The sequence below is a fragment of the Brevirhabdus sp. genome, assembly GCF_052826345.1.
Genome location: NZ_JBRBUA010000012.1, coordinates 1 through 55,411, shown reverse-complemented (window position 1 = coordinate 55,411; position 55,411 = coordinate 1). Strand labels below are relative to the sequence as shown.

Below are 55,411 nucleotides of genomic sequence, written 5' to 3'. Positions count from 1 at the left end.
GCAACCGCCGGGGCGGAAGCGTCCGGCGCCGCCCCTGGCGCGGATCGCGCGCCGCTTCCGCCGCGCCCCCAGACCCTTGCCGAGGCCCGCGCCGCCGAGGCGCAGCTGAGCGAACAGGACCGCAAGGACCTGCAAGTGGCACTGCAATGGGAAGGCTTCTACAATTCCGCGATCGATGGCGATTTCGGCGTCGGAACGCGCGGCGCGATGAGCGCCTATCAAAGCGCGCGCGGCTATGAGCCCACCGGCGTGTTGACCACCGCGCAGCGGCTGGAACTTCTGGACGGCTACACCAGCGTCTTTGCCGCGCTCGGGCTGAAACTGGTCGCCGACGAGAAAGCCGGAATCCAGCTCGAGCTGCCGACATCGCTGGTCGACTTCGCCCGCTACGAGCCGCCTTTCGCGCATTACGAGCCCACGACCGAGCGCGCGGTGCGGGTGCTGCTGATATCCCAGACCGGCGACCGCGACACGCTGGCGGGTCTTTACAACATCATGCAGACGCTGAAGATCGTGCCGGTGGACGGCGACCGTACGCTCGACAACGACAGCTTCGTGCTGACGGGACAGAACGAGACGCTGCATTCCTACACATGGGCGCGGCTGCGCGACGGGCGGATCAAGGGCTTTACCCTGATCTACCCGCCCGCCGAGGCCAAGCTGATGACGGCCGTTGCCGAAGGGATGCGCGCGAGCTTCAGCGAATCGAGCGCGGCGACACTGGACCCGGCGTCCGGGGCGGGCGCGGGCTCCGAGCAGAAGATCGACCTGATCGCGGGCCTCAAGATCCGCCGCCCGCAGATCTCCGCCTCGGGGTTCTACGTCGATGCCAAGGGCACCATCGTGACCTCGCTGAGCACGGTGAAACAATGCTCGCGCATTACCATCGACGACAGCGTCGATGCCGACATCAGCCAGTCCGACCCCGATCTGGGGCTTGCCGTGCTGCGCCCACGCCAAAGCCTGGTGCCCGCCTCCTTCGCCACGTTCAGCAGCGTCAGCCCGGCGCTCGGCGCCGAGGTGGCGGTGTCGGGCTTTTCCTATAACGGCGTGCTGGGCGCACCCACGCTGACCTTCGGGTCGCTGGCCGAGCTTCAGGGGCTGGACGGGCAATCGGATCGCCAGCGGCTGAGCGTTCCCGCGAAATCAGGCGACGCGGGCGGGCCGGTCTTCGACCAGGGGGGCGCGGTCATCGGGATGTTGCTGCCGGGCCAAGACGACGCCCGGCAACTGCCCCAGGACGTGTTTTTCGCCGCCAAGGCCGACGCGATCGAGCGCGTGATCGCAGGCGGCGGCCAGACCGTGCGCAAGGATGCGCAGATCGGCATCATGGCACCGGAGGATCTGACCCTGCTGGCGGCCGACATGACGGTGCTGGTCAGCTGCTGGAACTGATCTGAGGCGGGACGCGCGCGCTGAGCGGTGCGCGCGTCGAGCACGGACCCCTGCCGCGCATCCCGCCCCGCGGCCCGCTGTGGCGGGGCCCGCTGGGACGGCGGGGGGCGGGGCGCATCAGTCTCAGGTACGCCAGAATTTCACCGTCAGAATGGCATAGACGGCCATCAGCTCCAGCCGCCCGATCAGCATTCCGATCGCCAGCAGCCATTTTGCCGTGTCGTCCAGCCCGCCGAAATTGCCCGCCGGGCCGATCTTGTCGCCCAGCCCCGGCCCCACGTTGGCCAGCGCGGTGGCGGCGCCGGACACGGCGGTGATGAAATCGAGCCCGGTCATGCCGAGCAAAACCGCCAGCACCCCCAGCGACACGATGAACAGCACGAAGAACGCCATCACCGAGGACAGCACATCGTCGTGAATGGGCTGGCCATCGTACCGGGGGATGAAGATGCCGTGCGGCGAATGGATGCGCCGCATCTGCGCGCGGATCGACTTGAACAGCAGCTGATAGCGGAACACCTTGACCGAACAGGCGGTCGAGCCCGCGCAGCCGCCGATCAGCCCGACGAAGAAGATCACCACGACCACCACATTGCCCCAACCCATGTAGTCGTCCAGCGCATAGCCGGTGCCGGTGATGATCGTCACGATGGTGAACAGCGTCGCGCGCAGCGCATAGGGGCCGCGGAAATCCTGCACGATCACCAGATAGAGCGCGATCGCCGCCACCACCGACGCGATGACCATGAGGAACGCCCGGACCTGGCTGTCGTGCAGCAGCGGCCGCGAACTGCCGTTGAGCAGCTGCACGTAGCGCACGAAAGGCAGCGCCGCCAGGATCATGAAGACCGTCGCGGCATAGGAAAGCGACGGCCCGAACGCCCCGAAGGAGCTGTCGTAGTTCCCGAAGCCGCCGGTCGACAGCGTCGTCAGCGCGTGCACGACCGCGTCGAACGGGTCCATCCCGAGCATCAGATAGGTCATGGCGCACAGGAAGGTCAGCCCGACGTAGATGATGGTGATCTTCGACGCGATTTCCGCCGCCCGCGGCAGCACCTTGCCCGAGGTGTCGAACGCCTCGCTGCGGAAAATCTGCATGCCGCCGATCTTGAGCTCGGGCAGGAAGACCATCGCCACCACGATGATGCCGATACCGCCGAACCACTGCGTCAGCCCACGCCACAACAGCAGGCCGCGCGGCAGCTTTTCCAGCCCGCTGAACACGGTGGAGCCGGTGGTCGTCAGGCCCGACATGGCCTCGAAGAAGCTGTCGGTGAAGCTCGCCTGCGTCGCGCCCAGCATGAAGGGCAAGGCGCCGAAGACGGGCAACATCAGCCAGACGCCCGTGGTGATCAGAAAGGTCTGTTGCAGGTTCAGCCGTCCGCTCAGCCCGTTGGAACAGGCCAGCGCCATCAACCCGCCGCACAGCAACGTGAAAAGCGCCGATTTGAGAAAGGCGTCCCAGTGCCCGTTGCCCGTGAACAGGTCAAGCGCGAGCGGAATGAGCATCGACGCGCCCAGCGCGGCAATGAGAAGACCGATCACATAACCGACGGGGCGCAGGTCGAACATGGCCGACAGGGATGGCCGCGCCGCCGTCGAGTGTCAAGCGGCCTTGGCCGCCCCGGTGTCATCTCTCCTGGCTGGCGCAGCGCCGTCAGCCCCGCCGGTCAGCGAACACGGTCAACGAACGCGGTCAGCCGATGTGGAAGAGCGTGTTGAAGAGCTTGGGGTCCAGACTGTCGGATTCGAACGTCGGCCCATGCGTCAGCACGCTGACCGCATCGTGGCTGTGCAGGCTTTCCTGATGGCTGGCCACGACGCGGAAATCGCGGATGCGCGCATCGGCCAGCAATTGTTCGCAGAACAGCCGCGCCGCATCCTCGACGAAGATCGGGTTGGCGGCGTTCAGCTCGGCAAAGGCCTGTTCGTCCTCGCGCTTGACCATCACCTGCGTCTCGGTCGGCACCGCGGCGCGGCAGATGTCGATCAGATCCTCGAACCACAGGCAATCGGCCTCGGGGTCCACATCAACGGACACCCGTGCCACCGAGCGCTGCGAATGCGGCGTGGCCAGCTGGCCGCGGAACTGGCGCGCGTGTTCGCTGAGTTCCAGCGAACAGGGGCAGGTCGAGGAATAGACATAGTCGAGATGCACGAACTTGCGCCGCTCGCCCGCGATATCCACCACCTCCAGCGCCAGGTCGTAATACTGGAACCCCTCGAGCCCGGACCGCAGGCTGCGCACCTTGGTGGGAAAGGAAAACCGCATCTGGATGCGCGCGTCGAAACTGTCGAGATCGGTCTTGTAGTCGTCCAGCGCCGATTCCATCACCTCGAAGGAGAAGGTTTCCTCCGACCGGCGATAGAAACTGCGCATGATGCGCGACATGTTGATGCCCTTCTTCTCGGCCTCCAGGCTGACGGTGCCGGTGACCGAGGTTTCAAGCGTCAGGTCGTCGCCGTCGCGGGTGTGAAACCGGATCGGCAGGCGAAAGTTCGAGATCCCCACATGCTGGATCATCTGCCGCGCGCCGCGGATCAGCGAGGCGGGCCCGTTTTGCAGATCGGGCAGCGAGCGGCGGTAATCGGCGTCGGCCTCGAATTCCTCGGGGTAGGCGCGGGCCAGGGCGGGATAGTTCGACACCTCCTGCCCCGGGATCAGGCGCGACACCAGCGGGTCGAGCTCGGCCACTTCCTCGGGCGCGACACGGTCCGCCCACTCGCGCAGGACCGCGAGCGCGCGCGCCGCGTCGTCGCGGCTGGGCTGCTGCTTGATGGAACGGCTGTGTAAAGTCATGGCGACCTCCGTGGTTCCCACTCCTTATGTGGGCAAGCCCCCCCACCTGTCCAACCTTGATTCGGACATTTTATGCGCCGGATCCGCCCTGGGACGCGTCTGCCGCCGCCACGGCGCCCTGGATATCGGCCAGCAGATCGTCGGCGTCTTCCAGGCCGATGCTGATGCGCACCAGCCCGTCGGTGATCCCCAGTTCCGCGCGCAGCTCGGGCGCAAGGCGTTGGTGGGTCGTGGTCGCGGGGTGTGTCACCAGCGACTTGCTATCGCCCAGGTTGTTGGAAATGCCGATGATTTCCAAGGCGTTGAGAAAGCGGAACGCGGCCTGCTTGCCGCCTGCCAGATCCAGCGCGATCACGGTGCCGCCCGCGCTCATCTGCGCGCGGGACAGCGCGTATTCGGGGTGCGACGGCAGATGCGGATAAATCACCCGGGCCAGCCCGGCCTGCCCTTCCAGCCTCTCGGCGATCTTCAGCGCACTGGCCGATTGCGCCGTAACACGCAATTCCAGCGTTTCCAGCCCCTTCAGCATCACCCAGGCGTTGAACGGGCTGAGCGCGCCGCCGGTGTGCTTGAGGTAGGGCTCCACCGTGCCGCGGATGAAATCGCGTGTGCCCAGGATCACGCCGCCCAGACAGCGCCCCTGCCCGTCGATGTGCTTGGTCGCGGAATAGACCACGACATCGGCCCCCAGATCCAGCGACCGCTGCAACACCGGCGTGGCAAAGACATTGTCGACGACCACCGTCGCGCCGACCGCATGGGCCATGTCGCAGACGGCCTTGAGGTCGATGACCTCCAGCGTGGGGTTCGACACGCCCTCCAGGAAGACGGCTTTGGTGTCGGGGCGCAGCGCGGCCTTCCAGGCGTCCAGATCGCGCCCGTCGACAAAGGTCACCTCCACGCCGAAGCGGGTCAGAACCTCGTCGAGGATATAAAGGCACGACCCGAAGAGCGCGCGCGAGGACACCACATGATCGCCCGCGCGCAGCATCGACACCAGCGCGCCGTTGACCGCCGCCATGCCCGAGGCGGTGGCGAATGCGTCCTCTGCCCCTTCGATCGCGGCGATGCGTTCTTCGAACATGCGCACGGTCGGGTTGCCGTAGCGGGCATAGATGAATTCATCCTCGCCCGATTTGACGAAGCGCGCCTCGGCCTGTTCGGCGCTGTCGTAGATGAAGCCCTGCGTCAGAAAGATGGCCTCCGACGTCTCGCCGTACTGGCTGCGCCGCACGCCCGCATGGACTGCCTTGGTCCGCTGTTTCCAATCCGCGTTCATAATGCCCCTTTCGCGCCCTGTGGCGCCCAAAGAAAAACCCCCACGCCGGGAAAGCGTCGGGGGCTTGCAGTCCTCGACCTTTTTAGCGGAATGTTTAACGTGGCCCGCAATCCGGCACAAATCACCACACTGCACGGCGTAGACCCAAGCCGCCGCAAGGTCAAGCGCGGCGAGAAACGCCTTGCCCCCGGCGTATCATGGGCCATTCTGGCGCGAGGCGACAAAAGGAACCGCAATGTCCGATCCCATCGATTTCTATTATTGGCCCACGCCCAACGGCTGGAAAATCTCCATCGCGCTGGAGGAGATGGGCCTGCCCTACAAGCTGCATCTGGTCGACATCAGCAAGGGCGATCAGCACAAGCCCGAATTCCTGAAACTCTCGCCCAACAACCGGATGCCCGCCATCACCGACCCCGACGGCCCCGACGGCGCGCCGATCTCGATCTTTGAGTCGGGCGCGATCCTGCAATATCTGGCGCGCAAGACCGGCTCCTTCTGCGGCGAGACCGAGCGCGAGCGCATCGAGGTCGACCAATGGCTGATGTGGCAGATGGGCGGCGTCGGCCCGATGGCCGGACAGGCGCATCATTTCCTGAAATACGCCCCCCGGATGGACCCGCCGCAGGACCTGCCCTACGCCAAGGACCGTTACCGCAACGAGGTCGCGCGGCTTTACGGGGTGCTGGACCGCAGGCTGGCCGACCGCGATTTCGTCGCGGGGCACTTCTATTCCATCGCGGATATGGCGATCTGGCCCTGGGCCTCGCTTTGGGAGGGTCAGCAGCAGAGGATCGGGGATCTGCCCAACATGGCCAAATGGCTGGACCGCGTCGGCAACCGCCCGGCCGTGCAGAAGGGGCAGCAGCTGGAACTGGCGCGCCGCGAAGCGTTGAACCGCGATACCGAGGCGCAGAAGGGCATGTTCAAGAAGGGCTGAGCCCGCCGCGCCCCCCCCGCTGTGGCGGGCGGGCAGGAGCTCGGCGCAGGCGCTTTCGCGGCAGGCTCAACGCTTGTCGCGCTCAATTCCGTATTTCTGAAACAGCTTGCCCTGCGACATGAAAAAGGCGAACAGCGCCGCCGTCAGGCCGAAGGTCTTGAAATTCACCCAGGCGTCGGTGCTCATCGTGCGCCAGACGATTTCGTTCGTCACCGCAAGCGCGACAAAGAAAAGCGTCAGCCGGCGGGTCAGCTTCATCCAGCCTTCCCGTTCCAGCGGCATGACCTCCTCCATCACGTGACGCAGGTAGGATTCGCCGCGCAGCAGGCCAAAGCCCAGCACGCCCGCGAACAGCGCGTAGATCATCGTGGGCTTCATCTTGAAGAAGCGGTCATCGTTCAGCCAGACGGACAGGCCTCCGAACACCACCACCAGCACGGCGGTGACGATCTGCATCTTCGACAGCTTGCCCGTCAGCCACCACAGCAGGCCGGTGGACAGCAGGATCAGCGGCACGAACAGCGCGGTGACGATTATGAACCCGTCGTACTCGGTGCCGCCGATGGTGAAGCTGCGGTCGCGCACCTGTAGATAGCCGATGAAAAACAGGATGACCGGGCCGATTTCCAGCGCCAGCTTCACCGCCGGGTTCAGTTTCTTTTCAGCCATGTCAGCCTCCTGTTTCTACGATTACCGCGCCCGCCGCGATCAATGCCATCAGCCCGAGCCTGCGCGGACCGACCGTTTCCTTCAAAAACACCCATCCGATGAGGGCCGCGAACACCGGCGAGGTCTCGCGCAGTACCGCCGCCTGCCCCACCTTGTCCAGCCGCGTGGCCAGCATCACCGATCCGAAGCTGCCGAACGCCACGATCGCCCCGATGAACCCGCGCAGCAGCAGACCGCGCGCCTCCGGCCGCTGCGGCATCGCCCGCCACCGCAGATAGGCCGGGATGGGAAATGACAGCCCGTCTATCACGAAAAACCATGCGAGAAAGGTAAATGGGTCCGGGGTCGAGCGGATGCCATAGGCATCGTAGATGGTATAGATCGCCACCAGCATCCCGGTGATCACCGCCAGCGCCAGTGCCGCGTTCAGCGTGTCGCGGTTCACACGCACATGCACCAGATTATAGGCCGCAAGCCCCAGGATACCCGTCATCAGCGTGGCCACGCCCAGCCATTGCAGCGGGGCGAAGACCTCTCCGAAGATCAGATAGGCGCCGATCACGGCAAACAGCGGCCCCGTGCCCCGCACCACCGGATAGACGACCGTATAGGCGCCGCGCGTGTAGGCCATCGCCTGCAACACCTTGTAGGCGGTGTGGATCAGCCAGACGCCCGCGAAGATCAGCCAAAGCTGCGGCTCGGGCCGGGGCACGACGAACAGCGCGACCGGCAGCGCCATCAGCAGATACCAGAAATCCACCGCGCCGCGTGTCAGCCAGGGATCGAACCGCCCCTTCTGAAGCGCGCCGAAGACCGCGTGCAGCAGCGCCGCCGACAGCGCCAGCAGCAGGGCGGTGCGGTGGCCTGCCTCCGTGCCTTCCAGGGTGATGATCCAGTCGCTCATGCCGCGCGGGCCGCCCTGGCTGGCGCCTGCACGCGGGGGCTGGAACCCGGCGCGGCTCCGTGGCATTTCTGGATCATGCTAGATGTCCTGCGCAGCGAACTTGCCAACAGCTTTTCGACCGTCCCCGCGGAAATCGCGGCGCTGCGCCTGCTGGTCGCGCTGATCCTCGGCGGCATCATCGGCTGGGAACGCGAGGCCCGCACCAAACCCGCGGGGCTGCGCACGCACATGCTGATCGCCACGGCGGCCTGCCTGTTCATCCTCGTCGCGCAGGAGCTGGTCAACCTGCCCTTCGCGGGCAGCGGAGAGATGCGTGTCGACCCCCTGCGCCTGATCGAGGCGGTGACGGCGGGCGTCGCCTTTCTGGCGGCCGGGGCTATCTTCACCTCCAAGGGCGAGGTGAAGAACATCACCACCGGCGCGGGCATGTGGCTGGCGGGCGCGGTCGGCGTGGCGGCGGGCAGCGGGCAGCTGCCGCTGGCGGTACTGGCCACCGTCGTGGTGGTCACCGTCATGAGCGTCGTGGGCTGGCTTGAACGGCGCTACACCGACAAGGGATAGCCACAGATCAGCCCCCCGCCCCGCCAGGACCCGCATCGTCGGCACCCGCGTCGGAGCCGGTAAGCGCGCGGGCGAAATCCGCCGGGTCAAAGGCATCCAGATCGTCGATCTGCTCGCCCACGCCGATCGCGTGGATCGGCAGGCCGAAGCGGTCGGCCAGCGCCACCAGGACACCGCCGCGGGCGGTGCCGTCCAGCTTGGTCATCACCAGCCCCGTCACATCGGCCAGCTTGCGGAAGGTTTCCACCTGGCTCAGCGCGTTCTGCCCGGTCGTCGCATCCAGCACCAGCAAGGTGTTATGCGGCGCGGTCGGATCCTTCTTGCGGATCACGCGGACGATCTTGGCCAGCTCCTCCATCAGGTCGGCGCGGTTCTGCAACCGCCCGGCGGTGTCGATCAACAGCAGATCGGCGCCCTCGGCCTCCGCCTTGCTCATCGCGTCGAAGGCCAGGCTGGCGGGGTCCGACCCTTCGGGCGCGGTCAGCACCGGCACGCCTGCGCGATCGCCCCAGACCTGCAACTGTTCGACCGCGGCGGCGCGGAAGGTATCGCCGGCAGCGATCACCACCTGCTTGCCCGCCGCGCGGAACTGGCTGGCCAGCTTGCCGATGGTCGTGGTCTTGCCCGAGCCGTTGACACCGACCACCAGCACCACCTGCGGCGTCTTGACGTAAAGCGGCAGCGGGCGCGCGACGGGCTCCATGATGCGGGTGATTTCCTGCGCCAGCAGCGCCTTGATCTCTGCCGAGGAAAGTTTCCGCCCGTAGCGGCCCTCGGCCATGCTCGCCGTCACACGCAGCGCCGTGTCGACGCCCATGTCGGTGGAAATCAGCAGCTCTTCGAGCTGTTCCAGCATGTCATCGTCCAGCGCGCGGCGCAGGACCGATGCGGCGGGCGTCGCGGGCGCACCCGGCGCGGGTCTGGCCCCGCCGCCCAGAATGCGGCCCAGCAAACCCGGCTTGCCGGAGGCGGGCGCGGTTGGCGCCGGCTGCTGGTCCGCTGCGGCGGGCGTGGGCGCCCGGGGCGGGGCCCCGGCTGGGGCCGGAGCTGGGGCAGAAGTCTCGCGCGGCTCTGGCCCGGTCGCTGGCTCTGGCCCGGTCGCTGGCTCTGCCTTGGTCTCTGGCGCGGGGGGCGATGCCGGGGCGTCCTGATGCGTCGGACGGGCGTCGGCGCGAGGATCGCCCGGCCCCTGCGCATTCGCCTCGACGCCGGTATCTGCGGCGTCGGACGGCGCGAGGCCCTCCTCCGCGGTGCCGGGTTCCGCGACGCCGCCTTCCTCCACGATGGCATCGAGCCCCGCGTCGATCCTGGAGGACGACTTGAACAGCCTGTCCTTGAGCTTGTTGAAAAACGCCATCCCGATCCCGTCGCTGCCCTCGGTCACCTCTTCCGTTCACCTAAGCCGAAATCGGCCGGGATGGAAGGGTCGGCGGCCGCAGCACCCGCCCCGCGGCCGCGTGGCGGCGGCTTGACCGCCCGGCGTTCCTCGATTTTGCCGTGACGGCACCCCGCTGTCGCCCCTATCGTGCGTCAAGCTGTCGGCAACGATGCAATCCGGGCGGAGAGGGTAAGGATGGGCGGCACGATCGCAGGGTTTGCGCTGGCCAGCGGGCTGCCTCTGGGGCTGTTGCTGGCTGCGGGTCACTGGGGCGGCGCGCCGGGAGGCGGTGCGCTGGTCTGGCTGGCGCTGGCCTCGGTGACGGTCGTGGTCGCGGGGATCGACGGGCTGCTGCCCGGCGTGCGGGCACGCCGCCCCTCCGACCGGGGCGCCCAGGCCCTTTCGGTCGCCCTGGCTCTGGCGCATTTCGTCCTGCTCTGGCAGACGATCGCGGCGCTCGTGCACGGCTCCGCGCTCGGGGGCGGCGAAAAGCTGGGCCTCTTCGTCGCGGCGGGTCTCTTTTTCGGCCAGGTTTCCAACTCGAACGCGCATGAGCTGATCCATCGCCCTTCGCGCCTGCTGCGCAGGCTGGGCGCGGCGGTCTATACCTCACTGCTGTTCGGGCATCATGCCTCGGCGCATCCGGCGGTGCATCACCGCCATGTCGCCACCCCCGATGACCCGAACACGTCGCGCCGGGGCGAGAGCTTCTACCGCTTCGCGCCGCGGGCCTGGCGCGGGTCGTTCCGGGCGGGCCTGCGGGTCGAAAACGCGCGACTGGCGCGCAAGGGGCGAGGCGCGCTCAGCCCCGCCAACCCCTATTGGGGCTACACGCTGGGCGGGATGGGGCTGCTGGCGGTGACAGGGACGTTCTGGGGGGTGTGGGGGGTGCTGCTGCATGTCGCGCTTGCCGCCCATGCCACGATGCAGCTGCTGCTGAGCGATTATGTCCAGCACTACGGGCTGATGCGACAGCCCCGCGGCACCGGCGGCTATGAACCCGTCGGCCCGCAGCATTCGTGGAACGCCCCGCATTGGTATTCCGCGCTCATGATGCTGAACGCGCCGCGCCATTCCGATCATCACGCGCACCCGTCAAAGGCCTTTCCCGCGCTGACCCTGCCCGATGGGCAAACCGCGCCGCAGCTGCCCCATTCGCTGCCGGTGATCGCGACGATGGCGCTGTTTCCGCGCCTGTTCCGCCGGGTCATGCACCCGCGCCTGCGCGCCTGGACGGCGCGCGCGCCGCAGGACGCGGCGTAGATCCAGCGGCCCATGAAACCTTGAACGCGCGTTGCGCCGGCGTCGTCAAAACGCGCGTCGCGCTGGCCGAACGGGCCGCGCTGTGGCAGGCTTGGCGTCCAGGAGGTCCGCACATGCGCCTGTTGCCTGCACTCACCCTCGCCCTCTGGTCCCTGCCCGCCGTTCCGGTGGCGGCGCAGCAGCAACAGCTGACGGCCGGAGAATTCGAAAAGATCGTCACCGGACGAACCTTGTTCTTCAACCGTCTGGGCGAAGCCTTCGGCGCCGAGCAATATCTGAGCGGGCGCCGCGTCATCTGGGCCTTCGTCGACGGCAGCTGCCAACAGGGCGAGTGGTACGAAAGCGGCGGCGAAATATGTTTCGACTACGAAGACATGCCCGAGGACATCTGCTGGAATTTCTTCGTCGACGGCATCGGGGTGCGCGCGCGGCTCCCCGGTGACGATCCGATGTTCGACCTGCGCGCGGTCGCGGACAGCGACGAGCCGCTGAAATGCGTCCCGCCCGGTCTGGGCGTGTGACGAGGGCGCGCTCGCCCGGCACGCGCAGGCCCCTGCCGGGGCCGGGCTAGAACAGGCTGCCCTGCTCGGGCGGTTCGCCGGATTTCCCCGCCGCCTTGCCGGTCGTCGTCGCGGGCTTGCCCGCCCGCGCCTTCTTGCCTGCGGTCTTCTTGCTGCCGGACCCCGCCCGCGCCACGGTGTCGGAGGCGTCGGAAAAGGCGTCGCCGCCTCCAGTGGCACCGCCACCGGGCACCGGGGCAACCGGCAAACGCCCGTCGTGGAACTGAATGTCGAGCCGCGGCGCAAGCGCGGCCGTCTTGCTGTCGGTCACGACCGCATCGCCCGCCCGGACCACGGCAAAGCCGCGCGCCAGCGTCTGGGTGTAGCCCAGCGTCTGGCGCAGCCGGTCCAGCCCGTCCAGCCGGTCGCGCAGCTGCCCCGTCCGACCCTGTGCCGCGGTGCGAAACCTGCCCTCCAGCGCCTCGAGAGCGCGGCGGCGCTGTTGCACCTCGCGCGCCAGTGTCGCGGGGCGGAGCCCGCGCGCCGCCTGCTCCAGCCGCGCGCGCCGCTCGCGCAGCAGGCGGTCATGGCAGGGGCCGAGCTGCGCCGTCAGCCGCGCCAGCCTTTCGGCATCGCCGCGCAGCCCGCGTTTGAGCAGACCGGGACGCAGCGGCCCCGCGACGGTCCCCAGGTGCACGCGCTTGATCTGGACCGCGGCCCGCAACGCGGCCGGCAGGCGATCGCCGACGGTATCCAGTCGCTGCCGCGCCGAATACGTCAGCGTTTCGAGCCGCGGAAGCGCGCGCGACAGATCGCGCAGCCGTTGCTGGCGCTGGGTGATCGCCGCCCCGCCGCAGCGCGACAGCCGCGCGCCGGTCTGCGACAGTGCGGCCAGCAGCTCCAGCCGCACGGGCACGGCCAGTTCCGCCGCGGCCGAAGGCGTCGGCGCGCGCCGGTCGGACACGAAATCGATCAGCGTGATGTCGGTTTCATGCCCCACGGCCGAGATCAGCGGAATCTGCGACGCCGCCGCGGCGCGGGCGACCGTTTCCTCGTTGAAGCCCCAGAGATCCTCGATCGAGCCGCCGCCGCGCGCCACGATCAGCAGATCGGGCCGGGGCAGCGCGCCGCCCGGCGTCAGCGCGTTGAACCCCTCGATCGCGCGGACCACTTCGGGCGCGCATTTCGCGCCCTGCACCGCCACCGGCCAGATCAGCACGCGGCGCGGAAAACGGTCGCGCAGGCGGTGCAGGATATCGCGGATCACCGCGCCCGACGGGCTGGTGATCACGCCGATCACCTCCGGCAGATAGGGCAGCGGGCGCTTGCGTTCGGCCGCGAAAAGACCCTCGGCCTGCAACGCCTTCTTGCGCTTTTCCAGCATCGCCATCAGCGCGCCCACACCGGCGGGGGCGATATCCTCGATCACGATCTGATATTTCGACTGCCCGCCGAAGGTGGTCAGCCGCCCGGTCGCGACGACCTCCAGCCCCTCTTCGGGCATCGTGGCCAGCCGCGCGGCCTGACCTTTCCAGATCACCCCCGACAGGACCGAGCGGTCGTCCTTGAGATCCAGATAGACATGCCCCGAGCGCGGCCGCGACACGCGCCCGATCTCGCCGCGCACGCGCACATGCGAGAATTCCCCCTCGATGGTGCGTTTCACCGCGCCGGAAATTTCCGTGACGGTGAATTCGGGGGCGTTCGCGCCCGCATCCGGGCCGGGGGCGAAATCATCTATCAGGTCGGACATGCGCGCCTCGCTTGTGATCTTCGGGGCGTCATCCTAGAACGCGCCCAGCAGAAGGCCAATACGGGAGCGTGCCGCGCATGAACATCCTCATCCTCGGCGGCGGCGGGCGCGAACATGCGCTGGCCTGGGCGGTCAAGCAGAACCCGAAATGCGACCGGCTGATCGTGGCGCCCGGCAACGCGGGCATCGCCGGGATCGCCGAGATCGCGGATCTCGATATCGTCGACGGCGGTGCCGTGTGCAGCTTTGCCGAGGAAAACGCCGTCGATTTCGTCATCATCGGCCCGGAGGCGCCGCTGGATGCGGGCGTCGCCGACGCGCTGGAGGCCGCGGGCGTGCTGTGCCTGGGCCCCTCGGCGGCGGCGGCGCGTCTGGAATCGTCGAAAAGCTTCACCAAGGAGGTCTGCGACGCCTGCGACGCCCCGACCGCGGGCTGGGCGCGGTTCACCGACGCCGAGGCCGCGCGCGCCCATGTGGAGCAGCAGGGCGCGCCCATCGTGATAAAGGCCGACGGTCTGGCGGCCGGCAAGGGCGTGGTGGTGGCGATGGACCTGGCGCAGGCGCGCGCCGCGCTCGACGAGATGTTCTCGGGCGCCTTCGGCGCGGCCGGCGCCGAGGTGGTGATCGAGGAATGCATGGAAGGCGAAGAGGCGTCCTTTTTCGTGCTGTGCGATGGCGACAACGTGCTGCCCATCGGCACCGCGCAGGATCACAAGCGCGTGGGCCAGGGCGACACCGGTCCCAACACCGGCGGCATGGGCGCCTATTCCCCCGCCCCCGTGCTGACCGACGCCATCGCGGATCTGGCGATGGCGCAGATCATCCGTCCCACGGTGGCGGAGATGGCCCGGCGCGGCACGCCGTTTCGCGGGGTGCTTTATGCCGGTCTGATGATCAAGGACGGCCAGCCGCGGCTGGTGGAATACAACGTCCGCTTCGGCGATCCCGAATGCCAGGTGCTGATGATGCGGCTGGGCGCGCAGGCGCTGGACTTGATGCTGGCCTGCGCCGAGCGGCGCCTAGAGCGTGCCCGGGTCAACTGGGCCGACGACCACGCGCTGACGGTCGTGCTGGCGGCACGGGGCTATCCAGGCGCCTATGAGAAGGGCAGCCGCATCGGCGGGCTGTCGGAACTGCCCGAAACCAGCGCCCAGATGTGCTTTCACGCGGGCACCCGGCGCGGCGCGGACGGCAGCACGCAGGCGGCGGGCGGCCGCGTCCTGAACGCCACCGCGCGCGGCGCCACCCTGCGCGAGGCCCGCGATCTGGCCTATGCGCTGGTCGACCGGGTCGACTGGCCCGACGGGTTCTGCCGCGACGACATCGGGTGGCGGGCGCTCTGACACCCGCGCCCCGCCGCGCTCAGTCGCAGCTCATCGCGGCCGCCAGCGTTTGCGGCCCCTCGTAGGGCGCCAGGTCGCGGGCGTGAAATGCGCGGCCGTCGAACCGGACCGCGACGACCTTGCGCCAATCGGAGGTCGCCAGCACCATCTCGGGCCGGATATTCGGATTTTTTGCGGTGCCGCAGCTGCGGATACCGCCGCCGATCTGCGATTCGCCGATGCGGTGATTGCTGTAGCCCGGGCTTTCGGCCACGAAGTTCAGCGCCCCGTCTTCCAGCCGGAAGATCCGCAGCAGCTTGGCCAGATGCGGCCGGTCGACAAAGGCGATCTCCAGCCGGCCGTCGCCGTCCAGATCGGCGACGCCGACCGGGGCCAGCCAACGGTTGCTGCGCCCGATGTTGGGCGTTGCCGCGATCTTGCCGGCGGGGCCGTAGATTGCCAGCTGCGCGCCGCGCTTCACGTCCGTCTCGATCACCATCACCTCGGGGATGCCGTCGCCATCGGCGTCGACGACGCGCGGGGCCACATCCTCGAACACCCGGTTTTCGGGCAGCACCACCTCGCGCCGGGTGCCGTCGGACAGGGTCATGACCAGCGATCCGAATTCGATATCGTCGCCCAGCACGCCATGTGCATAGCGCGTGGTGGGCTGGCCGTATTCCGCGGCAGTTACCGCAAGCGTCCCCGCCACGGCGCCCCCGTCCGCGGCGGCAAGCGCGCCCCCGCCCACCGCCTGCACCAGCATCGCCAGAACGACGAGGCGGCGCATCAGATCTGCTTTTCGGGCATCTTGACGATCAAGCCGTCCAATGCGTCCGAGACCTTGATCTGGCATGTCAGGCGCGACCGTTCAGTGTCGGGCTCGAAGGCGAAGTCGAGCATGTCCTCTTCCATGTCCTCCTTGGCGGGCAGGCGGTCCACCCAGGCCGGATCGACATAGACATGGCAGGTCGAGCAGGCGCAGGCGCCGCCGCAATCGGCCTCGATGCCCGGAATGTTGTTGTCGCGCGCGCCTTCCATAACGGTCATGCCGTTCGCGACGTCGACCACATGTTCGGTGCCATTGTGTTCGATATAGGTAATCTTCGCCATGTCAGTTCCTCATGCGTCGTTTCCCCTGATGTAGCCAAGGCACCGCGCCCGCACCAGCAGGTTTTGGGACAATCCCGGTCACGATTGGCAGCGCGCGCCGCCGCGGCGGTTGCCGGTCGCGGGTCTGGGCCCGGAACTGGGCCCGGATCTGGACGCGCGTCCGGCAAGTCGGCACCGGCGGGACGAAGCGGCAACACCGCGGCGCGATCTTGCCCGTGCGCGGGCCCCGGTGCTGGCCATGACGCAACGCAGGCAATAGCGTCGCGGCAACCGGCCCGGGGCCGACACCAGTAATAGAACACAGATGACGCAAACCACCCAGATGACGCCCCCCCGGCGCCTGAGCGCCAGCCTGATGCCGGTGCTGGCGGCCGTGACGCTTGCCGCCTGCGCCCCGGCGCAGTCGCCCGCGCAAGACCCCGCGGTCAGCCGGTCGGGCCCGGAAAACCCGCTGGCGGGCAGCACCCTGTCGCGCATGGTGGCGCCGCCGCCCGGCGCGCCCTCCGGCACCTGCTGGCAGCGCGACGTGACCCCCGCCGTGATCGAAACCGTGACCGAGCGCGTGGCGATGCCCTCGTCTGGCGCGGCGGCCGCCGCCGGGGATGCCGATCGCGCCGCCGGCCCCATGGTGATCCGCAGCCAGACCCATCAGCGCATCGTGCGCGACCGCAAGGCACTGGTTTTCGAGACCCCCTGCCCGCCGGTGTTCACGCCTGAGTTCATCAAGTCCATCCAGCGCGCGCTGATGGCACGCGGCGCCTATGCGGGGGCCATCACCGGGCATTACGACCGGCCCACGCGCGCCGCGCTGCGCCGCTATCAGGCGCGGGGCGGACTGGACAGCGATATCCTGTCGATGGCGAACGCGCGGGCGCTGGGGCTCGTCGCCTATGACTTCGGGCAGACCCCCTGAGGCGCTGGGCCGAGACATGAAAAAGGGCACCGCGGCCGGTGCCCTTTTCCGCATTCGTCGATGATCGCCCCCGCGGGGCGTCAGCTTACTTGTCGAGGTTCAGCGCCACGAAGCGCGGATCGCCGTCGCGACGCACCAGCAGCAGCAACGATTTGCGCCCCGCGTCGCGCGCGTCCTGGATGCGGGCTTCCAGATCGGCGACGGTGCTGACCTTTTTCTGACCGGCCTCGGAAATCAGATCGCCCGCGCGGATGCCCTTCTCATAGGCCTCGCTGTCCTCGGCGATATCCTTGACCACCAGTCCCGTCGCGCCGTCGGGGAGGTTCAGCTGGCTGCGCAGATCGGCATTCAGTTCGGTCACATCCAGGCCAAGCACGGTCGATTCGGCAGGCATGGCCGGTTCGGCGGCGGCGGGGGTGGCGGTATCCTCGGCGGATTCGCGGCGGCCGAGCACCACCTTCAGCGTCTGTTCCGACCCCTCGCGCAGCACGCCGATGTCGACCGTCTTGCCGACCTCGGCATTGCCCACGCGGCGCACCAGATCGCGCGTGTCCTCGACCTGCGCGCCCTCGAAGGTCTGGATCACGTCGCCGGCCTTCATGCCCGCGGCCTTGGCCGGACCCTCCGGCACATCGGTGACCAGCGCCCCGGCGGAGGATTTGAGACCCAGCGCCTCGGCCACGTCGTCGGTGACATCCTGAATGCGCACGCCCAGCCAGCCGCGGCGGGTTTCGCCGAATTTCTCAAGCTGGTCGATGACCTTGCTGACCACATCCGAGGACATGGCGAAGCCGATCCCGATCGAGCCGCCGGTGGGCGACAGGATCGCGGTGTTCACGCCGATGACCTCGCCGTTCATGTTGAACAGCGGCCCGCCGGAGTTGCCCCGGTTGATCGCCGCGTCGGTCTGGATGAAATCGTCATAGCTGCCGGAAAGCGACCGGCCGCGGGCCGACACGATCCCGGCGGAGACGGAAAAGCCCTGCCCCAGCGGGTTGCCCATCGCCATCACCCATTCGCCCACGCGCATCTTGGCGCTTTCGCCGAATTGGACAAAGGGAAGCTCCTTGTCGCTTTTCACCTTGAGCAGCGCGATGTCGGTCTTGGTGTCGACGCCGACGACCTTGGCTTCGAGTTCCTTGCCGTCGAAGAACTCGATCATGATCTCGTCGGCCTTGTCGATCACGTGGTTGTTGGTCACGATAAAGCCGTCGCCGGACACGACGAAGCCCGAGCCGAGCGCCTGGCTGCGGCGCGGACGGCCGCCGTTGCCCTGCTGCCGGTCCATGAAATCGCGGAAGAAATCTTCCAGCGGCGATCCCTCGGGCACCATCGGCGCGGGACCGGGGCTTGCGGCCACGGTGGTCGAGGTGGTGATGTTCACCACGGCGTCGCTGACGCTTTCGACCAGCGCGGTGAAGCTGAGCGGCGTCGCCTCCACCGGCGCCGTCTGCTCCTGCGCGACGGCGATGCCGGTCTGCGCCATCGCCAGCGCGGCGCCCAGCACCAGCGCGTTGAGGGTGCGGATCGGCCGCGCCGCGGGTTTCATTGAGGTGACTGCTGTTCTGCTCACGCCATAGTCCTCCTTGCTATGAGGGCGGAAACGCCCATGAGGCGCCCAATCGAAGGGTATTTCCCTTCGGCGCCGCGAAAACAACTCATTGCGGCGCGCGGAGTATAAACAGATCGTGAGCGCAGCAAGAGCCTTGCGCCTGTATCTAGGGCGCCAGACCCATCGCGACAATGACCAGGCCCAACGCCATCGCCCCCAGTCCCAGCGCCCTGCGCGTGCCCAGCGGCAGACGCGCCAGCGCGGCGATCAGCTCCTCCAGACGCGAAGGGGCCAGTGCGAACACCAGCCCCTCCAGGAACAGGGCAATTCCGATGCCCGTCAGAAATGCCGCCATCACGGGTTGGCGGTGCCCGTCGCAGGCTGCCCCGACGGGGCCGGCGCGGCGGCCGTGCCATCCGTGGTCGGCTGGCCCGTACTCTGGCCCGTGCTCTGGCCCATGCTCTGACCTGTGCTCTGGCCCGCACCTTGGTCCCCACCTTGGCCCGCAGCGGGCGCCGGGGTCGCAGAGGCGCCGCCCGCGTCAGGTGCTGCGGTGGCTGCGCTGCCGCCGCTGGCCGCAGCTGCGTCCGGCTGCCCGGACGCCCCCGGCGCGGCGCCCGAAGCCGACCCTGCGGGCGGTGTCGTGGTGGCACCGCCCGTCGGGGCCGACGACTGGCGCCGCGGCCCTGCGGGTGCGCCCGCGCCCGGCCCGCGATCGGACTTCAGATAGTTGAAGAACTCGCTGTCGGGCGAGATGATCATGGTCGAGTTCGATCCCTGCAACGCCTTGGTGTAGGCGTTGAGCGAGCGGTAGAAGCGGAAGAACTCCTGATCCGCGCCGAAGGCCTGACCGTAGATGTTGTTGCGGCGGGCGTCGGCCTCGCCTCGCACGATTTCCGCCTGGCGCTTGGCGTCCGACACAAGCTCGACCACCGTGCGGTCGGCCTGGGCGCGGATGCGCTGCGCGGCCTCTTCGCCGCGGGCGATCTCATCTGCGGCTTCGCGTTCGCGCTCCGCCCGCATCCTGGCGAATGTCGCCTCCAGGTTCTGCTCGGGCAGATCGGTGCGCTTGAGCCGCACGTCGATGATTTCCAGCCCCAGATTGCTGGCCTCGTCGATCGCCGCGTTGCGGATGCGCAGCATCAGCGCGGCCCGGTCCGTCGACAGGATGTCGTTGGAGGTGACGGAACCCAGCACCGCCCGCGTCTCGGACCGCAGGATGCGATCGAGCCGATCCTCGGCGGCGCGGATGCCACCCACGCCGACGGCGCGGCGGAACTGCACCACATCGGCGATGCGGTATCGTGCGAAGGCGTCGACCACCAGGCGGCGGTCATCCAGCGGCGTGACCTCCAGCGGGTCGATGTCGCGGCTCAGGATCCTGTCGTCGTAGCGCACGACCTCCTGGATGAAGGGCACCTTGAAGGCGAGGCCGGGATCGACCTTCACGTCCTTGACCTGGCCGAACTGGAGCACGAGGACCTTCTGCCGCTCGTCCACGATGAAGACCGACGACAGCAGCCCGACAAGCACGACGACGACGATCGCAATGATGTAAGTGGACCGGTTCATTGCGTCTTCTCCTGATTGCGCCGCAGCTCGTTCAGCGACAGGTAGGGCACGACGCCCTGCTGGCCGCCGCCGCTGCCGCCTGCCACGTTCTCGTCAAGGATGACCTTGTCGACATCGCTGAACACCTGCTCCATCGTCTCGAGGTAGAGACGCTGGCGCGTCACCTCGGGGGCTTTCTTGTATTCGGACAGCACCGCGGTGAAGCGGCTGGCCTCACCTTCGGCCTCGTTTACGACACGCGCGCGGTAGCCTTCCGACTCCTCGACCGTCTGTGCCGCCTCGCCGCGCGCGCCGGCAAGCACGCGGTTGGCATAGGCGTCCGCCAGTTTCTTGAGCCGGTCGCGCTGCTGTTCGGCGGCCTGGACCTCGCGGAAGCTGTCGATGACTTCCTTCGGGGGGTCGGCCTTGTCGAAGTTGACGCGCACCACGTTCATCCCCGAATCGTAGCTGTCCAGCGCCTTCTGGATCGCATCCTGCAGGGTCGAGGCAATGAGCCCCCGGTCGCGGTTCAGAATGGGCGACAGCTCGGATTGGGCGATGATTTCGCGCATCGCGGATTCGGCCACCGCGCGGATGGTGGATTCGGGGTCGCGCAGGTTGAACAGGAACATCGCCGGGTTGTTGATGTTCCAGACCACCTGGAAGTCGATATCGACGATGTTCTCGTCGCCGGTCAGCATCAGCCCCTCGTCCTGGCGCGATCCGCGTCCGGTGCCCAGATCCTCGGTGCGCTCGCGCGTGGTGGGGATGACTTCCGCCGTGACGAAAGGCCAGGGCGCGAAATTCAGACCCGGACCGCCGGTGCTGGAGTATTTGCCGAGGAAGAGTTCCACGGACTGCTCTTCGGGCCGGACCGTGTAAAAGGAGGCGAAGAGCCACAGGATCACCACGCCCACAAGCGCCAGGCCGATGGTGCCGCGCGTCAGCGCGGGGCCGCTCGGGCCGCCACCGCCGCCGCCGCCGTTATTGCGACCGCCTCCCTTGCCGCCCATCAGGACGCGCAGTTGTTCCTGCCCCTTCTTGACGATCTGATCGATTTCCGGGATCTGGGAGCCGGAGTTTCCGGGCCTCCGGCCGCCGCCGCGCGGATCGTTGCCGCGGTTGTCACCGCCGCCCCCCGATCCGCCGCCGCCGCCCCAGGGTCCACCGTTGTTGCTAGACATACGGGAGGGTCCTCTCTGGTGTTAGAGCTGTGTCAGTCAATTGGTACGCTTTCAGCCTTTGGATTCAATCCGAGCGGGTGGGTGACTTCATCGTCACCAACTCCTCGGCCATGGTGGGATGGACGGCGCAGGTCTGATCGAACTGTTCCTTGGTGGCACCCATCTTGACCGCGATGCCGACCAGCTGGATCATTTCCGCCGCGTGATCCGCGATGATGTGGCAGCCGAGCACCTGGCGCGACGCCTTGTCGACGACCAGCTTCATCAAGACCTTTTCGTCGTCGCCGGCAAAGGCATGTTCCATCGCGCGGAAGGTGGTGGAATAGATCTCGACCGGGCCGCGCTCGCGGGCCTCGGCCTCGGTCAGCCCGACGGTGCCCATTTCGGGCTGGGTGAAGATCGCGCTCGGCACCCGGTCGTGATCGGGTTTGGTGGGCTTGCCGCCGAAGACCGTATCGACGAAGGCCGCGCCCTCGCGGATCGCCACCGGGGTCAGCTGGATGCGGTCGGTCACGTCGCCCACCGCATAGACCGAGGGAACAGTGGTCTGGGAATAGTCGTCCACCTCGATCACGCCGCCCTTGCCCAGGCGCACGCCGGCGTCCTCAAGGCCCAGGCCTTTGGTGTTGGGCACGCGGCCGGTGGCGAAGACAACCTGGCCGAACACTGTCTCGTCACCCTTGGTCGAGGTCACCTTGATACCGCCGTCGACCTTTTCCAGTTTTTCGGCGTTGACGTGGCAACGCAGGTCGACGCCGCGCAGGCGGATCATGTCGGCCACATGATCGCGGCATTCATCGTCGAAGCCGCGCAGGATCTGCTCGCCCCGGTAATATTGCGTGGTCTTCACCCCGAGGCCGTTCATGATACAGGCGAATTCGCAGGCGATATAACCGCCGCCGACGATCAGCATGCTGTCGGGCAGATCATCGAGCAGGAACATGTCGGCCGAGATCAGGCCCAGCTCCGCGCCCTCGATGTCGGGGCGCACCGGATGGCCGCCCACGGCCACGAGAATGTGCTTGGCGGTGACCGTCCTGTCATCGCCCAGCGCGACGGTATGCGCATCGCGCAGCGTGGCGCGGCAGTCGAAAACCTCGACCCCCGCCTTGTCGAGCGTGTTGCGGTACAGCCCCTCCAGGCGCGTCAGCTCGGCCGCCATGTGGCGCTGGAATGTGGACCAGCGGAACTCGCCCTGCTGCAATTCCCAGCCAAAGGCGCCCGCGTCATGCACGATCGTCGAATAGCCCGAGGCATAGACCATCAGCTTTTTCGGCACGCAGCCGCGGATCACGCAGGTGCCGCCCATGCGATATTCCTCGGCCAGGCCGACACGCGCGCCATGCTCGCCCGCCGCCAGCCGCGCCGCGCGTACCCCGCCGGACCCGCCGCCGATGACGAATAGATCGTAGTCGAATTCCATTATCGTCCCACTCAGTCCGAGATGTCCTGAAACAGATTCTCGTCCTCGACGATATCGATCTGTTCGTTCTTCACGGTGCCGTTGTTTATGTCGCGCACCTCTACCCGTCCATCCTGATGCCCGATCACCACCACGTCACAGATGTCTATGAACAGGCCGTTTTCAACCACCCCCGGGATCTGATTGAGCACAAGCGCCAATTGACCGGGCTTTCCGATGCGCCGCAGATGCAGATCCAGGATGTAATTCCCCTCATCGGTGACGTAGGGTTTGTCCATGTCCAGACGCAGGGTGCAGGTCCGGCCCATCACGTCCATGTTGATCAGCGTTTCCTCCAGCAGCATCTTGGTGGTCTGCCAGCCGAAGGGGATCACCTCCACCGGCAGGGGAAAGGCGCCCAGCTTGTCCACCTGTTTGGAGATATCGGCGATCACCACCATCTGGTCGGAGGCCGTCGCGACGATCTTTTCGTGCAGCAGCGCGCCGCCCCCGCCCTTGATGAGGTGCAGGTTCGGGTCGTATTCGTCGGCGCCGTCGATCGTCAGGTCGAGCCACTTGGCCTCTTCCAGGGTGACGACCTTGATGCCGACCTGCCGTGCCAGATCGGCGGTGCGCCGCGAGGTGGGCACGCCGGTGACGCGCAGCCCCTCCTCACGGACCAGATCGCCCAGGCAACGCACCATCCAGGCGGCGGTGGAACCCGTTCCGAGGCCGACGCGCATGCCGTCCTCGACGTAATCGACGGCGCGGCGGGCGGCCAGGAACTTGGCGCGGTCGGAGGGGGACATATCTGCGGGCATGGGTGTGAACTCCGTGTCTTTGGCACCGCACTATAGGCACAAGCGGCGTCGGGTGCGAGGGCGGTTTGCGCGGATGGACGCGGCGAAAGGACCGCATTGTGCGCAACGTGCCGCAGTTTTCGCGGCAGCTGCCGCTTTTTGACATGTCCGCGCCCAGCCTGTAGCCCAAGACTTCGCTTTTCCACGCAGGGGTATGGAATGTTTCTGAGCGTATTCGACATGTTCAAGATCGGCATCGGCCCGTCTTCGAGCCACACGATGGGCCCAATGGTCGCCGCCGCGCGGTTTCTGGACAAGGTCCGCGAAAGCCCGTTCCGGCCCGCCGGGCTGCGCGCGTCGCTGCACGGATCGCTGGCGTTCACCGGCGTGGGCCACGCCACCGACCGCGCGGTCATTCTGGGGCTGGCCGGGCTCGCGCCCGAGACCTATGACGCCGCGGACGCCGCGCGCGTGCTGGAGGCTGTCACCGCCTCGGGCCGTGTCGCGCCGCCCGGGCTGCCCGAAATGAGCTTTGCGCCCGCCGCCGATCTGCTGTTCGATTACGACCGCACCCTGCCCGGCCATGCCAACGGCATGATCCTGATGGCCACCGACGCGCAGGGCGATGTGGTGCTGAGCGAGACCTATTATTCCATCGGCGGCGGCTTCGTTCTGACCGAGGCCGAGCATGAAGCCGGTGCCGCCGCCGTGGCGCAGCCCAAGGTGCCCTACCCGTTCAAATCCGCCGCGCAGATGATCGAGATGGCCGGGGCCAGGGGCAAGACGATCGCCCAGATGAAGCGCGCCAACGAATTGGTGCTGCGCGATGCCGCCACGCTGGACGACGGGCTGGCGCGCATCTGGACGGTGATGAACGACTGCATCGACCGGGGGCTGGAGGGGCGCGGCATCCTGCCCGGCGGGCTGAAGGTGCGCCGCCGCGCCGCCGCGATCCACGAATCGCTTCAGGCCGAATACGGGATGAACATGACCGCGCCGCATACGATCAACGACTGGATGAGCGTCTATGCGATGGCGGTGAACGAGGAAAACGCCGCCGGCGGGCAGGTCGTCACCGCCCCCACCAATGGCGCGGCCGGCGTGGTGCCCGCGGTCATCCGCTACTGGCTGGATTTCGTGCCCGGCGCCAGCGAGCGCGGCGTCGGGGATTTCCTGCTGACCGCCGCCGCGGTGGGCGGCATCATCAAGACCAACGCCTCGATCTCGGGCGCGGAATGCGGCTGCCAGGCGGAGGTCGGCTCCGCCGCGGCGATGGCGGCCGCGGGGCTTTGCGCGGTGATGGGCGGCAGCGTCACCCAGGTGGAAAACGCCGCCGAGATCGCGCTGGAACATCACCTCGGCATGACCTGCGACCCGGTGAAGGGGCTGGTGCAGGTGCCCTGCATCGAGCGCAACGGCCTGGGCGCGATCAAGGCGGTTTCCGCCGCCTCGCTCAGCCTGCGCGGCGACGGCGATCACCTGGTGCCGCTCGACGCGTGCATCGAGACGATGCGCCAGACCGGCCAGGACATGAGCGAGAAATACAAGGAAACCTCGCTGGGCGGGCTGGCGGTGAACATTCCGAATTGTTGAGGATCGGCCGAACCGGCCGCAGGGCGGACACGGCGCCTTGCGTTCGGCCCGGCCCGGCGCCACGCTGCCGCCCATGACCAAGGACCGCCCGCCGCTGGGCATCGCCCTCATGATCGGATTTTGCGTGCTGGCGCCACTGGGCGACAGCATCGCCAAACTGTTGGGCGACAGCATTCCGGTGATGGAACTGGTCGTGCTGCGCTTCGTGGTGCAATCCGTCATCCTGATCCCCCTCGCGCTGCTGGGCGGGCACGGCCTGCGGCTGGGCGCGCGGGTCTTTCGGCTGACGCTGCTGCGCACCGCCCTCCATGTGGCGGGCATCGCCGCGATGTTCCTGTCACTGCGCTATCTGCCCCTGGCCGAGGCCGTGGCCATCGCCTTTGTCATGCCCTTCATCCTGCTGCTGCTGGGCCGGTTCGTGCTGAACGAGGAGGTCGGCGCCCGGCGCATCGCCGCCTGCGCGGTGGGTTTCGCGGGCACGCTGCTGGTGATCAAGCCCAGCTTTGCCGACGTGGGGGCGCCCGCGCTGCTGCCGCTGGTGGTGGCTGTCGTCTTCGCCCTGTTCATGCTGGTCACGCGCCGTCTGGCGCGCGATGTGGAGCCGGTGACGCTTCAGGCGACGAGCGGCGGGCTGGCGGTTCTGGCGCTCGGCCCCGTGCTGCTGCTGGCCGAAGGGTCGGGGCTGGCGGGGCTGGACCCTGTCATCCCGGATACACGGGCCCTGCTGCTTGTCCTGGCGCTCGGGGTCCTGGGCACGATGGCGCATCTGCTGATGACCTGGTCGCTGCGCTTTGCGCCCTCGGCCACGCTGGCGCCGGTGCAATATCTGGAAATCCCCTTCGCCACGCTCATCGGCTGGCTGGTGTTTCGCGATTTTCCCGACGGTCTGGCGCTGCTGGGCATCGCCGTGGTCATGGCCTCGGGGCTTTACGTGGTGTTTCGGGAACGCGCGCTGGCCCGGCAGGTCCGCCATGCGCCGCCCCAGCCGTAGCCCCGTTTCTAGGCCGCGAACACCGACCAGACCGCATCCAGCGCCTCAAGCGGCAGGATCACGATCATGCCCGCTCCCTCCATGGCAAGTTCGACCCGCCCCTCGGTGACCTGGTTGGACGTGCCGATCATGCCCGCGGGCGCGAAGGCGATCCCGTCGATCGGCCAGCGCAACCCGCGCGAGCGGCCGCGCACCGGCGCCATCGGAAACAGCGAGAACCGGCTGCCCGCAGGCAGATCGAGCGTCAGCCGGGCCGGGCAGTGGAACGCGAGATCGGTCTCGCCCAGCACGACCACCCGCCGCGCGGGATGGCGCGCCAGCACGCTGAACGCGGCCAGCGTGTGGTCCAGCCGCAGCCCGGTCAGCCCCACCGCCAGCGTCGGCACATCGGGCAGGCTGCGCAATGCCTTGTCGAAGTCGATCGTATCCTGCTCGGCAATCAGATGCAGCCGCTCGGGACCGAGGGTCGCGCGCGCGCCTTCGCTCAGGCTGTCGAGATCGCCGATCACCGCATCGGGGGTGTATCCCAGCCGCAGGGCCGCGTCGCCGCCACTGTCCACACCCACGAGAATCGAGGTCAAATCCACCGCCCGGCGCAGGGCGGTCTGGTTAACCTTGCCCCCGGCCAAGAGTGTCATCATTGTGGCCCTGAGGACAATCTGTGGTACCATGAAATTATTACTCGCCCGCATAGAAACAAATGGCAATGAATCTGCCCCTCGACACATGCGTTGTTTACGATTTTTTTGGGTTGAAGCCCGCAAATTGATTAAACTGAGCGTGTTGAGTAACGAGGAAGCGAGCATAAAATGGTTGATACCAGCAAGATCCTGACTGTCTCCTACGGGACATTCTCCTGCACGCTGGAGGGATTCGACGAACCCTTCTCCACGATGAAGGCGATCGCCGAATATTTCCGCGATCTGGCCGCCGAGGATCGGTATTTCGGCGCGGAACCGCCGACCCCCGATGCGGAGACGCTGCACCGTATCGCCGAAAAGGCGATCAGCAACCGGGTGGACGCCAGGGTCGGCGACAATTCCGTGACCCTGCGCGCCTATAACAACGCCGAGGGGACCGCGGATATCGGTGCTGACGCCGACGACGCGGGCATCGACGTGGACGCCCTGCTGGGATCCGGCGCCGGAGAGCCCGAGATCACCGCGGCACAGGCGCTGGCGCAGGAGCGTCCCGCCGAAAGCCTACTCGCCTACGAAGAGGAAGAAACCGGACCTCAATCCTCGGTGATCCCGATTTCCTCGGGGCTGGAAAGCGTGGCGGCCAAACTGGCGCGCATTCGCGCCGCCGTCGCTCAGGACACCGCCGGGGACGACGCCGCGACCGGGTCCGCAGGCGGCGATCCGACCGACGCGGCCGCCCATAACGGGGCCGACAACGCGGTATCCTTCTTCGCCAAGTCCGGCACCGCAGGCACCGACACTATCCCCGCGGCCGAGGCCGAAGATGCCGACGCCGAAGCCGCGCGTGCCCAGGCCGACGCCGAAGCCGCCCGCGCCGCGATGGCCGCCGAGGCCGAGGCCCAGGCCGAGGAAGAAGCCCGCCGCGCGCAGGAAGAGAAGGCCGCGCAGGAAGAGGCCGAGCAAAAGGCCGAAGCAGAACGCGCAGCCGCCGAAGCGGCGGAGCGTCAGGCCGCCCAGCAAGCCGAGACCGCCCGGCTGGCGGCCGAAGCCGAAGCCGAGCGTCAGGCCGCGGTCGAGGCGCAGCAGGAAGCCGACCGTCTGGCCGCGGAGGCCGCCGAAGCCGCGCGCCGCGCCGCGGAAGACGCCGCTGCCGAACAGGCCGCAGGCCAGGCGGCAAGCGCAGCCGACACCGACGCGGCGACAGAAGCCGAAGCCGAAGCCGAAGCCGAAGCCGAAGCCGAAGCCGAAGCCGCGCCCTTCCTTCTGCAAGGCGCCAGCACGCCGGAGGCCGCGCCGCAAGATGACGCCGCCTTCGAGGCCGAACTGGCCGCGGCGCTTGCCGAAGCGCCCGAGGATCTGCGCCCGGCCGATCAGACCCCCTCGTCGGAGATGGCCCAGGCCGGGGCGCGTCGCCAGGTTCGCGTGCTGAAGGTCAAGCGGGCACAGTCGAACGAAGCGAAAGAAGACGACAAGCTGGTCGCCGACGTCAAGCGCGGCCAGCCGATCGAGCCCGAAGCCCCCGCCGCCGAAGCGGCCGACCAGGAGCAGCCGGAAGGCCGCGCCGAAAACCACCCCGGCCGCGAAGCGCTGGAAAGCGTGCACAGCGACGACGACGCTGCCGTCGCGCGCATCATGGCGGCCACCGACGACCGGCTGCAGGGCGAAGACACCCGCCGCCGCATCGACTCGATCTCGCACCTCAAGGCGGCGGTCGCGGCCACGCGCGCCGAACGCTCCGAAGCCAGGCCCGACGCGGACAAGGACGCGGCCCAGCCCTATCGCGAGGATCTGGCCGATGTCGTCGGCACCACCCCCGTGCCCGACATGCGCAGCAAGCGCCCCGCGCCGCTGGTGCTGGTGTCCGAGCAGCGCATCGACCAGCCGTCGGACCACGCGCGCGAACTGCTGCAACGCCGTCGCATCACCACCGCCGGGCGCGACACCGCGTCCGACCGGCAGCACAGCGACGCCCTGAACAACGCGAAAAGCTTTGAGGAATACGCCGATGAGGTCGGCGCCTCGGACCTGCCCGACCTGCTCGAAGCAGCTGCGGCCTATGTCTCCTTCGTCGAGGGCAGCCCGCATTTCTCCCGCCCGCAGATCATGGGGCATGTGCAGCAGGCACGCGGCGAGAGCGAATATTCCCGCGAGGACGGGCTGCGCACCTTCGGCACGCTGCTGCGCAACGGCACCATCCGCAAGCTCAAGCGCGGCCGCTTCGCGATTTCCGAAGACAGCCGCTTCATCCCCGACGATGAGCGCGCGGCCGGGTAAGCCGGACCTCTCAGGACCCAGCAAGGGCGGGCGCCGAAAGGCCCCGCCCTTTTGCATTTGCCCCCCTCTTCTTGGCACCCCGGCCCTTTCGACCCGGCGTTAACGGCGGACCGCACCCGCCCGGCACGGTTCACCAGGTCCCCGCGGCGATTCTGCGCCCGCTCGGGAACACAGCCGCAAAAGCGGACCCCGCCGAATTGACAGCCCGGCCCGCGTTCAGCACAGGTGGCTGAACCGCAATCCATGCGCCAGCCGCAAGCGGCGGCAGCCGCACCTGCCGCCCGCCTGTTCTTGACCGGAAAAGGACCGCCTGATGGATAAATTCGACCTGATCCACATCGGGCACGGAAAATGCCTGTCCACGATGCTGCAACGCCGCTGGGCGATGTCCGATCGCTATAATTATTTTCACGGCCTCGCCGCCGGGAACACCCTGTCGCAGGCTTTCCTGTCGGGCGCGCGCGATCCGGCGAACCACCGGATCGACATCAACCTGAACGCGGACAAGCCCAATATCCTGTCCTACGAATGCTTCACCTTCTTTGGCTGCGCCGAAGACATCCCCGAGACGGCGCGCCACCTCACGCTCGAGCGGCAGGCCTTCATCGCCGCGACGCTGGCACCGCTGTCGGACCGGGTGCTGCTGGTGCTTCGCGATCCGAAGGACTGGATCCGATCGTGCCATGCGCAATACGTGAAATACGGCGGCTCGCTGCCCCTTCAGGCCTATTTCGAGACGTTCCGAAAGCCGTTGCTCGACAACCTGCGCCTCGACCGCATCCTGGAAATCTGGCGCGCCAACGGGTTTGAGCCGATCGTCCTGCCGATGGAGGACTACAAGGCCGATCCATGCGGCTTCTGGGCCCTCTATGAGCGACTGACCGGCCTTCCCGCGCCCGAAGACCGCCCCTCCAGCGCGCTCGCCGATAACCGCACCGAACACGACAGGCTCGAAACCCGCGCGGCGACCAATGCGCTGATCGAGAAACTGATCGCCCTGATGGAACGGAACCCGCTCTATCAAAGCAGCCCGGAGCATCGCAAGGAACGCGACTCCTTTGCCGTGGTGAACAGCAATTTCAAGATGTGGACCGTCCGGCGCGCGTTCGAGGCGATGTCGCCCGCAGAGTTCGAGGAGTTTCGCTCCGGCCTCAATCTCGCGCCGGAAACCGGCTTTTCGCGCCTCGCGCTTGACGCCGAGGCGCAAGCCGCCCTCGCCGAAACCTATCTCGCGCCGCTGGAGGAATTTTCCGCGTGCCGACCGCATCTGGCGGGCTATCACGCCGGGCTGTCCGCGTGATCGGACGAGGTGCGGGGCGGGGGCCCGTGTCGCGTCCGCCGCCGGGAATGACGCCTTTGGCCTTGCCGCCGCGCCTTCGCTCCCGCAAGCTGCTCCCATGTCAGAGACACCAGCACCCGGCCCCGACGGCCTGACGGCGTTCCGCAAATCCGAGCGCGCGCGCCTGATCGCGGCCCGCCTGGCCCTGCCCGCCGAGAAGCGCGCCGCCCTTGCCCAGCAGATCGCCGACCATCTGGACCGGCTGGTGCCGATTGCCCCGGATACGGTCGTCAGCCTTTACTGGCCGTTTCGGGGCGAACCCGACCTCAGAGCGTGGATGACCGGACTGGCCGAACGCGGAATCGGCGTCGCGCTGCCCGTGGTCGAGGAAAAGGCGCGGCCGCTGATCTTTCGCCGCTGGCATCCCGGCTGCGCGATGACGCGCGGCGTGTGGAACATTCCGATCCCCGAGAAGGACGATCGCGTCGTGCCGACGGTCGTGCTGTCCCCGCTGGTGGGCGTGGATCGCGGCTGTTTCCGGCTGGGCTACGGCGGCGGCTTCTTCGACCGCACGCTGGCGGCGATGACGGAAAAACCTCTTGTGATCGGGGTCGGATACGAGCTGGCGCGGATCGAGACCATTCATCCGCAACCCTATGACATACCGATGGATATCGTCATCACGGCGCCCGACGCCCCGGTTCAGCGCGGCGGCTGATCCCGGCGATCGGCGCTGCGCGCGGTATCCGCGGCGTCTGCGCCATCGGCCTCGGGGCGGTCGGGGTCATGCTGGCCGATGCCGCGAAAGATCGCGCGGAACGGCAGCGCCCAGACCACGCCAAGCCCGACATAGACCGCCAGTTCGACCAGGAACGAGGGCCGGTTCAGCCAGCCCACGATGGTGATCGCCGTGACGATATAGGCGGGCAGGCCGATCAGCAGGATCACCAGCGCCCAGCGGCGCCGCGCGCGATAGCTCAGCCCAAGGCTGTCAGCGTCGGTCTTGCCCTTGCCCGCCATCAGTCGGCGAAGGGATCGGTGACCAGGATCGTGTCCTCCCGCTCGGGCGAGGTCGAAAGCAGTGCGACGGGGCATTGGATCAGCTCTTCGATGCGGCGCACGTATTTGATCGCGGCCCCGGGCAGATCGGCCCAGCTGCGCGCGCCTGCGGTGCTCTCGTTCCAACCGGGCATGGTCTCGTAGATCGGTGTGACACGGTCCTGCTGCTCGGCGGCGGTGGGCAGGTAATCCAGCCGGGTGCCATCCAGGTCGTAGCCAACGCAGATCTTCAGCTCCTCCAGCCCGTCGAGGACGTCCAGTTTGGTAAGCGCAATGCCGTTCACGCCCGAGGTGGTGCAGGTCTGGCGCACCAGCGTGGCGTCGAACCAGCCGCAACGCCGGTCGCGCCCGGTCACGGTGCCCTTTTCGCGCCCGACCTCGGCCAGGTGGCGGCCCACGGCGTCGTCCAGCTCCGTCGGGAACGGCCCCTGCCCCACGCGTGTGGTATAGGCCTTGACGATCCCCAGCACGAAATCCACCGACCCCGGCCCGAGCCCGGTGCCCGTGGCGGCCATGCCCGCCAGCGTGTTCGATGAGGTGACGAAGGGATAGGTGCCGAAATCGATGTCCAGCAGCGCGCCCTGCGCCCCCTCGAACAGGATGCGCTGGCCCGCCTTCTTGCGCTCGGCCAGCAGCTTCCAGACCGGCGCGGCGAAGGGCAGCACCTTGGGCGCGATCTCCAGCAGCCGCGCCTTCAGATCGGCGCGGTCCACCGGCGCGGCGCCCAGCCCGCGGCGCAGCGCGTCGTGATGCGCCAGCAGCCGGTCCAGCCGCGTGTCCAGCGTCGCCTCATCGGCCAGATCGGCCAGACGCACGGTGCGCCGCCCGACCTTGTCCTCATAGGCCGGACCGATGCCGCGCCCGGTGGTCCCGATGCGCGCGGCGCCCGCGGCCTCCTCGCGCATCCGGTCCAGATCCTGGTGGACCGGCAGGATCAGCGGCGTGTTCTCGGCGATGACCAGATTCTCGGTGGACACCGAAACCCCCTGCCCCTCGATCTTCTCGATCTCGGCGATCAGCGCCCAGGGGTCCAGCACCACGCCGTTGCCGATCACGCCCAGCTTGCCGGGGCGCAGGATCCCCGAGGGCAGCAGGCTCAGCTTGTAGACCTTGCCGTCGATGACCAGCGTGTGGCCGGCGTTGTGCCCGCCCTGAAAGCGCGCGATGACATCGGCACGCTCGCTCAGCCAGTCGACGATCTTGCCCTTGCCCTCGTCGCCCCATTGCGCGCCGACAACCACCACATTGGCCATAAGTCTCACCCCGTTCATTCGCTCCCGGCCCCGTATAGCGGTGCGCCCTTCGGGAAGAAACCGAAAACAGCCGCTTCCAGATGGCGCAAATATCCTCGCCGAAGGCATCGTTTCGCCGCTTGCACCCGCGGGTCCGCAAAAGGGTTGCGGCGCGTGGGTCATCCGCCTAGATAGGCCCATCGAAAAGGAAAGTGCTGCCGTCTATGGAAAACGTCGTTCTGGTCATCCACCTGCTTCTCGCGCTGTCGCTGATCGGCGTCGTGCTGCTGCAACGCTCCGAAGGCGGCGGGCTCGGCATGGGCGGTGGCGGCGGCGGTGGCGGCGTCATGTCCAGCCGGGCCGCGGCCACGGCGCTGGGCAAGATCACCTGGGGGCTGGCTATCGGCTTCATCGCCACGTCGATCACCCTGACGATCTTCGCCGCGCAGAATTCCGCCGGGCAGTCGCTGGTCGACCGGCTGGGCGTGCCGACCACCGAAAGCCCGGTGCAGATCCCCGATCCCACTCCGGCGCCGAATCCGCTGGGCGACAATCTGTTGCCGCCCTCTGCCAGCGACGCGCCCTCGACGCCACCGCGCGCGGAATAGGGCGCCCGCCCCGGCAAGGGGGCCGGGCGTCACGCCCGAAGCGGGCCCCGGCCGGGGGCCTGAAGCCACAACGATTTGCGAAATCACGTCTGGCGACAACATCATGTTGCGGTCCGCTTGCGGGTGCGGGCCGAATCCGTTATAGCTCAAATCCCGTGATACTGTGCGATCCGGCCTTGCCGGTTGTGCCTCAATCCAGAATTCACGGGGGATACCGAGCATATGGCACGGTTCGTTTTCATCACTGGCGGCGTCGTTTCATCCTTGGGCAAAGGGCTGGCCTCTGCCGCGCTGGGTGCGCTGTTGCAGGCGCGCGGCTTTTCGGTCCGCCTGCGCAAGCTCGACCCCTATCTCAACGTCGATCCCGGCACGATGAGCCCGTTCGAGCATGGCGAGGTCTTCGTCACCGACGACGGCGCGGAAACCGATCTGGACCTAGGCCACTACGAGCGCTTTACCGGAGTCGCGGCACGGCAGACCGATTCCGTCTCGTCGGGGCGGATCTATTCCAATGTGCTGGAGAAGGAGCGCCGCGGCGACTATCTGGGAAAGACCATTCAGGTGATCCCGCATGTCACCAACGAGATCAAGGACTTCATCTCCATCGGCGAGGATGAGGTCGACTTCATGCTCTGCGAGATCGGCGGCACCGTGGGCGACATCGAGGGGCTGCCCTTCTTCGAGGCGATCCGGCAGTTTTCGCAGGACAAGCCGCGCGGGCAGTGCATCTTCATGCATCTGACGCTGCTGCCTTGGATCGGCACCAGCGGAGAGCTGAAGACCAAGCCCACGCAGCACTCGGTGAAGGAATTGCGCTCCATCGGGATCGCGCCCGATATCCTGGTGTGCCGGTCCGACAAGGAGATCCCGGAAAAGGAGCGCGAAAAGATCGCGCTGTTCTGCAACGTGCGCAAAAGCGACGTCATCGCCGCGCCCGATCTGAAATCCATCTACGAGGCGCCGCTGGCCTATCACCGCGAAGGGCTCGATCAGGCGGTGCTGGATGCCTTCCAGATCACCCCCGCGCCCCGGCCCAACCTCAGCCGCTGGGAAGACGTGGCGGACCGCGTCTTCAACCCCGAAGGCGAGGTGCGCGTGGCCATCGTGGGCAAATACACCCAGCTGGAGGACGCCTATAAATCCATCGCCGAGGCGCTGACCCACGGTGGCATGGCCAACCGCGTCAAGGTGCGCGCCGAATGGATCGACGCCGAGATCTTCGAGCGCGAGGACCCCGCCCCGCATCTCGAACGCTTTCACGCCATTCTGGTGCCCGGCGGCTTCGGCGAGCGCGGCACCGAAGGCAAGATCAAGGCCGCCGAATTCGCCCGGACCCGCAAGATCCCCTATCTGGGCATCTGCCTGGGAATGCAGATGGCGGTGATCGAGGCCGCGCGCAACCTGGCCGGGATGAAGACCGCCGGATCCGAGGAATTCGACCACGAAGCCGGGGAACGCCGATTCGAGCCGGTGATCTTTCACCTGTCGGAATGGATCAAGGACAACCAGAAGATCGCCCGCACCGTCCTGGACGACAAGGGCGGCACCATGCGCCTGGGGGCCTATGCCGCCTGCCTGAAAGAGGGATCGAAGGTGCGCGATGTCTATGGCCGCGCCGAGATCGAGGAACGCCACCGCCACCGCTATGAGGTGGACATCAAATACCGCGAAAAGCTGGAAAAGCACGGGCTGGTCTTTTCGGGCATGTCCCCCGACGGGCGCCTGCCCGAGATCGTCGAGGCCACCGATCACCCCTGGTATATCGGCGTCCAGTTCCACCCTGAGCTGAAATCCAAACCCTTTGCGCCGCACCCGCTGTTCCGCGATTTCGTGCGCGCGGCGACGGAGTTTTCCCGGCTGGTATGATCGCGGGTGCCCTTGGCTGCGGCGCGTGCCTCCGGCGGGGATATTTGTGACCAGAAGAAAGCGGGCGGAATCAATAAAGCGTGTCACCGGCGGGCCTTGCACCGGCGCGCGCATCGCCTATACCAGAGGGCATGTTTTCCGATTTCCTCAAGCGCCTGACGGCGCCCGACCCCGCGCCGCTTGGCGAAGACGATGCGCGTCTGGCGCTGGCCGCGCTGCTGGTGCGCATCGCGCGATCCGATCGCGATTATGCGCCCGCCGAGATCCGCAGGATCGACCGTGTGTTGAAGACGCGCTACGGGCTGACGGATCAGAAGGCGGAGGAGCTTCGCTCTGCCGCGGAAACGCTGGAGGCGCAGGCCCCCGACACGGTGCGGTTCACCCGGGCGATCAAGGATACGGTCGCCTACGAACAGCGCGAATCGGTGATGGAAGCCCTGTGGAGCGTGGTGCTTGCCGACGGCAGCCGCGAAGATGAGGAGGATGCGCTGATGCGGCTTGTCGCCTCCCTGCTTGGCGTCAACGACCGGGACAGCAATCTTGCCCGGCGGCGCGTCGAGCAGCGCGAAGGGGGCTGATCGCCCCCCGCGCAGCTGCATTCGCGTCGATAACGCGGCGTCGCCCGTTCCGGTCGCGCCACATCGACGTTGCAATCCGCGCGTTTCTCGCCCTTACTGCCGTCCACGCTTCAGTACACGGACCCCATTTGACCCAAGCACCAGTCATCGAGATTCGCGATCTGCACAAAACCTATGGCGATCTCGAAGTTTTGAAGGGCGTCGATATCGCGGCACGGCGCGGCGATGTGGTTTCGCTGATCGGTTCGTCCGGATCAGGCAAATCCACCCTGCTGCGCTGCGCTAACCTGCTGGAGGACAGCCAGCAGGGCGAGATCCTGTTCGAGGGCGAGGCCGTGCGCTGGCGCGGGCGCGGGTCGGCACGTCAGCCGGCGGATCGCGCCCAGATCCTGCGCATCCGAACCAATCTGGCGATGGTGTTCCAGCAGTTCAACCTGTGGGCGCATATGACGATCCTCCAGAACGTGATGGAGGCGCCGCTGACCGTGCTGGGCGAGCAACGCGCGACGGTGGAGCCCCGCGCACGGCAGTTGCTGGACAAGGTCGGCATCGGCGACAAGGCCGATGCCTGGCCCGCGCAGCTGTCGGGCGGCCAGCAGCAGCGGGCCGCCATCGCGCGCGCCCTGGCGATGGAACCCAAGGCGCTGCTGTTCGATGAGCCGACCTCCGCGCTCGACCCCGAGCTGGAGCAGGAGGTCGTGCGGGTGATCCAGGCGCTTGCCGCCGAAGGGCGCACGATGATTCTCGTGACGCATGACATGCGCCTGGCGCGCGATCTCTCCGATCACGTCGTCTTTCTGCACAAGGGCCGCATCGAAGAGCAGGGCCCCCCGGATTCGGTCTTCGGCAATCCGCAGACCGACCGGCTGCGACAGTTTCTGAGCGCGACTGTGTCAGCCTGATAAAACAGCGCCATCAACCTGGGAGCAACACCATGAACAAACTGATCCTTTCCGCGGTCGTCCTGGCGCTTGGCGCGGGCGGCGTGGCGGCCAAGACCATCCGCATGGGTACGGAGGGCGCCTATCCTCCGTATAACTTCATCAACGACAGCGGCGAGGTCGACGGCTTCGAGCGCGATCTGGGCGACGAGCTTTGCGCCCGCGCCAAGCTGGAGTGCGAATGGGTGACCAACGACTGGGATTCGATCATCCCTAACCTGGTGTCGTCGAACTACGACACGATCATCGCGGGCATGTCGATCACCGACGAGCGCGATGAAGTCATCGATTTCACCCAGGCCTATTACCCCCCCGACCCGTCCGCCTACGCCGCGCTGTCGGCGGATGTGAGCCTCGACGGCGCCGTGATCGCGGCGCAGACCGGCACCATCCAGGCGAGCCATGTCGCCTCTTCCGGTGCGACGCTGGTGGAATTCGCCACGCCCGACGAATCGCTCGCCGCTGTGCGCAATGGCGAGGCGGACGCCATCCTGGCCGACAAGGGGTACCTGGAGCCGATCGTGGCGGAATCGAATGGCGAGCTGAGCTTTGTCGGCGACGAGGTGCTGCTGGGCCGCGGCATCGGTGTCGGTGTGCGCGAATCGGACACGGAACTGAAGGGCAAGCTGGACGACGCGATCAGCTCGATGAAGGAGGACGGATCGCTGAACGAGCTGATCAAGAAATGGTTCGGCGAGGACGCCCGCACGTTCTGATAGGGCTTTTCCGGCCATTGGACATACCTCCGGCCCCGGCGCACGCGCCGGGGCCGAACCGTCACCCGACGCAGCCGACACCGAACACAAGGGCTGAGCGATGTTTTCCTACTGCACCGACCCGTCTGCGCTTCAAGGTTTCGAATGGCTGTCGTGTTATCTGACGACCGGAAAGCATCTGGGCTTCTACGCGTCGTTCGGCACGGTGCTCTTGCTGCTGGCCATCACCGCGCCGGTGGCGCTGGCGATGGGGTTCGGGGGGGCGGTGGCCGCGCGCTCATCGATCCTGCCGCTGCGCTGGCTGGGCCGGGCCTATATCGCGGTGGTGCGCGGCGTGCCCGACATCATCTTTTTCCTGTTCTTCGTCATCGCCCTGGATCAGGGGTTCGAATGGCTGCGCCATCAGGTCAAATGCCCCGACTGGGACCAGCCGATCCGGCAGGGCAATGATTTCGTCGTCTGCGCCGCCGCCAAGCTGCCGCTGTCTTCCAGCCCGCAATGGGTGCATGAGGTCTATGGCTTTTCGCTGGCCGTGCTGACCTTTGCCATCGTCTTCGGCGCCTTTGCCGCCAATGTGCTTTACGGGGCGATGCGCGCCGTGCCCCGCGCCCAGATCGAAACCGCCGAGGCCTATGGCATGACGCCGCGCCAGGCCTTCCGCCGCGTGCTGGTGCCGCAGATGTGGGTCTATGCGCTGCCCGGCCTGTCCAACCTGTGGATGGTGCTGGTCAAGGCCACGCCGCTGCTGTTCCTGCTGGGGGTCGAGGATATCGTCTATTGGGCGCGCGAACTGGGCGGCATGAAGACCGGCGCCTTTTCCTATCCGCACCCGGACTGGCGGCTTTATTACTTCCTGGGGCTTTTGGTGTTCTACCTGCTGCTGACACGCGTGTCGGAGGTGGCCCTGGATCGTCTGATGATCCGCCTATCGCACGGTCAGGCCACCCTGTCGGGCGAGCAACAGCGCAAGGCCAGCGCGCTGGACGGTGCGGCATGAGCTGCTGGGACACGGTTCAAGCCTATGCGCTGCGCTCGGTCGGCATCGGCGAACGGCTGCTGCCGCGCAGCGATTTCACCCTTTGCGAACAGTTCACCCTGATCGGATCGGGGATGATCTGGAACATCTACTTCGGCGTGCTCGCGCTGACGGCCGGGTTCTTTCTGGCGACCGCGTTGGCGGTGGGCAAGGCCTCGCCCCGCGCGCTGCTGCGCAAACCCAGCGAATGGTTCATCTTTCTGTTCCGCGGCTCGCCGCTCTTCATCCAGTTCTTTCTGGCCTATGAAACCTTCGTGCTGCTGCCCAAGGTCGGCATCGACATCAACCTCGGCTTTGTCGAGCTGACGGCGGAAACCCGGTGGCTGACCCGCGCCTGGATGGGCGCGCTGATCGTGCTGTTCCTCAACACCGCCGCCTATTCGGCCGAGATCTTCTACGGCGCGCTGCGTGCCGTCCCGAAAGGAGAGCTGGAAGCCGCCGACGCCTATGGCATGACCGGCTGGTCGCGCTTTCGCCGCATCACCTGGCCCACCATGCTGCGGCTGGCCTGGCCCGCCTATACGAATGAGGCGATCTTTCTGTTCCACGCCACCACGCTGGTGTTCTTTTCGGGATTCCCCGCCTGGCGGCAAAAGGGCGACGCGCTTTATTACGCGAATTACTTTGCCGACAAGACGTTCAATCCCTTCGTGCCCTACCCGATCGTGGCGTTTTATTTCGTGCTGCTGACGCTGACGGTCATCACGCTGTTCGGTGTGGTCAACGCGCGGCTGAACCGGCACCTGCCACGCGAACAGCGCCGCCGCATCCGCCTGCGGGTGCCGCTGCTGCGCTAGCGCCGCACAGGCGCGCGCCCGCGCAGTGGCGCTATCCCTTTCCCTTCGGCGGTCGAATCGCTAAGGAACGGCAACCCTGAATGCTGACGGATGCCGCTATGCCAATGGAAAAGACCTTCAACGCGACCGAAGCCGAAGACCGCCTCTACAAAGCCTGGGAAGACGCGGGCGCGTTCCGGGCCGGGGCCAACGCGAAACCGGGCGCGGCGCCTTTTTCCATCATGATCCCGCCGCCCAACGTCACCGGCAGCCTGCACATGGGCCATGCCTTCAACAACACGTTGCAGGACATCCTCGTGCGCTGGCACCGGATGCGCGGGTTCGACACGCTGTGGCAGCCGGGGACCGACCACGCGGGCATCGCCACCCAGATGGTGACCGAGCGCGAGATGGCCGCCAACGGCGAAGGCACCCGGCGCGAGATGGGCCGCGAGAAATTCGTGGAGCGCGTCTGGCAGCAGAAGGTCAAGTCGCGCGGCACGATCATCGGCCAGCTGAAGCGGCTGGGTGCGTCCTGCGACTGGTCACGCGAAGCGTTTACCATGGGCGGCGCCCCGGGCGACCCGGACCGCGGCAGCGGCGCGCCGAATTTCCATGACGCGGTGATGAAGGTCTTCGTGCGTATGTACGAAGACGGGCTGATCTATCGCGGCAAGCGGCTGGTCAACTGGGATCCGCATTTCGAGACGGCGATTTCCGACCTAGAGGTCGAGAACATCGAGACGCCGGGCCACATGTGGCACTTCAAGTACCCGCTGGCTGGCGGCGAGACCTATGAATACGTCGAGCGGGACGAGGACGGCACCGTCACCCTGCGCGAAACCCGCGACTATATCTCAATCGCCACCACGCGGCCAGAAACGATGCTGGGCGATGGCGCGGTCGCGGTGCACCCCTCGGATGAGCGTTACGCGCCGATCATCGGCAAGCTGTGCGAAATTCCGGTCGGCCCCAAAGAGCACCGCCGCCTGATCCCGATCATCACCGATGAATATCCCGACAAGGATTTCGGCTCGGGCGCGGTCAAGATCACCGGCGCGCATGATTTCAACGATTATCAGGTGGCCAAGCGCGGCAACATCCCGATGTACGCGCTGATGGACACCAAAGGCGCGATGCGCGCCGACGGCCGCCCCTATGCCGCAGAAGCCGAGATCGCCGGCCGCATCGCCCGCGGCGAAGAAGAGTTCGACGAGGCGAAGATCGCCGCGATGAACCTGGTGCCCGAGGCCTATCGCGGGCTGGACCGCTTCGAAGCGCGCGCGCGTGTGGTGGCCGACATCACCGCCGAGGGGCTGGCGGTGATGGTGCCGGAGAGCGATCCGCGTCTTGGCCGCGCCTCCGCCGCGTCGAAACCGCCCAAGGGCGGCGCGCAGGACGGGGCGCCAACCGACAGCTTTGAGCAAGGCGCCACGCCGCCGGAGCTCGCCCTCGTGCCGCTGGTCGAGAGCAAGCCGATCATGCAACCCTTCGGCGACCGCTCCAAGGTGGTGATCGAGCCGATGCTGACCGACCAATGGTTCGTCGATACCGACAAGATCGTGGGCCCGGCGCTGGAGGCCGTGCGCAAGGGTCAGGACCGGCCCGAGGGCTCCACCGAAGGCACAAAGATCCTGCCGGAACGCGACGCGAAGGTCTATTTCCACTGGCTGGAGAATATCGAGCCCTGGTGCATCAGCCGCCAGCTGTGGTGGGGGCACCGGATTCCGGTGTGGTATGGGCCAACACTCAAAATACCCGACGGCTCGCTTGAGCGTTTCGACCCAATCACCAAGGCTGACAAATCATTTATGCTGAATCTCCTCGTGGTAGGTGATGAGCAAAAGAGGTTTTGCGGGTCTTCGTTCGAAAGCCTTAGGAACGAGATTCGTTCATATGTTGAGGGGCGGTTGAACCAGGATGTGTTGGTTTGCGAAGTAGAGCCTCAAGATGCAGGGCCGTTTTTTAACGATAACGATCAGCTTTGCTACGGAGTCTACCGCGACCCCGACGTCCTCGACACCTGGTTCTCCTCCGGCCTCTGGCCCATCGGCACGCTCGGCTGGCCCGAGGATACCGAGGCCTACGCGAAGTATTTCCCGACCTCCGTTCTTGTGACCGGCTTTGACATCATCTTCTTCTGGGTCGCCCGCATGATGATGATGCAATATGCAGTCGTAGGAGAGAAACCTTTCCATACGGTTTACGTCCATGCGCTCGTCCGCGACGAGAAGGGCAAGAAGATGTCCAAGTCGCTGGGCAACGTGCTGGACCCGCTGGAGCTGATCGACGAATACGGCGCCGATGCCGTGCGTTTCACCCTGGCCGTCATGGCCGCGATGGGCCGCGACCTGAAGCTGTCGACCGCGCGCATCGCGGGCTATCGCAACTTCGGCACCAAGCTGTGGAACGCCGCGCGCTTCGCCGAGATGAACGGCGTGTTCGAACTGCCCCCGTCACGGCTGCCCCCCGCCCCGCGCTGACCGTCAACGCCTGGATCGTCGGAGAGACCGCTCGCGCGCGCGAGGATGTCGATGCGGCGCTGGCGGCCTACCGCTTCAACGATGCGGCCAGCGTGCTTTACAGCTTTGTCTGGGGACGGGTCTGCGACTGGTACGTGGAATTCGCGAAACCGCTGCTGTTTTCCGAAGATCCCGAGGTGCTGTCGGAAACGCGCACCACCATGCGCTGGGTGCTCGACCAATGCATGATCCTGCTGCACCCGATGATGCCCTTCATCACCGAGGAACTCTGGGCCACCACCGGCCCCCGCGACGGCATGCTGGCGCTCGCCGACTGGCCCGCCGACCGCGCCGCCGATCTGGCCAGCCCCGAGGCCGACCGCGAAATGGGCTGGGTCATCTCGTTGATCGACGCGGTGCGTTCGCTGCGCGGCGAAATGCATGTGCCTGCCGGTGCCAAGATCTCGATGCTGCAACTCGACCTCGATGCCGCGGGCCAGTCCGCCTGGACCCGCAACGAGGCGCTGATCATGCGCCTGGCGCGGATCGACAGCCTCACCCGGGCCGAACATGCGCCCAAGGGGTCGGCCACCATCGCGGTGGAGGGCGGTACCTTCTGCCTGCCACTGGCGGAAATCATCGACGTGGCCGCGGAAAAGGAGCGGCTGGAAAAAACGCTGGGCAAGCTGGAAAAGGAAATGGGCGGCATGCGCGCGCGGGTCAACAACCCCAAATTTGTCGCCAGCGCCCCCGAAGAGGTCGTGCAGGATACCCGCGATCAGCTGGCCCTGAAGGAAGAAGAGGCCGAAAAGATGCGCGCCGCCCATGCGCGCCTGGCCGAACTGGACTGACCCTTTCCAGATGGCGAAAATATCCCCGCCGGAGGCATGGATATTTAAACCATTTGGAAAGATCGGGCTGCGACGATGATCTCGCGGTACAGGCGGGGACGCCGATGACCGCCCATTTGGAAGGCCCCCCGGTCCAGGCTGGATCGGGGGCGCTGCCCACCGACTGACGCCTTGCCCCCGACGCGCGTTTGCGGTTGTGTTGGCCCATGACCGGACCCAGATTTACCGACCTCACCCGCAGCCTGCCCGACAGCGTCCCGTTCGTCGGACCCGAAACGCAGGAGCGCGCGCGCGGCGCGCCTTTCGTGGCGCGTCTTGGCGCGAATGAAAGCGTGTTCGGCCCATCACCTCGGGCGATCCGCGCGATGGAACGTGCGGCCGCGGAATGCTGGATGTACGGCGATCCCGAGAACCACGATCTGAGACAGGCGCTGGCCGCGCATCACGCGATCGCGCCCGAAAACCTCGTGATCAGAGAGGGCATCGACGGGTTGCTGGGCTATCTGGTGCGCCTGACCGTGGCGCCTGGCGATCCGGTGGTGACATCCGACGGCGGCTATCCGACGTTCAACTACCATGTGATGGGCTACGGCGGGCAGCTGCACAAGGTGCCGTTCCGCGGCGATCACGAGGACGTGGACGCGCTGCTCGCCAAGGGCGCCGAGGTCGGTGCGAAGCTGATCTATCTCGCCAATCCCGACAATCCGATGGGCAGCTGGCACGACGGCGCCACCCTGGCCGGAAAGCTGCGGTGCATCCCCGACGGCAGCCTGCTGATCCTCGATGAGGCCTATATCGAGTTGGCCCCCGAAGGCACGGCGCCGCCTCTGGATGTCGGTGCGCCCAACGTGATCAGGATGCGCACGTTTTCCAAGGCCTACGGCATGGCGGGCGCGCGGGTGGGCTATGCCATCGGCGCCCCGGAAACGCTGGCCGGGTTCAACAAGATCCGCAATCATTTCGCCATGGCGCGGATCGGGCAGGCGGGCGCGCTGGCCGCGCTGCACGATCAGGCCTATCTGCGCGAGGTGCAGGCGCAGGTCGCGGCCGCGCGCGACAGGATCGGCGCCATCGCCCGCGACAACGGGCTGACCCCCCTGCCCTCGGCCACGAATTTCGTGACGATCGACTGCGGACGGGATGGCGCCTTTGCGCGCGCGGTCGTGGCGGCGCTGATCGAAAGGGGGATCTTCGTGCGGATGCCCTTCGTCGCCCCCCAGGACCGCGCCATCCGCGTCAGCTGCGGCAAGCCCGCCGATCTGGATGCCTTTGCCGCCGCCCTGCCCGAGGCGCTGCGAACAGCCCGCGATCAAACGCCCCCGACAGGCTGAGCCCGCGCCGAGCGGCTCAGGCGGTGGCGACGACCGCGCTGGCCGCATCCAGTGCCCCGGCACCGTGGTCCACAGCAAGCGCCTTGAGCCCCGCGTCGATCGTTCCCAGAACCCCCATGATCATATGCGCGTTGACGTGGCCCATGTGCCCGATGCGGAAAAACCCGTGCCAGGCCGGATCGCCCGGCGCGGCCATGCCAAGGCCGATCCCCAGCGTCACGCCCGTCCGATCGCTGAGCCAGTCGCGAAGCGCAGTCCCGTTCGGCGCGCCGAGCCGCAGCGCGGTCACCGCATGGCTGCGGCAGGCGGGTTCCGCTATGTTCAGTTCCATCGCCCCGTTTTGGCCCGCGCCCTGGCCCGCAGTCTGGCCCCAGACCTCCGCGGCTGCCCAGATCGCGCGGGCAAGCGTGGCGTGGCGCGCCCAGACCTTTTCCACGCCCTCCTCCGCAATCATATCGAGCGCTTCTCTCAGGCCGTAGATATGATGCGTGGGGGCGGTGCCGCCGAAATATTCATAGAACACCTCGGGGCGGGCACGCAGCTGCCAATCCCAGTATTTCGAGGCGACCCGGATATCGTGGCCCCGACGCGCGGCCTTGTCGTTGAAGAACACGAAGCCCATGCCGGGCGGGGTCATCAGCCCCTTTTGCGACCCCGTCACCATGACGTCGACGCCCCAGGCGTCCATCTCGAAGGTTTCGCATCCGAAGGAGGCGATGCAATCGACCATCAGAAGCGCATCGTGCCCGGCCGCATCCAGCGCCGCCCGGATCGCGGGGATGTCGTTGCGCACGCTGCTTGCGGTGTCGACCTGCACGCAAAGCACGGCCGCGATGCCGCGCGCGCCCTCTTCGCGCAGGGCCTCTTCGAGCTGCTGCGGATCGACGGGCGCGCGTTTGCCGAAATCCAGGGTCTGCACATCGGCGCCCAGGATGCGGGCGACTTCGCCCCAGCCCTCGGCAAAGCGGCCCGTGGACAGGACCAGCACCCGGTCGCCTTCGGTTACGGTGTTGGCGAGGGCGGCTTCCCAGGCGCCGTGCCCGTTGGCTATATACATCGCCACATCGTGACGGGTGCGCGCCAGCGCCTTCAGATCGGGCGTCAGGCCCGCGACCATGTCCACCAATTCGCCTGCGTAGATGTTGGGCGAGGCGCGGTGCATGGCGCGCAATACCCGGTCGGGTATCACCGAGGGCCCGGGGATCGCCAGGTATTCTCTTCCTTGAGCCAAAGTCATGCCGTCCCCTCCCGCTGCCAAGCATTAGGTCCGGGGCGGGGCAAGGTCAATTGCGGCCGCCCCGTCCTTCGGCCCCTTCCTTCCGCCCCGCCCTTCCGCCACGGCGCCGCCGTCGGCGGGCTTGTCAGCGGCCGGGTTTCCACCTACACCCGGTCGGGCCTTGTCCGGCGGTCGCAGGGCCTGCTGTCGATGGTGATGGCGACCCGGTTTCCCGCTCCGCCGCTCCCTTTGGAATTGAGTGATCTTTCGCGTGCCCTCCCTGAAATCCATCGAAAGACGGCTGAGGACGCCGAAGGCCGGAGAGGACATTTCCTCGCCCGCGGTGCGGCGGTCGCTCAAGTGGCACTATCATTTGTTCGATCATGCGTTCCTGCGCAGCTGGTGGAGCAATTTCGACCGTGTGGCCGAAGGGGTCTACCGATCCAACCAGCCGGGCCACGCGCGGCTGGCCAAGCTGCGCGACAAGGGCATCCGTGCCGTGCTGAACCTGCGCGGCGAAACCGAGTACAGCCCCTACCTGTTCGAGCGCGAAAGCTGCGAGGCCCTGGGACTGACCCTGATCGACCTGCCCATCCGCGCGCGTGAGGCCCCCTACCGCGAACGCCTGGTGGAGCTGATCGACATCATGCGCCGGATCGACAGGCCGTTCCTGATGCATTGCAAATCCGGCGCGGACCGCACGTCGCTGGCGGCGGTCCTTTATCTGGTGATCTTCGAGGGCGAGCCGCTGGACCGCGCGCGGCGGCACCTGGGGCTGCGCTACATCCACCTGCGCTGGACCAAGACCGGCATCATCGACGCACTTTTCGACAGCTTTGCAGAACGGCACGCCGAAACCGGCGTCGGGCTGGAGGACTGGGTGCGGCACGAATACGACCCCGAGGTTCTGACGGTGCGCTTTGCCGAGCATCGGGCCCGGCGCAAACGGAAAAGCGGGCGCACATGAGCGAGCATCATCCCGACCCCACGACCGACCGGCAGCTGTTCGGCTGGCTGTGGCACAGATACCTGCGCGCGCATACCGGCTGGATGGTGCTGGCGCTGATCCTGATGTCGGTCGAAGGCAGCATGCTGGGCGCGCTCAGCTACATGCTCAAGCCGATGTTCGATACGGTCTTCCTACAGGGCAACACCAATGCGCTGTGGTGGGTGGGCATGGCGATCTTCGCCATCTTCCTGATCCGCGCCTTCACCAGCGTCGCGCAAAAGGTCATCATGGCGCGGGTGTCGCAATTCACCATGCGCGACATCCAGAAGGATCTGCTGGGCCATCTCATGGCGCTGGATACCGTCTATCATCAGAAGAACCCCCCCGGATATCTGATCAGCCGCGTGCAGTCGGATGTGCTGAGCGTGGCGCAGATCTGGAACGCGCTGATCGCGGGCGCCGGGCGCGATCTCGTCTCGCTCGTGTCGCTCTTTTCGGTGGCGCTGTGGGTGGACTGGCGCTGGACGCTGGTGGCGCTGGTGGGCGCGCCGCTGATCATGCTGCCCGCGCAGCTTGCGCAGCGGTTCGTGCGCCGCAACGCGCGCGGCGTGCAGGAGTTGAACGCCAAGATGTCGACCCGCCTCGACGAGGTCTTCCACGGCATCAACCCGATCAAGCTGAACCTGCTGGAGGAGTATCAGGCCCGCCGCTATTCCGATCTGATCGGCGACAAGGTCGGGCATGAACTGCGCGCCAATTTCTGGCGCGCCATGGTGCCCAGCCTGGTCGATATCGCCACCGGAATAGGGTTTCTGGGTGTGCTGATCTACGGCGGGCGGGAAATCATCGACGGCGAAAAGACCGTCGGCGAGTTCATGAGCTTCTTCACCGCGATGGCGCTGACGTTCGATCCGATCCGCAGGCTCGGCGCGGTCAGCGGCCTGTGGCAGGTCGCGGCCTCGGGGATCGAGCGCATCCGCGCGATTCTGATGACGCGCCCCACGTTGGAAAGCCCGCCCCGCCCCGGCGCCCTGCCGGACGGGCTGCCGGAAATCACGCTGGACGACGTGCATCTGCAATACGGCGACCTGCCCGTGCTGGCGGGGGCCAGTTTTACCGCCGAAGCGGGCAAGACCACGGCGTTGGTCGGGGCCTCGGGCGCGGGCAAGAGCACGGTTTTCAACGTCTTGACCCGACTGGTCGACGCCAGCGCGGGCGAAGTGCGCATCGGCGGCGTGGACGTGCAGACACTCGATCTGGCGCAGCTGCGCGGCCAGTTTTCGGTCGTGGCGCAGGATGCGATGCTGTTTGACGAGTCGATCCGCGAAAACATCCTGCTGGGCCGCTCCGACGTGAGCGAAGAGCGGCTGCAGGCCGCGCTCGAGGCTGCCCATGTCGTCGATTTCCTGCCCAAGCTGGATCTGGGGCTCGACAGTCCCGCCGGGCCGCGCGGCTCCAACCTGTCGGGGGGACAGCGCCAGCGCGTGGCGATCGCCCGCGCGTTGCTGCGCGACCGCCCCGTGCTGCTGCTCGATGAGGCGACCTCCGCGCTCGACGCGCAGTCGGAAGCCGTCGTTCAGGCCGCCCTCGACCGGCTGAGCGAGGGGCGCACGACGCTGGTGATCGCGCACCGGCTTTCGACGGTGCGAAAGGCCGACAAGATCGTGGTGATGGACCGCGGCCGCGTCGTGGATCAGGGAACGCATGACGAATTGCTGGCGCGCGGCGGCATCTATGCCGATCTGCACAGGCTCCAGATCGAGGGCGCGTGATCAGCGGCGGCGCGTATATGCGCGCGCCAGACGCTCGGGCGGGGTGCCCGTCAGGTAGCGTGCAAGAAGGCCGAGGTTGAGCGCCCCGCGGCGCAGCCACCCTTCGCTGAGATAGCGGCGCGCGCTGGTACTGGCGGTCGCCCCCAGCACCGTCAGCCGCCCGCGCAGCGCGCGCGCGATGGCCACATCCTCCATCAGCGGGATGTCGGGATAGCCGCCCGCCTCGTGATAAAGATCCCGATGGATCAGCAGCCCCTGATCGCCATAGGGTAATCCGGCGCGCGCGCTGCGCAGATTGGCCCAGCCCGCCACGATACGCCCCGCCCGCCCGCCATCGCGAAACGCCAGACGGAAATACGCCGCACGATCGGTCCGCCTCTCGCACAGATAGGCCAGGACGACCGTGCTCCAGCCCGGCGATAGCGCGGTATCGGCGTGCAGCACCAGAAACCAGTCGCCATGCGCCGCCTGACAGCCGCGCCGCAACTGCCCGCCGCGCCCCGGCGCGCCGTTGATCACATGCGCCCCGGCCGATGCCGCAATGGCCAGCGTGGCGTCGGACGACCCGCCGTCGGTGAAGATGAGCTCGCGGATCAGGCCCGCTTCCAGCCCCTCGCCCAGGCTGGCCAGCGTGGGCCCCAGCGCCGCCCCCGCGTCGAGCGTGGGAATGATGACAGAGATCGGTGCGCGCATGGAACGGGCTTTCGCTGGTCGGTGGCATCCCTATATTAGCCCCGCGGGAAAAAGGAATGCTACCTATGAGCAACGACCGACAGGTGATCGCGATCGAAGGCGCCGACCGGGTGAAATTTCTGCACGGGCTGGTCACCAACGATGCGCCCGCGACGCCGGACCGGCTGAGCTATGCCGCGCTGCTGACGCCGCAGGGCAAGTATCTGGCCGACTTCTTCCTGAAGACGGAGCCGGACCGCCTGCTGCTCGATGTGGCGGCAGCACTGGCGCCCGACCTCATCCGGCGGCTGACGATGTACAAGCTGCGCGCCGACGTCAGCCTTGTGGCAACCGGCATTTCGGTGCAGCGCGGCCTGGGCGAGCCCCCTGCCCGGGCGCTGCACGACCCGCGCCACCCGGCGTTGGGCTGGCGCCTTTATCATGAGGACGCGGCCCCCGGCCTGACTGATGCCGGACCCATCGACTGGGACGCGCTGCGCGTGGAACACGCGATCCCGCGCGCGGGGGTCGAGCTGGTGGCGAATGACAGCTTTCCGCTGGAATTCGGCCTGGACCGGCTGAACGGCATCGATTTCCGCAAAGGTTGCTACGTCGGGCAGGAGGTCACCGCGCGGATGAAACACAAGACCCAGCTGCGCAAGGGCCTGCGCCGCGTCGCGGTTTCCGCGCAGGTGCCCGTAGCCACCCCTGTCACCGCCGCCGACGGGCGCGCGGCGGGCACGCTGTTCACCCAGGCCGAAGGGCGCGGCCTCGCCTATCTGCGGTTCGACCGCACAGAGGGCGAAATGCGCGCCGCCGACGCCACGGTCACGCTTTTGACATGAAAAAGCGCGGGCCCCTGCCCGCGCTTTCATCGATGTGCCACGATTGACGACGCGACGTCACGCGCGCTCGGAATATTCCATCGTTTCGGTGTTGACCACAATGTCCTCGTCCTGCCCCACGAAGGGCGGCACCATGACCTTGACGCCATTGTCGAGGATCGCGGGCTTGAAGCTGTTGGCGGCGGTCTGGCCCTTGACCACCGGCTCCGTCTCGACCACCTTGCAGGTCACCTTCTGCGGCAACGTGGCGTTGAGCGCCTCGGCCTCGTAATACTCGATGTGGATGGTCATCCCGTCCTGCAGGAAAGGACGCCGCTCACCCAGAATTTCGGCAGGCAGTTCAATCTGTTCGTAGGTTTCGGTGTCCATGAACACCAGCATCCCGTCGCTTTCGTAGAGGAACTGCTGATCCTTCTGCTCCAGCCGCACGCGCTCGACCTTGTCGGCGGAACGGAAGCGTTCGTTCAACTTGGAGCCGTTGCGCAGATTGCGCAGCTCGACCTGCGCAAAGGCACCGCCCTTGCCCGGCTTGACGTGATCGACCTTGACCGCGGCCCAGAGACCGTTGCTGTGTTCGAGGACATTTCCGGGGCGAATTTCATTTCCGTTTATCTTGGGCATTAAGGCGAAACCTGGGCAAAAGGTTGATAGGAGATTGACGGCACCTATATCTGGCAGGAAAGCCCCTGGCAAGGTGACTAGATACAGTGTGACCTCACCGAGAGCTATGCATGACGCGCATGACTGCCATTCCTAATTAGGGACACAGAATCAGTGGAAACGCGTCATAAACGGCCTCACGCCAAAATCGCAAGAGCAATAATAAGGAAACGAGATGATTGATTTCGTTGACGGCACAGCATTCAACTACGAGCAGGGTCAGCGGTCGCGCAAACTCTTTGCCGCCGTGGTTCTGGCCGCCCTGGATGATGCTATCGCCGATGACAAGAAATACGGCAACGGCCCCGAGCAGATCGCCCGCTGGGCGCGGTCGCGCGATGGGCGCGAGGTCCTGTCCTGCGCGGGCATCGACCCCAACGAACGCGTGGTGACGGGCCTGATGAGCTTCGTACAGAACGGTGTGCGGACCTCCGTGGCGCTGTCGCGCGAAGAAAGCGAACGCCGCAGCCAACAAGCCGAAGCGGCCTGATCCCGAAAACGGGTTCGGTATCGGAAAGGGCACACCCGCCGGGTGTGCCCTTTCCGATTCATGCCACCCGCTTGACCCTCTGCGCCGACGCAGCCTGGGGCCTGGCGCCCCGGATCTGGCTTCAGCTCATGAAATGGAGCCAGTGGCGCAGACTGGCCACCTCGGCCAGGCAGAGTGCCACGGCCGTCACCCGCACCCATAGCGCCCCGTGCCGCCAAAACACGAACAGCGCGGCAAGGAGGACGACCCCCACCTCCAGCGGGGCGACGATGCCCGCGTATCGGCTCGGGTCCCAATAGCTGACCGGGCTCGAGAACTTCCAGTCGCTCAGGGGCCAGAACTGCGCACGCGCGTCGCGCCCGTGCAGCAGGAAGTCGGCCAACAGATGCAGCAGGCCCGACAGCGCAAAGCTGATCCAGGGCAGCGCCCCGCGCCAGAACGCGACCGCCAGCCCCGCCCCCCAAAGCAGAAAGGAATTGTCCACGGCAAAGACCGCTTGCCAGCCGTCGGAATAATACAGCGTGCCGAAGACCCGATCGGCGGGAATTTCCAACACGAAGAGCGATACGCCGGTCAGTGCGAAAAGGGATAAATCGGGCGCCAGCCCCCCGGCCAGCACGCCCAGATTGACACGCGGGCGACCGCGACGCCCGAAAAAGGCCAGACCCAGCACAAGATGCGCGGGCGTGTTCATGACGGGGCAGCGGCCACTCGCGCGCCCCGGGGCAGGCTGCGCCGCGCGTTATTCGAAATCGCGGCTTGCCAGAACGCGGTGAATTTCACGCCGGACGAGCTTGCGCACGTTCCGCGTGATCCGTTCGCCCAGAACACCTTGAAGCTCCTCCCGCACGAGCGTGGCAACGAGTTCCCTCAGCCCGTCTTCGTCGAGGACCGTGTCTTCCAGCACGGCGAAACGATCCTGGTCGTCGACATCTTCGGCCACATCGGCCTCCTCTGTGGGATTGTCGAGATCGGGGTCGACTGTATCCCCGCGCGCGGCATGGGCACGCTCTTCTGAATCGCCCTCCTCCAGCGCGCGCTCCATCGCCGCAAGCAGAAGATCGTCGCCGGACACCATGTCCTTAAACGGCGGCTCGTAATGCTCGTCCTCATAGAAGGAGGCATGCGGGGTCGTCTGCCCGGTCTCGCGGAACGGGGCAGCCTCCGCCTCTGCGGCAGTTCGATCGATGTAGGGGGCATCACGGCCGTCATCCGACTGCCGGGCCTTTCCGCGCGCGGCGGGCTCTGCCCCCGCGCTATCCCGGTCCGCCAGATCCAAATTCGCCATGTCGAAATCGGCCTTGTCCATATCGGCGGCACCGGGCGCCGGGCGGGCGGCAGCCGCCGCCTCCTCCATGCCCTCCCGGTGGTCACGCTCTTCCTCGCGGCGCGCTTCCTCGATGGCGGCCTCGGGGACGTGGAACCACGACGGTGTCGAGGCGGCGGGCTTTGCCGCGTCATCCTGCCAGTCGAGCGTGCTGCGACCTTCGCGGTCGGCGACGGCGGCGCGGCGACTGGTGAGGAATTTGGGCAGCGGGATCAGCTCGGGGTCGGAAAACGGAATCGTGCCGTCCATCTGAAAGTAGGACGCATCGCCCTCTCGGGCCGGTTTGGTCGACGGCTCGACCCGCAGCGGCCCCAGATCCGCGAGGGGGTCGGTCGAGGGATCGGCTTCGCGTGCGGCCTTCGCCGAAGGGGCGTCCTCGGGGCGCGGCGAGACGCGGAAATCGGGCGTCAGGACGAGCGCATCCCTTGCCGCCGCCCTGTCCGTCGCCCTGTCCGTCGCGTCGTCCGCCGCAGGTGGTGTATCGCCTGCGCCCTCGGCCGCATCGCTGTCGGCGGACGGCGTGTCGGGCGTGACGGCCAGCGGCGACAAGTCGAGCGGCCGACGCGCATGATCGGTCGTCGATGCGTGGCGAAACCGCTCCGCCCGCGCGGAAGGCGTGGAACCGTCGAGGGTTTCCGCACCGCCCGCGGCCTCGTCGGAGGGTTTGCGGAAACCCGCCGGTCGCGCATCGGCGCGGGCCGAGGTGGTGAATGTCGGCTCTCTCCGCTCCCGCGCGGAACCGGGTCCGGGGGCCGGTTTATCATCTGCGACCAGACGCCTGATGGATGACAATACGTCTTCTTTTGCAGCCTGCTTTGCGGCATCCGACATTTTTTACGCCCTCATAACCTCGCAGGGAGTGTAGCCCCCCGCCAGTTTTCACACAACAGATAGTGACGATTGTTACTTTTTGCCCAGCGCCCGCAACACCCGGTCCAGCTTGTCGCCGCGAATGGTCGAAGCCGGGGCCGTCTTTACCAGATTGTAATATTGCGTGGGATCATATGTCTCGACGCCGAGGTTCAGATGCTCGACCGTCAGCAGACCCATCGCCGACAACACCGCATAGATCGCGATGTATTCGTCGGCCTGCGCGGAAATCAAGCTGTTCTGCGCATCGAGCAATTCCTGCTCGGCATCCAGCACGTCAAGCGTGGTCCGCGCGCCCAGCGACGCCTCTTCGCGAATACCGCGATAGGCGACGCGCGCGGCCTGGATACGTTCCTGCGACGCGTTAATCTGCGCGCGCGCCACCTGAACAGACGTCCAGGCGTTACCGACCTCCTGCTGGATCGCGCGCACCGTCTGGCCGAGGCCGGAGCGTGCGGCCTCCGCCTGGGCGAAGGCGGCGCGGTAGCTGCTGGTCTGCGCCCCGCCGCGATAGATCGGCGCGTTCACGTTCAGCGACACCGACTTGTTGTAAGCCGCGGAGGCGGAACTCTTGTTGAAGCTGCCCTGCACCGAAATCCGCGGCTTCATCGACGCCTCCACGCGCGCGACGGACAGTTCGGCGGAAGAGACCTCATGCTGGGCCTGCTTGACGTTGGGATGCGTGCGCACCGCGATGGCACGCGCGGCGGCCTGCGATTTGGCGGTCTGCGGCGCACGCGGCGGCGGCGCCAGCTTGCCGGGGTAGCGGCCCACGGCGAAATGGTAGAATTCCCGCGCATCGGCCAGCTGGCCCTGCGCGCTGACCAGATTGGCGCGCGATTCCGCCAGACGCGACTGCGCCAGGGAAACATCGGTGCGCGTGATCTCGCCCACCTCGAACCGATCGTTGGCGGCGCGCAATTCGCGCGTGATCAACGTGGTGTTGCTTTGCGCCAGCGCCACGAATTCCTGCGCGCGGCGATAATTCATATAGGCCTGCACCGCGTTCAGCAGCACGCCCTGCTCGATGTCGATCAGCGCCTGACGGGTGGCCAGCACGGTTTCCTTCTGCGCCTCGGCGCGCAGTTGCGTGGCGCCGAAATCGTAAAGCAGCCATTCCGCCGACAGGCCCGCCGACACCACCACCCGGTTGCGACCCGTCTTTGGCGAGGTCGCCTGCGCCGAACTGATGTAGCTGAGGATGGGTTTGAGACCCGCGACCGTCTGCGCGACATTTTCGTCCGCGACCCGCAGCAGGGCCCGGTTCTGCTCCAGCAGGTTGCTGTTGCGATAGGCCGCGACCAGCGCATCGGTCAGCGTTTCCGCGCCCGCCGACGTGACGCCGAGCACGAAGACACCGGCCAGCAAAGTGGTTTTCCTGAAAACTCTGAAAATCATCGTACCAAGTCCCGCCTGCATGAAACACGTTTATTGTTATTAGAGGGTAAACGCCTCTTTGCGCACGAACCCCGGCAATACCGGCGCCGAGGCGTTGAACGCGAAGCGCCAGGTGATATGGCCGTCGATCTTGTGCCCGACGCGCGCGACGCCCAGCGCGCCTTCCATGAAGATGCAGCCGATGCGGCCGCCCTCCTTCAACTGCTCCAGCAAGGCGGGGGGCACGACCTCGACCGCGCCTTGCGGAAAGATCACGTCATAGGGCCCGTGCCGCGCCGCACCTTCGGCCAGGGGCCCCTCCAGCACGGCGGCGTTGTCGACGCCCTGCTCGGACAGCAGCGCCTGCGCCTCCCTCGCGGTGTCGGGGTCTTCCTCCACCGCCACGACGGTCTGCGCCAGATGCGCCATGACCGCGGTGGAATAGCCCATCGCGCAGCCCAGGTCCAACACCACATCGTCCGGCTCTATGTTCAGAACATCCAGCATCTTGCTCAGGGTGCGCGGCTCCAGCATCACGCGACCGGGGGCAATCTCGATATTTTCTCCCATATAGGCGATCTCGCGCTGCGCGCTGTGCACGTAAAGCTCCCTCGGGACCGAGAGCATCGCGTCGATGATCGGGAATTTGGTGACATCGGAGGGGCGGACCTGCGTGTCCACCATCATTGTGCGGCGTGCGGCGAAGTTCGGCATGGAGCGCTTGCACCCTGTCCAGTTGCGTTGCTAGGGACATGCCACAAGGCGAAGAACAGGGCAACGTCCAACCCCCGGCGCGCCATGCACCCGCGCCCGCGCGTGACCTTTCCACGACAGCGGCACAGGCCGGGGAAGCCGGTCGGCACACCGCAAGGGCGCCGTGCGGCGCGGCGATCACGGGCGCGGACCGCGGGCTGACGCGGGCCACAGGCCACCCATCAGCGCATGTCGGCCAGGTTTATCTTTCTGGCGCCGCTCGCCTCCATCAGCGCCGCCGGCGCGACGGAGAAGACAGCATCGGGCGCTCCGGCCGCCGCCCACACCAGATCATGGGAAAGCAGCGTTGCATCCATCCATGTCTCTATTTCCGACAGATGCCCGATCGGCGCCACGCCACCGATCGCGAAGCCCGTTTCCGCACGAACCCGCCTGGGGTCCGCGCGCAAGGCCCTCCCCGAACAGCCCCGCCGCCCGCGACAGATCGACCTCATGCGCGCCGCTGATCAGCAACAGCTTCAACGCGCCGCTTTCGGCCCCCTCGAACACCATAGACTTGACGATCTGGCCCAGGTCGCAGCCACAGGCCGCCGCGGCATCCTGTGCCGTCCGGGTGCCCTCGGCCATGCGCCGTACCGAGATCGAGAGCCCCGCCCCGCGCGCCGCCTTCTCCACACGCTTCACGCTTTTGGACATCATCCTCCTCCACCTGCCGCGGCCAACACGCGCCACCATCCCGCGCGGTCTGCCACAGGCCGCGACCCGCAGCAAAATCGCGCACCTGACGCAGCGATTCAAATCATGGAAAGAGGATGGAGGCGAGTACCGGAATCGAACCGGTGTACACGGATTTGCAAGAAACCGGAGGTGTCTGTTTTTATTGGGTAAATTACCTAGATTTATCCGCCAAAAAACGGCGGACAAAACGTGAATGTTTAGACGGTCTAACCCTTACTCGGTTGCCAAAATAAGGGCACTATTTTGTGCCTTGTCTTGAACGGTCTGC

General features: G+C 66.9%; 51 protein-coding genes, 1 pseudogene and 1 riboswitch (1 of these 53 cut by a window edge). Of the genes and pseudogenes, 26 read left to right on the top strand and 26 right to left on the bottom strand.

The genetic code is table 11. The annotated features are described in order from the left end of the window. On the top strand, positions 1 to 1,395 hold the 3' portion of the coding sequence (locus ACU0BR_RS01395; protein WP_446155046.1) for a serine protease. The gene continues 480 nt to the left of window position 1, outside the view; 1,395 of the gene's 1,875 nt are visible here — the last part of the coding sequence; the start codon falls outside the window, past its left edge; it ends in the stop codon at positions 1,393 to 1,395. A 123-nt stretch (positions 1,396 to 1,518) separates the two neighbouring features. Here ACU0BR_RS01395 and ACU0BR_RS01390 read toward each other — a convergent pair whose 3' ends face one another. The 3 genes from ACU0BR_RS01390 to metZ all read right to left on the bottom strand — a co-directional run bounded on the left by ACU0BR_RS01390 (position 1,519) and on the right by metZ (position 5,474). Beyond that, positions 1,519 to 2,967 (bottom strand): TrkH family potassium uptake protein, encoded by a 1,449-nt coding sequence (locus tag ACU0BR_RS01390; protein ID WP_446155045.1) that lies wholly within the window; start codon positions 2,965 to 2,967, stop codon positions 1,519 to 1,521. 124 nt (positions 2,968 to 3,091) lie between these two features. Next, positions 3,092 to 4,195, bottom strand: a complete 1,104-nt coding sequence (gene folE2, locus ACU0BR_RS01385; protein ID WP_446155044.1) for a GTP cyclohydrolase FolE2 — start codon at positions 4,193 to 4,195, stop codon at positions 3,092 to 3,094. A gap of 70 nt (positions 4,196 to 4,265) precedes the next feature. After that, positions 4,266 to 5,474 carry an O-succinylhomoserine sulfhydrylase gene (gene metZ / locus ACU0BR_RS01380; protein ID WP_446155043.1) on the bottom strand — a complete coding sequence of 403 codons (1,209 nt, stop codon included), beginning with the start codon at positions 5,472 to 5,474 and terminating at the stop codon, positions 4,266 to 4,268. 61 nt (positions 5,475 to 5,535) lie between these two features. Next, positions 5,536 to 5,612: riboswitch (SAM riboswitch) on the bottom strand. Positions 5,613 to 5,709: 97 nt separating this feature from the next. Between metZ and ACU0BR_RS01375 the strand changes: the two genes are divergently transcribed. After that, positions 5,710 to 6,414 carry a glutathione S-transferase N-terminal domain-containing protein gene (locus ACU0BR_RS01375; RefSeq protein ID WP_446155042.1) on the top strand — a complete coding sequence of 235 codons (705 nt, stop codon included), beginning with the start codon at positions 5,710 to 5,712 and terminating at the stop codon, positions 6,412 to 6,414. Between the two features lie 66 nt (positions 6,415 to 6,480). Here the strand turns inward: ACU0BR_RS01375 and ACU0BR_RS01370 are convergent, their stop codons facing one another. Both ACU0BR_RS01370 and ACU0BR_RS01365 read right to left on the bottom strand, forming a co-directional pair. Further along, complete coding sequence (locus ACU0BR_RS01370; protein WP_446155041.1) at positions 6,481 to 7,083, bottom strand: inner membrane-spanning protein YciB; 603 nt, start codon at positions 7,081 to 7,083, stop codon at positions 6,481 to 6,483. Between the two features lies 1 nt (position 7,084). Then, positions 7,085 to 7,987, bottom strand: coding sequence for a DMT family transporter (locus ACU0BR_RS01365; protein WP_446155059.1), 903 nt, complete (start codon positions 7,985 to 7,987; stop codon positions 7,085 to 7,087). Positions 7,988 to 8,062: 75 nt separating this feature from the next. Between ACU0BR_RS01365 and ACU0BR_RS01360 the strand changes: the two genes are divergently transcribed. Then, positions 8,063 to 8,548, top strand: coding sequence for an MgtC/SapB family protein (locus ACU0BR_RS01360; RefSeq protein WP_446155040.1), 486 nt, complete (start codon positions 8,063 to 8,065; stop codon positions 8,546 to 8,548). Between the two features lie 7 nt (positions 8,549 to 8,555). Here ACU0BR_RS01360 and ftsY read toward each other — a convergent pair whose 3' ends face one another. Next, positions 8,556 to 9,905, bottom strand: coding sequence for a signal recognition particle-docking protein FtsY (ftsY, locus tag ACU0BR_RS01355; protein WP_446155058.1), 1,350 nt, complete (start codon positions 9,903 to 9,905; stop codon positions 8,556 to 8,558). 216 nt (positions 9,906 to 10,121) lie between these two features. Between ftsY and ACU0BR_RS01350 the strand changes: the two genes are divergently transcribed. Then, on the top strand, positions 10,122 to 11,189 hold the full coding sequence (locus tag ACU0BR_RS01350; RefSeq protein WP_446155039.1) for an alkane 1-monooxygenase: 1,068 nt from the start codon (positions 10,122 to 10,124) through the stop codon (positions 11,187 to 11,189). A 113-nt stretch (positions 11,190 to 11,302) separates the two neighbouring features. Then, complete coding sequence (locus ACU0BR_RS01345; RefSeq protein ID WP_446155038.1) at positions 11,303 to 11,710, top strand: hypothetical protein; 408 nt, start codon at positions 11,303 to 11,305, stop codon at positions 11,708 to 11,710. A gap of 46 nt (positions 11,711 to 11,756) precedes the next feature. Here the strand turns inward: ACU0BR_RS01345 and xseA are convergent, their stop codons facing one another. Next, positions 11,757 to 13,442 (bottom strand): exodeoxyribonuclease VII large subunit, encoded by a 1,686-nt coding sequence (xseA, locus tag ACU0BR_RS01340; RefSeq protein ID WP_446155037.1) that lies wholly within the window; start codon positions 13,440 to 13,442, stop codon positions 11,757 to 11,759. Positions 13,443 to 13,519: 77 nt separating this feature from the next. Here xseA and purD point away from each other — a divergent pair, with 77 nt between their 5' ends. Continuing rightward, complete coding sequence (gene purD / locus ACU0BR_RS01335; RefSeq protein ID WP_446155036.1) at positions 13,520 to 14,785, top strand: phosphoribosylamine--glycine ligase; 1,266 nt, start codon at positions 13,520 to 13,522, stop codon at positions 14,783 to 14,785. A gap of 19 nt (positions 14,786 to 14,804) precedes the next feature. Here purD and ACU0BR_RS01330 read toward each other — a convergent pair whose 3' ends face one another. Both ACU0BR_RS01330 and ACU0BR_RS01325 read right to left on the bottom strand, forming a co-directional pair. Further along, positions 14,805 to 15,554 carry an FG-GAP repeat domain-containing protein gene (locus ACU0BR_RS01330; RefSeq protein WP_446155035.1) on the bottom strand — a complete coding sequence of 250 codons (750 nt, stop codon included), beginning with the start codon at positions 15,552 to 15,554 and terminating at the stop codon, positions 14,805 to 14,807. Then, positions 15,554 to 15,877, bottom strand: coding sequence for a 2Fe-2S iron-sulfur cluster-binding protein (locus ACU0BR_RS01325; RefSeq protein WP_446155034.1), 324 nt, complete (start codon positions 15,875 to 15,877; stop codon positions 15,554 to 15,556). Before ACU0BR_RS01325 ends, ACU0BR_RS01330 begins: the two co-directional genes overlap by 1 nt. Positions 15,878 to 16,181: 304 nt before the next feature. On the opposite strand from ACU0BR_RS01325, the gene ACU0BR_RS01320 reads away from it, so the two are divergent. Continuing rightward, positions 16,182 to 16,790, top strand: a complete 609-nt coding sequence (locus ACU0BR_RS01320) for a peptidoglycan-binding domain-containing protein (RefSeq protein WP_446155033.1) — start codon at positions 16,182 to 16,184, stop codon at positions 16,788 to 16,790. 85 nt (positions 16,791 to 16,875) lie between these two features. On the opposite strand, the gene ACU0BR_RS01315 is transcribed toward ACU0BR_RS01320, so the two are convergent. From ACU0BR_RS01315 to rpiA, 6 genes are all read right to left on the bottom strand, one after another. Beyond that, on the bottom strand, positions 16,876 to 18,339 hold the full coding sequence (locus tag ACU0BR_RS01315) for a Do family serine endopeptidase (RefSeq protein WP_446155057.1): 1,464 nt from the start codon (positions 18,337 to 18,339) through the stop codon (positions 16,876 to 16,878). Between the two features lie 169 nt (positions 18,340 to 18,508). Next, positions 18,509 to 18,697 carry a DUF2065 domain-containing protein gene (locus tag ACU0BR_RS01310; protein ID WP_446155032.1) on the bottom strand — a complete coding sequence of 63 codons (189 nt, stop codon included), beginning with the start codon at positions 18,695 to 18,697 and terminating at the stop codon, positions 18,509 to 18,511. Then, a complete protein-coding gene (locus ACU0BR_RS01305) occupies positions 18,697 to 19,914 on the bottom strand; it encodes an SPFH domain-containing protein (RefSeq protein ID WP_446155031.1) in 1,218 nt (405 codons plus the stop codon). The genes ACU0BR_RS01310 and ACU0BR_RS01305 overlap by 1 nt, the downstream gene beginning before the upstream one ends. Continuing rightward, a complete protein-coding gene (hflK, locus tag ACU0BR_RS01300) occupies positions 19,911 to 21,077 on the bottom strand; it encodes an FtsH protease activity modulator HflK (protein ID WP_446155030.1) in 1,167 nt (388 codons plus the stop codon). Before hflK ends, ACU0BR_RS01305 begins: the two co-directional genes overlap by 4 nt. Before the next feature lie 64 nt (positions 21,078 to 21,141). Continuing rightward, complete coding sequence (gene gor, locus ACU0BR_RS01295) at positions 21,142 to 22,500, bottom strand: glutathione-disulfide reductase (RefSeq protein WP_446155029.1); 1,359 nt, start codon at positions 22,498 to 22,500, stop codon at positions 21,142 to 21,144. An 11-nt stretch (positions 22,501 to 22,511) separates the two neighbouring features. Then, positions 22,512 to 23,300 (bottom strand): ribose-5-phosphate isomerase RpiA, encoded by a 789-nt coding sequence (rpiA, locus tag ACU0BR_RS01290; RefSeq protein WP_446155028.1) that lies wholly within the window; start codon positions 23,298 to 23,300, stop codon positions 22,512 to 22,514. Between the two features lie 198 nt (positions 23,301 to 23,498). Here rpiA and ACU0BR_RS01285 point away from each other — a divergent pair, with 198 nt between their 5' ends. Further along, positions 23,499 to 24,872: an L-serine ammonia-lyase gene (locus ACU0BR_RS01285; RefSeq protein ID WP_446155027.1), complete on the top strand. Its 1,374-nt coding sequence runs from the start codon at positions 23,499 to 23,501 to the stop codon at positions 24,870 to 24,872. A 73-nt stretch (positions 24,873 to 24,945) separates the two neighbouring features. Next, positions 24,946 to 25,863: a DMT family transporter gene (locus ACU0BR_RS01280; RefSeq protein ID WP_446155026.1), complete on the top strand. Its 918-nt coding sequence runs from the start codon at positions 24,946 to 24,948 to the stop codon at positions 25,861 to 25,863. Between the two features lie 8 nt (positions 25,864 to 25,871). On the opposite strand, the gene ACU0BR_RS01275 is transcribed toward ACU0BR_RS01280, so the two are convergent. Beyond that, positions 25,872 to 26,501 (bottom strand): thiamine diphosphokinase, encoded by a 630-nt coding sequence (locus tag ACU0BR_RS01275; RefSeq protein WP_446155025.1) that lies wholly within the window; start codon positions 26,499 to 26,501, stop codon positions 25,872 to 25,874. A 171-nt stretch (positions 26,502 to 26,672) separates the two neighbouring features. Between ACU0BR_RS01275 and ACU0BR_RS01270 the strand changes: the two genes are divergently transcribed. The 3 genes from ACU0BR_RS01270 (at position 26,673) to ACU0BR_RS01260 (ending at position 30,775) form a co-directional block, all read left to right on the top strand. Further along, complete coding sequence (locus ACU0BR_RS01270) at positions 26,673 to 28,778, top strand: hypothetical protein (protein WP_446155024.1); 2,106 nt, start codon at positions 26,673 to 26,675, stop codon at positions 28,776 to 28,778. A 313-nt stretch (positions 28,779 to 29,091) separates the two neighbouring features. Continuing rightward, entirely contained in the window at positions 29,092 to 30,078 is a 987-nt protein-coding gene (locus tag ACU0BR_RS01265; RefSeq protein WP_446155023.1) for a hypothetical protein, read from the top strand. Positions 30,079 to 30,175: 97 nt separating this feature from the next. Then, positions 30,176 to 30,775, top strand: a complete 600-nt coding sequence (locus ACU0BR_RS01260) for a 5-formyltetrahydrofolate cyclo-ligase (protein ID WP_446155022.1) — start codon at positions 30,176 to 30,178, stop codon at positions 30,773 to 30,775. Here ACU0BR_RS01260 and ACU0BR_RS01255 read toward each other — a convergent pair. Together ACU0BR_RS01255 and ACU0BR_RS01250 are read right to left on the bottom strand one after the other, a co-directional pair. Beyond that, complete coding sequence (locus ACU0BR_RS01255; protein WP_446155021.1) at positions 30,760 to 31,077, bottom strand: DUF2842 domain-containing protein; 318 nt, start codon at positions 31,075 to 31,077, stop codon at positions 30,760 to 30,762. The two genes, ACU0BR_RS01260 and ACU0BR_RS01255, sit on opposite strands and share 16 nt — an antisense overlap. Continuing rightward, positions 31,077 to 32,369: an adenylosuccinate synthase gene (locus ACU0BR_RS01250; RefSeq protein ID WP_446155056.1), complete on the bottom strand. Its 1,293-nt coding sequence runs from the start codon at positions 32,367 to 32,369 to the stop codon at positions 31,077 to 31,079. The genes ACU0BR_RS01255 and ACU0BR_RS01250 overlap by 1 nt, the downstream gene beginning before the upstream one ends. A gap of 203 nt (positions 32,370 to 32,572) precedes the next feature. On the opposite strand from ACU0BR_RS01250, the gene secG reads away from it, so the two are divergent. From secG to ACU0BR_RS01200, 10 genes are all read left to right on the top strand, one after another. Then, positions 32,573 to 32,956, top strand: a complete 384-nt coding sequence (gene secG, locus ACU0BR_RS01245; protein ID WP_446155020.1) for a preprotein translocase subunit SecG — start codon at positions 32,573 to 32,575, stop codon at positions 32,954 to 32,956. Between the two features lie 222 nt (positions 32,957 to 33,178). Beyond that, positions 33,179 to 34,822, top strand: a complete 1,644-nt coding sequence (locus tag ACU0BR_RS01240; RefSeq protein ID WP_446155019.1) for a CTP synthase — start codon at positions 33,179 to 33,181, stop codon at positions 34,820 to 34,822. Between the two features lie 131 nt (positions 34,823 to 34,953). Beyond that, a complete protein-coding gene (locus tag ACU0BR_RS01235; protein WP_446155018.1) occupies positions 34,954 to 35,400 on the top strand; it encodes a tellurite resistance TerB family protein in 447 nt (148 codons plus the stop codon). Positions 35,401 to 35,528: 128 nt separating this feature from the next. Then, the gene (locus ACU0BR_RS01230) at positions 35,529 to 36,302 is read left to right on the top strand and encodes an ABC transporter ATP-binding protein (protein WP_446155017.1); all 774 of its coding nucleotides are present in this window, start codon (positions 35,529 to 35,531) and stop codon (positions 36,300 to 36,302) included. Positions 36,303 to 36,334: 32 nt separating this feature from the next. Further along, the gene (locus ACU0BR_RS01225; protein ID WP_446155016.1) at positions 36,335 to 37,057 is read left to right on the top strand and encodes a transporter substrate-binding domain-containing protein; all 723 of its coding nucleotides are present in this window, start codon (positions 36,335 to 36,337) and stop codon (positions 37,055 to 37,057) included. Positions 37,058 to 37,157: 100 nt separating this feature from the next. Further along, complete coding sequence (locus tag ACU0BR_RS01220; RefSeq protein ID WP_446155015.1) at positions 37,158 to 38,054, top strand: ABC transporter permease; 897 nt, start codon at positions 37,158 to 37,160, stop codon at positions 38,052 to 38,054. Beyond that, the gene (locus tag ACU0BR_RS01215; protein WP_446155014.1) at positions 38,051 to 38,890 is read left to right on the top strand and encodes an ABC transporter permease; all 840 of its coding nucleotides are present in this window, start codon (positions 38,051 to 38,053) and stop codon (positions 38,888 to 38,890) included. The genes ACU0BR_RS01220 and ACU0BR_RS01215 overlap by 4 nt, the downstream gene beginning before the upstream one ends. 80 nt (positions 38,891 to 38,970) lie before the next feature. Beyond that, entirely contained in the window at positions 38,971 to 41,352 is a 2,382-nt protein-coding gene (locus tag ACU0BR_RS01210) for a valine--tRNA ligase (protein WP_446155013.1), read from the top strand. Further along, on the top strand, positions 41,274 to 42,182 hold the full coding sequence (locus ACU0BR_RS01205) for a class I tRNA ligase family protein (RefSeq protein ID WP_446155012.1): 909 nt from the start codon (positions 41,274 to 41,276) through the stop codon (positions 42,180 to 42,182). Before ACU0BR_RS01210 ends, ACU0BR_RS01205 begins: the two co-directional genes overlap by 79 nt. 206 nt (positions 42,183 to 42,388) lie before the next feature. Then, complete coding sequence (locus tag ACU0BR_RS01200) at positions 42,389 to 43,513, top strand: pyridoxal phosphate-dependent aminotransferase (protein WP_446155011.1); 1,125 nt, start codon at positions 42,389 to 42,391, stop codon at positions 43,511 to 43,513. Positions 43,514 to 43,529: 16 nt separating this feature from the next. Here ACU0BR_RS01200 and ACU0BR_RS01195 read toward each other — a convergent pair whose 3' ends face one another. Further along, positions 43,530 to 44,750 (bottom strand): pyridoxal-phosphate-dependent aminotransferase family protein, encoded by a 1,221-nt coding sequence (locus ACU0BR_RS01195; RefSeq protein WP_446155010.1) that lies wholly within the window; start codon positions 44,748 to 44,750, stop codon positions 43,530 to 43,532. A gap of 238 nt (positions 44,751 to 44,988) precedes the next feature. On the opposite strand from ACU0BR_RS01195, the gene ACU0BR_RS01190 reads away from it, so the two are divergent. Beyond that, positions 44,989 to 45,696 carry a fused DSP-PTPase phosphatase/NAD kinase-like protein gene (locus ACU0BR_RS01190; RefSeq protein ID WP_446155009.1) on the top strand — a complete coding sequence of 236 codons (708 nt, stop codon included), beginning with the start codon at positions 44,989 to 44,991 and terminating at the stop codon, positions 45,694 to 45,696. Further along, the gene (locus tag ACU0BR_RS01185; RefSeq protein ID WP_446155008.1) at positions 45,693 to 47,450 is read left to right on the top strand and encodes an ABC transporter ATP-binding protein; all 1,758 of its coding nucleotides are present in this window, start codon (positions 45,693 to 45,695) and stop codon (positions 47,448 to 47,450) included. Before ACU0BR_RS01190 ends, ACU0BR_RS01185 begins: the two co-directional genes overlap by 4 nt. Here the strand turns inward: ACU0BR_RS01185 and ACU0BR_RS01180 are convergent, their stop codons facing one another. Next, complete coding sequence (locus ACU0BR_RS01180; protein ID WP_446155007.1) at positions 47,451 to 48,143, bottom strand: TIGR04283 family arsenosugar biosynthesis glycosyltransferase; 693 nt, start codon at positions 48,141 to 48,143, stop codon at positions 47,451 to 47,453. It abuts the gene before it with no gap. A gap of 65 nt (positions 48,144 to 48,208) precedes the next feature. Between ACU0BR_RS01180 and ygfZ the strand changes: the two genes are divergently transcribed. After that, complete coding sequence (gene ygfZ / locus ACU0BR_RS01175; RefSeq protein WP_446155006.1) at positions 48,209 to 48,967, top strand: CAF17-like 4Fe-4S cluster assembly/insertion protein YgfZ; 759 nt, start codon at positions 48,209 to 48,211, stop codon at positions 48,965 to 48,967. 57 nt (positions 48,968 to 49,024) lie between these two features. Here ygfZ and efp read toward each other — a convergent pair whose 3' ends face one another. Next, on the bottom strand, positions 49,025 to 49,588 hold the full coding sequence (gene efp / locus ACU0BR_RS01170) for an elongation factor P (RefSeq protein ID WP_446155005.1): 564 nt from the start codon (positions 49,586 to 49,588) through the stop codon (positions 49,025 to 49,027). 214 nt (positions 49,589 to 49,802) lie between these two features. On the opposite strand from efp, the gene ACU0BR_RS01165 reads away from it, so the two are divergent. Then, the gene (locus tag ACU0BR_RS01165; RefSeq protein WP_446155004.1) at positions 49,803 to 50,117 is read left to right on the top strand and encodes a DUF6280 family protein; all 315 of its coding nucleotides are present in this window, start codon (positions 49,803 to 49,805) and stop codon (positions 50,115 to 50,117) included. Between the two features lie 121 nt (positions 50,118 to 50,238). Here ACU0BR_RS01165 and ACU0BR_RS01160 read toward each other — a convergent pair whose 3' ends face one another. From ACU0BR_RS01160 to ACU0BR_RS01140, 5 genes and pseudogenes are all read right to left on the bottom strand, one after another. Further along, a complete protein-coding gene (locus tag ACU0BR_RS01160) occupies positions 50,239 to 50,811 on the bottom strand; it encodes a cobalamin biosynthesis protein CobQ (RefSeq protein ID WP_446155003.1) in 573 nt (190 codons plus the stop codon). Positions 50,812 to 50,859: 48 nt separating this feature from the next. After that, entirely contained in the window at positions 50,860 to 52,236 is a 1,377-nt protein-coding gene (locus ACU0BR_RS01155) for a hypothetical protein (protein WP_446155002.1), read from the bottom strand. Between the two features lie 111 nt (positions 52,237 to 52,347). Then, the gene (locus tag ACU0BR_RS01150; RefSeq protein WP_446155001.1) at positions 52,348 to 53,712 is read right to left on the bottom strand and encodes a TolC family outer membrane protein; all 1,365 of its coding nucleotides are present in this window, start codon (positions 53,710 to 53,712) and stop codon (positions 52,348 to 52,350) included. A gap of 39 nt (positions 53,713 to 53,751) precedes the next feature. After that, positions 53,752 to 54,405, bottom strand: coding sequence for a protein-L-isoaspartate O-methyltransferase family protein (locus ACU0BR_RS01145; RefSeq protein ID WP_446155000.1), 654 nt, complete (start codon positions 54,403 to 54,405; stop codon positions 53,752 to 53,754). 221 nt (positions 54,406 to 54,626) lie between these two features. Further along, positions 54,627 to 55,032: pseudogene (locus ACU0BR_RS01140) on the bottom strand (YbaK/EbsC family protein). Between the last annotated feature and the right edge of the window lie 379 nt (positions 55,033 to 55,411).

What these genes read in the sequence shown, in the direction of transcription:
- ACU0BR_RS01390 (WP_446155045.1), bottom strand. Translation starts at nt 2,967, where the DNA reads ATGTTCGACCTGCGCCCCGTCGGTTATGTGATCGGTCTTCTCATTGCC.
- folE2 (WP_446155044.1), bottom strand. Translation starts at nt 4,195, where the DNA reads ATGACTTTACACAGCCGTTCCATCAAGCAGCAGCCCAGCCGCGACGAC.
- metZ (WP_446155043.1), bottom strand. Translation starts at nt 5,474, where the DNA reads ATGAACGCGGATTGGAAACAGCGGACCAAGGCAGTCCATGCGGGCGTG.
- ACU0BR_RS01375 (WP_446155042.1), top strand. Translation starts at nt 5,710, where the DNA reads ATGTCCGATCCCATCGATTTCTATTATTGGCCCACGCCCAACGGCTGG.
- ACU0BR_RS01370 (WP_446155041.1), bottom strand. Translation starts at nt 7,083, where the DNA reads ATGGCTGAAAAGAAACTGAACCCGGCGGTGAAGCTGGCGCTGGAAATC.
- ACU0BR_RS01365 (WP_446155059.1), bottom strand. Translation starts at nt 7,987, where the DNA reads ATGAGCGACTGGATCATCACCCTGGAAGGCACGGAGGCAGGCCACCGC.
- ACU0BR_RS01360 (WP_446155040.1), top strand. Translation starts at nt 8,063, where the DNA reads ATGCTAGATGTCCTGCGCAGCGAACTTGCCAACAGCTTTTCGACCGTC.
- ftsY (WP_446155058.1), bottom strand. Translation starts at nt 9,905, where the DNA reads ATGGCGTTTTTCAACAAGCTCAAGGACAGGCTGTTCAAGTCGTCCTCC.
- ACU0BR_RS01350 (WP_446155039.1), top strand. Translation starts at nt 10,122, where the DNA reads ATGGGCGGCACGATCGCAGGGTTTGCGCTGGCCAGCGGGCTGCCTCTG.
- ACU0BR_RS01345 (WP_446155038.1), top strand. Translation starts at nt 11,303, where the DNA reads ATGCGCCTGTTGCCTGCACTCACCCTCGCCCTCTGGTCCCTGCCCGCC.
- xseA (WP_446155037.1), bottom strand. Translation starts at nt 13,442, where the DNA reads ATGTCCGACCTGATAGATGATTTCGCCCCCGGCCCGGATGCGGGCGCG.
- purD (WP_446155036.1), top strand. Translation starts at nt 13,520, where the DNA reads ATGAACATCCTCATCCTCGGCGGCGGCGGGCGCGAACATGCGCTGGCC.
- ACU0BR_RS01330 (WP_446155035.1), bottom strand. Translation starts at nt 15,554, where the DNA reads ATGCGCCGCCTCGTCGTTCTGGCGATGCTGGTGCAGGCGGTGGGCGGG.
- ACU0BR_RS01325 (WP_446155034.1), bottom strand. Translation starts at nt 15,877, where the DNA reads ATGGCGAAGATTACCTATATCGAACACAATGGCACCGAACATGTGGTC.
- ACU0BR_RS01320 (WP_446155033.1), top strand. Translation starts at nt 16,182, where the DNA reads ATGACGCAAACCACCCAGATGACGCCCCCCCGGCGCCTGAGCGCCAGC.
- ACU0BR_RS01315 (WP_446155057.1), bottom strand. Translation starts at nt 18,339, where the DNA reads ATGAAACCCGCGGCGCGGCCGATCCGCACCCTCAACGCGCTGGTGCTG.
- ACU0BR_RS01310 (WP_446155032.1), bottom strand. Translation starts at nt 18,697, where the DNA reads ATGGCGGCATTTCTGACGGGCATCGGAATTGCCCTGTTCCTGGAGGGG.
- ACU0BR_RS01305 (WP_446155031.1), bottom strand. Translation starts at nt 19,914, where the DNA reads ATGAACCGGTCCACTTACATCATTGCGATCGTCGTCGTCGTGCTTGTC.
- hflK (WP_446155030.1), bottom strand. Translation starts at nt 21,077, where the DNA reads ATGTCTAGCAACAACGGTGGACCCTGGGGCGGCGGCGGCGGATCGGGG.
- gor (WP_446155029.1), bottom strand. Translation starts at nt 22,500, where the DNA reads ATGGAATTCGACTACGATCTATTCGTCATCGGCGGCGGGTCCGGCGGG.
- rpiA (WP_446155028.1), bottom strand. Translation starts at nt 23,300, where the DNA reads ATGCCCGCAGATATGTCCCCCTCCGACCGCGCCAAGTTCCTGGCCGCC.
- ACU0BR_RS01285 (WP_446155027.1), top strand. Translation starts at nt 23,499, where the DNA reads ATGTTTCTGAGCGTATTCGACATGTTCAAGATCGGCATCGGCCCGTCT.
- ACU0BR_RS01280 (WP_446155026.1), top strand. Translation starts at nt 24,946, where the DNA reads ATGACCAAGGACCGCCCGCCGCTGGGCATCGCCCTCATGATCGGATTT.
- ACU0BR_RS01275 (WP_446155025.1), bottom strand. Translation starts at nt 26,501, where the DNA reads ATGACACTCTTGGCCGGGGGCAAGGTTAACCAGACCGCCCTGCGCCGG.
- ACU0BR_RS01270 (WP_446155024.1), top strand. Translation starts at nt 26,673, where the DNA reads ATGGTTGATACCAGCAAGATCCTGACTGTCTCCTACGGGACATTCTCC.
- ACU0BR_RS01265 (WP_446155023.1), top strand. Translation starts at nt 29,092, where the DNA reads ATGGATAAATTCGACCTGATCCACATCGGGCACGGAAAATGCCTGTCC.
- ACU0BR_RS01260 (WP_446155022.1), top strand. Translation starts at nt 30,176, where the DNA reads ATGTCAGAGACACCAGCACCCGGCCCCGACGGCCTGACGGCGTTCCGC.
- ACU0BR_RS01255 (WP_446155021.1), bottom strand. Translation starts at nt 31,077, where the DNA reads ATGGCGGGCAAGGGCAAGACCGACGCTGACAGCCTTGGGCTGAGCTAT.
- ACU0BR_RS01250 (WP_446155056.1), bottom strand. Translation starts at nt 32,369, where the DNA reads ATGGCCAATGTGGTGGTTGTCGGCGCGCAATGGGGCGACGAGGGCAAG.
- secG (WP_446155020.1), top strand. Translation starts at nt 32,573, where the DNA reads ATGGAAAACGTCGTTCTGGTCATCCACCTGCTTCTCGCGCTGTCGCTG.
- ACU0BR_RS01240 (WP_446155019.1), top strand. Translation starts at nt 33,179, where the DNA reads ATGGCACGGTTCGTTTTCATCACTGGCGGCGTCGTTTCATCCTTGGGC.
- ACU0BR_RS01235 (WP_446155018.1), top strand. Translation starts at nt 34,954, where the DNA reads ATGTTTTCCGATTTCCTCAAGCGCCTGACGGCGCCCGACCCCGCGCCG.
- ACU0BR_RS01225 (WP_446155016.1), top strand. Translation starts at nt 36,335, where the DNA reads ATGAACAAACTGATCCTTTCCGCGGTCGTCCTGGCGCTTGGCGCGGGC.
- ACU0BR_RS01220 (WP_446155015.1), top strand. Translation starts at nt 37,158, where the DNA reads ATGTTTTCCTACTGCACCGACCCGTCTGCGCTTCAAGGTTTCGAATGG.
- ACU0BR_RS01215 (WP_446155014.1), top strand. Translation starts at nt 38,051, where the DNA reads ATGAGCTGCTGGGACACGGTTCAAGCCTATGCGCTGCGCTCGGTCGGC.
- ACU0BR_RS01210 (WP_446155013.1), top strand. Translation starts at nt 38,971, where the DNA reads ATGCTGACGGATGCCGCTATGCCAATGGAAAAGACCTTCAACGCGACC.
- ACU0BR_RS01200 (WP_446155011.1), top strand. Translation starts at nt 42,389, where the DNA reads ATGACCGGACCCAGATTTACCGACCTCACCCGCAGCCTGCCCGACAGC.
- ACU0BR_RS01195 (WP_446155010.1), bottom strand. Translation starts at nt 44,750, where the DNA reads ATGACTTTGGCTCAAGGAAGAGAATACCTGGCGATCCCCGGGCCCTCG.
- ACU0BR_RS01185 (WP_446155008.1), top strand. Translation starts at nt 45,693, where the DNA reads ATGAGCGAGCATCATCCCGACCCCACGACCGACCGGCAGCTGTTCGGC.
- ACU0BR_RS01180 (WP_446155007.1), bottom strand. Translation starts at nt 48,143, where the DNA reads ATGCGCGCACCGATCTCTGTCATCATTCCCACGCTCGACGCGGGGGCG.
- ygfZ (WP_446155006.1), top strand. Translation starts at nt 48,209, where the DNA reads ATGAGCAACGACCGACAGGTGATCGCGATCGAAGGCGCCGACCGGGTG.
- efp (WP_446155005.1), bottom strand. Translation starts at nt 49,588, where the DNA reads ATGCCCAAGATAAACGGAAATGAAATTCGCCCCGGAAATGTCCTCGAA.
- ACU0BR_RS01165 (WP_446155004.1), top strand. Translation starts at nt 49,803, where the DNA reads ATGATTGATTTCGTTGACGGCACAGCATTCAACTACGAGCAGGGTCAG.
- ACU0BR_RS01160 (WP_446155003.1), bottom strand. Translation starts at nt 50,811, where the DNA reads ATGAACACGCCCGCGCATCTTGTGCTGGGTCTGGCCTTTTTCGGGCGT.
- ACU0BR_RS01150 (WP_446155001.1), bottom strand. Translation starts at nt 53,712, where the DNA reads ATGATTTTCAGAGTTTTCAGGAAAACCACTTTGCTGGCCGGTGTCTTC.
- ACU0BR_RS01145 (WP_446155000.1), bottom strand. Translation starts at nt 54,405, where the DNA reads ATGCCGAACTTCGCCGCACGCCGCACAATGATGGTGGACACGCAGGTC.